The organism is Ralstonia sp. PBBBR1 (genome assembly GCF_002256165.1).
In the GTDB taxonomy this organism is placed as follows: Bacteria; Pseudomonadota; Gammaproteobacteria; order Burkholderiales; family Burkholderiaceae; genus Ralstonia; species Ralstonia thomasii.
This window is the reverse complement of record NZ_NKIL01000014.1, coordinates 1-55,248: the sequence shown is the minus strand read 5'-3', so window position 1 is coordinate 55,248 and position 55,248 is coordinate 1. Positions and strand designations below refer to the sequence as shown.

Annotated in this window: 52 protein-coding genes and 2 pseudogenes (1 of these 54 only partly in view); 38 read left to right on the top strand and 16 right to left on the bottom strand. The window is 64.2% G+C overall.

The annotated features are described in order from the left end of the window. From CFE42_RS21335 to CFE42_RS21305, 7 genes are all read left to right on the top strand, one after another. Positions 1-817 carry the 3' portion of an efflux transporter outer membrane subunit gene (locus CFE42_RS21335; RefSeq protein WP_004634891.1) on the top strand. The gene continues 740 nt to the left of window position 1, outside the view, so 817 of the gene's 1,557 nt are visible here — the last part of the coding sequence; its start codon lies off the left edge, out of view; it ends in the stop codon at positions 815-817. Continuing rightward, positions 814-1,965 carry an efflux RND transporter periplasmic adaptor subunit gene (locus CFE42_RS21330; RefSeq protein ID WP_004634889.1) on the top strand — a complete coding sequence of 384 codons (1,152 nt, stop codon included), beginning with the start codon at positions 814-816 and terminating at the stop codon, positions 1,963-1,965. The genes CFE42_RS21335 and CFE42_RS21330 overlap by 4 nt, the downstream gene beginning before the upstream one ends. Beyond that, complete coding sequence (locus CFE42_RS21325; protein ID WP_004634887.1) at positions 1,962-5,057, top strand: efflux RND transporter permease subunit; 3,096 nt, start codon at positions 1,962-1,964, stop codon at positions 5,055-5,057. Before CFE42_RS21330 ends, CFE42_RS21325 begins: the two co-directional genes overlap by 4 nt. A 48-nt stretch (positions 5,058-5,105) precedes the next feature. Beyond that, a complete protein-coding gene (locus CFE42_RS21320; protein WP_004634884.1) occupies positions 5,106-5,876 on the top strand; it encodes a crotonase/enoyl-CoA hydratase family protein in 771 nt (256 codons plus the stop codon). 385 nt (positions 5,877-6,261) lie between these two features. Then, positions 6,262-6,945 carry a CsgG/HfaB family protein gene (locus tag CFE42_RS21315; protein WP_004634882.1) on the top strand — a complete coding sequence of 228 codons (684 nt, stop codon included), beginning with the start codon at positions 6,262-6,264 and terminating at the stop codon, positions 6,943-6,945. Positions 6,946-6,994: 49 nt separating this feature from the next. Then, complete coding sequence (locus CFE42_RS21310) at positions 6,995-7,360, top strand: DUF4810 domain-containing protein (RefSeq protein WP_004634880.1); 366 nt, start codon at positions 6,995-6,997, stop codon at positions 7,358-7,360. Beyond that, entirely contained in the window at positions 7,360-8,022 is a 663-nt protein-coding gene (locus CFE42_RS21305; RefSeq protein WP_004634877.1) for a DUF799 domain-containing protein, read from the top strand. The genes CFE42_RS21310 and CFE42_RS21305 overlap by 1 nt, the downstream gene beginning before the upstream one ends. 73 nt (positions 8,023-8,095) lie before the next feature. Here CFE42_RS21305 and metE read toward each other — a convergent pair whose 3' ends face one another. Further along, positions 8,096-10,426 carry a 5-methyltetrahydropteroyltriglutamate--homocysteine S-methyltransferase gene (metE, locus tag CFE42_RS21300; RefSeq protein WP_004634876.1) on the bottom strand — a complete coding sequence of 777 codons (2,331 nt, stop codon included), beginning with the start codon at positions 10,424-10,426 and terminating at the stop codon, positions 8,096-8,098. A 124-nt stretch (positions 10,427-10,550) separates the two neighbouring features. Here metE and CFE42_RS21295 point away from each other — a divergent pair, with 124 nt between their 5' ends. Further along, positions 10,551-11,468 carry a LysR family transcriptional regulator gene (locus tag CFE42_RS21295; protein ID WP_004634874.1) on the top strand — a complete coding sequence of 306 codons (918 nt, stop codon included), beginning with the start codon at positions 10,551-10,553 and terminating at the stop codon, positions 11,466-11,468. On the opposite strand, the gene CFE42_RS21290 is transcribed toward CFE42_RS21295, so the two are convergent. Further along, the gene (locus tag CFE42_RS21290) at positions 11,469-12,389 is read right to left on the bottom strand and encodes a LysR family transcriptional regulator (protein ID WP_004634872.1); all 921 of its coding nucleotides are present in this window, start codon (positions 12,387-12,389) and stop codon (positions 11,469-11,471) included. Between the two features lie 113 nt (positions 12,390-12,502). Here CFE42_RS21290 and CFE42_RS21285 point away from each other — a divergent pair, with 113 nt between their 5' ends. Together CFE42_RS21285 and CFE42_RS21280 are read left to right on the top strand one after the other, a co-directional pair. Further along, positions 12,503-13,660, top strand: coding sequence for an acyl-CoA dehydrogenase family protein (locus CFE42_RS21285; RefSeq protein WP_004634870.1), 1,158 nt, complete (start codon positions 12,503-12,505; stop codon positions 13,658-13,660). Between the two features lie 103 nt (positions 13,661-13,763). Continuing rightward, entirely contained in the window at positions 13,764-14,402 is a 639-nt protein-coding gene (locus CFE42_RS21280; RefSeq protein WP_004634868.1) for an FMN-binding negative transcriptional regulator, read from the top strand. 42 nt (positions 14,403-14,444) lie between these two features. On the opposite strand, the gene fahA is transcribed toward CFE42_RS21280, so the two are convergent. From fahA to CFE42_RS21265, 3 genes are all read right to left on the bottom strand, one after another. Next, complete coding sequence (gene fahA, locus CFE42_RS21275; protein ID WP_004634866.1) at positions 14,445-15,716, bottom strand: fumarylacetoacetase; 1,272 nt, start codon at positions 15,714-15,716, stop codon at positions 14,445-14,447. A gap of 302 nt (positions 15,717-16,018) precedes the next feature. Beyond that, positions 16,019-17,365, bottom strand: a complete 1,347-nt coding sequence (gene hmgA, locus CFE42_RS21270; protein WP_004634864.1) for a homogentisate 1,2-dioxygenase — start codon at positions 17,363-17,365, stop codon at positions 16,019-16,021. A gap of 63 nt (positions 17,366-17,428) precedes the next feature. Further along, positions 17,429-18,838: an MFS transporter gene (locus CFE42_RS21265; RefSeq protein ID WP_004634863.1), complete on the bottom strand. Its 1,410-nt coding sequence runs from the start codon at positions 18,836-18,838 to the stop codon at positions 17,429-17,431. A 133-nt stretch (positions 18,839-18,971) separates the two neighbouring features. On the opposite strand from CFE42_RS21265, the gene CFE42_RS21260 reads away from it, so the two are divergent. The 3 genes and pseudogenes from CFE42_RS21260 to CFE42_RS21250 all read left to right on the top strand — a co-directional run bounded on the left by CFE42_RS21260 (position 18,972) and on the right by CFE42_RS21250 (position 21,295). Further along, positions 18,972-19,889 carry a LysR family transcriptional regulator gene (locus CFE42_RS21260; RefSeq protein WP_004634861.1) on the top strand — a complete coding sequence of 306 codons (918 nt, stop codon included), beginning with the start codon at positions 18,972-18,974 and terminating at the stop codon, positions 19,887-19,889. Positions 19,890-19,936: 47 nt separating this feature from the next. Further along, positions 19,937-20,140 (top strand): annotated as a pseudogene (locus CFE42_RS21255) (IclR family transcriptional regulator C-terminal domain-containing protein); the annotation flags it as partial. A gap of 102 nt (positions 20,141-20,242) precedes the next feature. Beyond that, positions 20,243-21,295, top strand: a complete 1,053-nt coding sequence (locus tag CFE42_RS21250) for an aldo/keto reductase (protein ID WP_004634859.1) — start codon at positions 20,243-20,245, stop codon at positions 21,293-21,295. A 282-nt stretch (positions 21,296-21,577) separates the two neighbouring features. On the opposite strand, the gene CFE42_RS21245 is transcribed toward CFE42_RS21250, so the two are convergent. From CFE42_RS21245 to CFE42_RS21235, 3 genes are read right to left on the bottom strand one after another with little or no spacing between them, the layout of a single operon-like run. Beyond that, on the bottom strand, positions 21,578-21,784 hold the full coding sequence (locus CFE42_RS21245; protein WP_004634857.1) for a DUF2783 domain-containing protein: 207 nt from the start codon (positions 21,782-21,784) through the stop codon (positions 21,578-21,580). Positions 21,785-21,801: 17 nt separating this feature from the next. After that, positions 21,802-23,481 carry an FAD-dependent oxidoreductase gene (locus CFE42_RS21240; protein WP_004634855.1) on the bottom strand — a complete coding sequence of 560 codons (1,680 nt, stop codon included), beginning with the start codon at positions 23,479-23,481 and terminating at the stop codon, positions 21,802-21,804. A gap of 2 nt (positions 23,482-23,483) precedes the next feature. Then, positions 23,484-24,443: an MBL fold metallo-hydrolase gene (locus CFE42_RS21235; RefSeq protein ID WP_004634853.1), complete on the bottom strand. Its 960-nt coding sequence runs from the start codon at positions 24,441-24,443 to the stop codon at positions 23,484-23,486. Between the two features lie 275 nt (positions 24,444-24,718). Here CFE42_RS21235 and CFE42_RS21230 point away from each other — a divergent pair, with 275 nt between their 5' ends. From CFE42_RS21230 to CFE42_RS21215, 4 genes are all read left to right on the top strand, one after another. After that, positions 24,719-25,603: an IclR family transcriptional regulator gene (locus CFE42_RS21230; RefSeq protein ID WP_004634851.1), complete on the top strand. Its 885-nt coding sequence runs from the start codon at positions 24,719-24,721 to the stop codon at positions 25,601-25,603. 114 nt (positions 25,604-25,717) lie between these two features. Then, positions 25,718-26,770, top strand: a complete 1,053-nt coding sequence (locus tag CFE42_RS21225; RefSeq protein ID WP_004634849.1) for a branched-chain amino acid ABC transporter permease — start codon at positions 25,718-25,720, stop codon at positions 26,768-26,770. Between the two features lie 4 nt (positions 26,771-26,774). Beyond that, a complete protein-coding gene (locus CFE42_RS21220) occupies positions 26,775-28,601 on the top strand; it encodes an ATP-binding cassette domain-containing protein (RefSeq protein ID WP_004634847.1) in 1,827 nt (608 codons plus the stop codon). 11 nt (positions 28,602-28,612) lie between these two features. Next, complete coding sequence (locus CFE42_RS21215) at positions 28,613-29,356, top strand: ABC transporter ATP-binding protein (RefSeq protein WP_004634845.1); 744 nt, start codon at positions 28,613-28,615, stop codon at positions 29,354-29,356. An 18-nt stretch (positions 29,357-29,374) separates the two neighbouring features. On the opposite strand, the gene CFE42_RS21210 is transcribed toward CFE42_RS21215, so the two are convergent. Together CFE42_RS21210 and CFE42_RS21205 are read right to left on the bottom strand one after the other, a co-directional pair. After that, positions 29,375-29,698 (bottom strand): hypothetical protein, encoded by a 324-nt coding sequence (locus CFE42_RS21210; RefSeq protein ID WP_004634841.1) that lies wholly within the window; start codon positions 29,696-29,698, stop codon positions 29,375-29,377. A gap of 104 nt (positions 29,699-29,802) precedes the next feature. Then, positions 29,803-30,312: a GNAT family N-acetyltransferase gene (locus CFE42_RS21205; RefSeq protein WP_004634839.1), complete on the bottom strand. Its 510-nt coding sequence runs from the start codon at positions 30,310-30,312 to the stop codon at positions 29,803-29,805. A 162-nt stretch (positions 30,313-30,474) separates the two neighbouring features. Here CFE42_RS21205 and CFE42_RS21200 point away from each other — a divergent pair, with 162 nt between their 5' ends. Both CFE42_RS21200 and CFE42_RS21195 read left to right on the top strand, forming a co-directional pair. After that, positions 30,475-31,347 carry a D-amino-acid transaminase gene (locus CFE42_RS21200; RefSeq protein WP_004634837.1) on the top strand — a complete coding sequence of 291 codons (873 nt, stop codon included), beginning with the start codon at positions 30,475-30,477 and terminating at the stop codon, positions 31,345-31,347. A 66-nt stretch (positions 31,348-31,413) separates the two neighbouring features. Then, the gene (locus CFE42_RS21195; RefSeq protein ID WP_004634835.1) at positions 31,414-31,968 is read left to right on the top strand and encodes a surface-adhesin E family protein; all 555 of its coding nucleotides are present in this window, start codon (positions 31,414-31,416) and stop codon (positions 31,966-31,968) included. Positions 31,969-32,016: 48 nt separating this feature from the next. Here the strand turns inward: CFE42_RS21195 and CFE42_RS21190 are convergent, their stop codons facing one another. From CFE42_RS21190 to CFE42_RS21180, 3 genes are all read right to left on the bottom strand, one after another. Beyond that, positions 32,017-32,325 carry a hypothetical protein gene (locus CFE42_RS21190; RefSeq protein WP_004634833.1) on the bottom strand — a complete coding sequence of 103 codons (309 nt, stop codon included), beginning with the start codon at positions 32,323-32,325 and terminating at the stop codon, positions 32,017-32,019. An 87-nt stretch (positions 32,326-32,412) separates the two neighbouring features. Next, positions 32,413-33,363, bottom strand: coding sequence for an alpha/beta fold hydrolase (locus CFE42_RS21185; protein WP_004634831.1), 951 nt, complete (start codon positions 33,361-33,363; stop codon positions 32,413-32,415). Positions 33,364-33,451: 88 nt separating this feature from the next. Further along, positions 33,452-34,372 (bottom strand): LysR family transcriptional regulator, encoded by a 921-nt coding sequence (locus CFE42_RS21180; RefSeq protein ID WP_004634830.1) that lies wholly within the window; start codon positions 34,370-34,372, stop codon positions 33,452-33,454. Between the two features lie 106 nt (positions 34,373-34,478). Here CFE42_RS21180 and CFE42_RS21175 point away from each other — a divergent pair, with 106 nt between their 5' ends. The 16 genes from CFE42_RS21175 (at position 34,479) to CFE42_RS21100 (ending at position 50,101) form a co-directional block, all read left to right on the top strand. Beyond that, positions 34,479-34,730, top strand: coding sequence for a DUF2798 domain-containing protein (locus CFE42_RS21175; protein ID WP_004634828.1), 252 nt, complete (start codon positions 34,479-34,481; stop codon positions 34,728-34,730). 480 nt (positions 34,731-35,210) lie between these two features. Next, positions 35,211-35,678, top strand: a complete 468-nt coding sequence (locus tag CFE42_RS21170) for a GNAT family N-acetyltransferase (protein WP_004634826.1) — start codon at positions 35,211-35,213, stop codon at positions 35,676-35,678. A 271-nt stretch (positions 35,679-35,949) separates the two neighbouring features. After that, positions 35,950-36,255 carry a recombinase-like helix-turn-helix domain-containing protein gene (locus tag CFE42_RS21165; protein WP_004634823.1) on the top strand — a complete coding sequence of 102 codons (306 nt, stop codon included), beginning with the start codon at positions 35,950-35,952 and terminating at the stop codon, positions 36,253-36,255. 80 nt (positions 36,256-36,335) lie between these two features. Then, positions 36,336-37,403 carry an aromatic ring-hydroxylating dioxygenase subunit alpha gene (locus CFE42_RS21160; RefSeq protein ID WP_004634822.1) on the top strand — a complete coding sequence of 356 codons (1,068 nt, stop codon included), beginning with the start codon at positions 36,336-36,338 and terminating at the stop codon, positions 37,401-37,403. After that, the gene (locus CFE42_RS21155) at positions 37,396-38,169 is read left to right on the top strand and encodes an SDR family oxidoreductase (protein WP_004634819.1); all 774 of its coding nucleotides are present in this window, start codon (positions 37,396-37,398) and stop codon (positions 38,167-38,169) included. Before CFE42_RS21160 ends, CFE42_RS21155 begins: the two co-directional genes overlap by 8 nt. A 32-nt stretch (positions 38,170-38,201) precedes the next feature. Beyond that, positions 38,202-38,738, top strand: a complete 537-nt coding sequence (locus CFE42_RS21150; protein ID WP_004634817.1) for a cupin domain-containing protein — start codon at positions 38,202-38,204, stop codon at positions 38,736-38,738. A 4-nt stretch (positions 38,739-38,742) separates the two neighbouring features. Continuing rightward, on the top strand, positions 38,743-39,645 hold the full coding sequence (locus CFE42_RS21145; RefSeq protein ID WP_037044786.1) for an alpha/beta hydrolase: 903 nt from the start codon (positions 38,743-38,745) through the stop codon (positions 39,643-39,645). Positions 39,646-39,657: 12 nt separating this feature from the next. Next, a complete protein-coding gene (locus CFE42_RS21140; protein ID WP_004634814.1) occupies positions 39,658-40,485 on the top strand; it encodes an IclR family transcriptional regulator in 828 nt (275 codons plus the stop codon). A 2-nt stretch (positions 40,486-40,487) separates the two neighbouring features. Continuing rightward, positions 40,488-41,291, top strand: coding sequence for an SDR family oxidoreductase (locus CFE42_RS21135; RefSeq protein ID WP_037044783.1), 804 nt, complete (start codon positions 40,488-40,490; stop codon positions 41,289-41,291). Further along, the gene (locus tag CFE42_RS21130; RefSeq protein ID WP_004634809.1) at positions 41,284-43,023 is read left to right on the top strand and encodes a thiamine pyrophosphate-binding protein; all 1,740 of its coding nucleotides are present in this window, start codon (positions 41,284-41,286) and stop codon (positions 43,021-43,023) included. Before CFE42_RS21135 ends, CFE42_RS21130 begins: the two co-directional genes overlap by 8 nt. Before the next feature lie 32 nt (positions 43,024-43,055). Continuing rightward, the gene (locus CFE42_RS21125; RefSeq protein WP_004634807.1) at positions 43,056-43,859 is read left to right on the top strand and encodes an aspartate dehydrogenase; all 804 of its coding nucleotides are present in this window, start codon (positions 43,056-43,058) and stop codon (positions 43,857-43,859) included. A gap of 16 nt (positions 43,860-43,875) precedes the next feature. Further along, entirely contained in the window at positions 43,876-45,378 is a 1,503-nt protein-coding gene (locus tag CFE42_RS21120; RefSeq protein WP_004634805.1) for an aldehyde dehydrogenase, read from the top strand. A 36-nt stretch (positions 45,379-45,414) separates the two neighbouring features. Further along, positions 45,415-46,377: a VOC family protein gene (locus CFE42_RS21115; RefSeq protein ID WP_004634803.1), complete on the top strand. Its 963-nt coding sequence runs from the start codon at positions 45,415-45,417 to the stop codon at positions 46,375-46,377. Between the two features lie 21 nt (positions 46,378-46,398). Continuing rightward, a complete protein-coding gene (locus CFE42_RS21110; protein WP_004634801.1) occupies positions 46,399-47,349 on the top strand; it encodes a PDR/VanB family oxidoreductase in 951 nt (316 codons plus the stop codon). Between the two features lie 176 nt (positions 47,350-47,525). After that, on the top strand, positions 47,526-48,626 hold the full coding sequence (locus CFE42_RS21105) for a porin (protein ID WP_004634798.1): 1,101 nt from the start codon (positions 47,526-47,528) through the stop codon (positions 48,624-48,626). A gap of 71 nt (positions 48,627-48,697) precedes the next feature. Then, positions 48,698-50,101, top strand: a complete 1,404-nt coding sequence (locus tag CFE42_RS21100) for an MFS transporter (protein WP_004634796.1) — start codon at positions 48,698-48,700, stop codon at positions 50,099-50,101. A gap of 65 nt (positions 50,102-50,166) precedes the next feature. On the opposite strand, the gene CFE42_RS21095 is transcribed toward CFE42_RS21100, so the two are convergent. Continuing rightward, positions 50,167-51,045, bottom strand: coding sequence for a 2-hydroxy-3-oxopropionate reductase (locus tag CFE42_RS21095; RefSeq protein ID WP_004634794.1), 879 nt, complete (start codon positions 51,043-51,045; stop codon positions 50,167-50,169). 302 nt (positions 51,046-51,347) lie between these two features. Here CFE42_RS21095 and CFE42_RS21090 point away from each other — a divergent pair, with 302 nt between their 5' ends. After that, on the top strand, positions 51,348-51,470 hold the full coding sequence (locus CFE42_RS21090; protein ID WP_004634792.1) for a hypothetical protein: 123 nt from the start codon (positions 51,348-51,350) through the stop codon (positions 51,468-51,470). Here the strand turns inward: CFE42_RS21090 and CFE42_RS21085 are convergent, their stop codons facing one another. Together CFE42_RS21085 and CFE42_RS21080 are read right to left on the bottom strand one after the other, a co-directional pair. After that, on the bottom strand, positions 51,471-51,989 hold the full coding sequence (locus CFE42_RS21085) for a cupin domain-containing protein (protein ID WP_004634790.1): 519 nt from the start codon (positions 51,987-51,989) through the stop codon (positions 51,471-51,473). A gap of 17 nt (positions 51,990-52,006) precedes the next feature. After that, positions 52,007-53,212: a sterol desaturase family protein gene (locus tag CFE42_RS21080; protein ID WP_004634788.1), complete on the bottom strand. Its 1,206-nt coding sequence runs from the start codon at positions 53,210-53,212 to the stop codon at positions 52,007-52,009. Positions 53,213-53,517: 305 nt separating this feature from the next. Here CFE42_RS21080 and CFE42_RS21075 point away from each other — a divergent pair, with 305 nt between their 5' ends. Beyond that, entirely contained in the window at positions 53,518-54,090 is a 573-nt protein-coding gene (locus tag CFE42_RS21075; protein WP_004634786.1) for a DUF4337 domain-containing protein, read from the top strand. A gap of 126 nt (positions 54,091-54,216) precedes the next feature. Then, positions 54,217-54,919 (top strand): annotated as a pseudogene (locus tag CFE42_RS21070) (hypothetical protein). Positions 54,920-55,248 lie beyond the last annotated feature (329 nt).

Below are 55,248 nucleotides of genomic sequence, written 5' to 3'. Positions count from 1 at the left end.
GCAAGCCACGGTGGGCGATGCCGTCAATGCGCTGGAAGGCCAGCGTGCGCAATGTGCGCAGGGCATCGACAAGCTCGTCACGCTCACCGGCATCGACCATGATGCGCTGAACGGGCTGCTGTCCAAGGACAGCGCGCAGATTCCGGTGCCACCCGATGCCGGCGTGCCCGATGTGCCGGCGCAGGTGCTGTCGCAACGGCCGGATGTGTCGTCGGCCGAGCGCGCGGTGGCGGGTGCCAGCGCGGATATCGGTGTGGCGGTGGCAAGCCGCTTGCCATCGATCACGCTGGCGGGCTCCATCGGCATCAATTCGTACCGCCTTGGCGGCCAATCGTTGACGAGCAAATCCTGGTCGTTCGGGCCGTCGGTGTCGTTGCCGATCTTTGACGGCGGCACGGGCGCGGCGCGCGTGGAAACAGCGCGTGCGCGTTACGACCAAGCGCTGGCCAGCTATCGCGGCAAAGTGCGCCAGGCCGTGCAGGAAGTGGAAGACGCGCTGGTGCGGCTGGATGCTGCCGATCGTCGCGTCGATGCTGCCACGATGGCCGATGCGCAATATGCGAAGGTGCTGGAAGCGTCGAATGCGCGCTACCGCCTCGGTGCCGGCAGCCTGCTGCAGCTCGAGGATGTGCGGCGCACAGCGTTGCAGGCTTCGCAGTCCCTGGCGGCAGTCAAGCTCGAACGCGCGCAGGCCTGGGTGGCGCTCTACAAGGCCGTGGGCGGCGGCTGGCGCGACGATGCCCCCAACCCTCATCCCGATACCAAGATCACTGCGCCGACCGCACAGGGCGGGGCGCATACCGGAAACGCTTCATGACAGGACAACGCGTTTGGATGGTCGTGCTGGCGGTGTTGCTTGCCGGCGCGCTGGCGGCGTGCGGCAAATCTGCGCCCGAGAACAAGAAAAAGGAGCAGCTGCCAGCCAAGCCGGCGCTGGCCGTCAACGTCGCGCACCTGGCGCAGCATGTGTGGCCGCGCATCGCCACGGCCAGCGGTGCCGTGCAGCCGTGGCAGGAAGCCAGCATCGGCGCCGAGGTGAGCGGGCTGAAGCTGGCGGAAGTGCTCGTCAACGTGGGCGATGCGGTCAAGCAAGGCCAATTGCTTGCCCGTCTGTCGGATGAAACCGTGCGCGCCGATGTGGCTGCGCAACGCGCCAGCCAGGCCGAAGCCGAGGCATCGGCCGCGCAAGCCGCCGGCGAGGCGCACCGCGCGCACGAACTCGACAAGAGCGGTGCGATCAGCCAACAGGATCTGATCCAGTACGACACGCAGGCCAAGACAGCGGCTGCCAAGCTGGCCGCAGCACGCGCGCAGTTCGAGAGCCAGCAATTGCGCTTGCGCTACACGCGTGTGGTCACACCCGACGACGGCGTCATCAGCGCCCGCACGGCCACCGTGGGCGCCGTGGTGTCCTCAGGCACCGAACTCTTCAAACTCATCCGGAAGAACCGCCTGGAATGGCGCGCCGAAATGCACGGCGACGTCCTGCCCCGCATTCAGCTCGGTCAGGCCGCACGCCTGCGCCGCATGGATGGCGGCGTGGTGAACGGCCGTGTGCGCCAGGTCGCTCCCACGGTCGACGCCAACACGCGCAATGGTCTCGTCTACGTTGATCTGCCGCCGGAAGCTGCAACGTCCGGCGTGAAGGCAGGCATGTATCTCTCGGGCGATGTGCTGCTGGGCGATGCGCCGGCCGCGACGTTGCCGGAGACCGCCGTGTTCTCGCGCGATGGTTACGACTACGTGATGGTGATTGGCGAGCAGGGCCGCGTGCGGCAGACCAAGGTGACGGTTGGCCGCCGCCAGGATGGGCAAGTCGAAATCGTGCAGGGCATTGGCGCGAAGGACGGCATTGTGGCTGCAGGCGCCGCCTTCCTGACCGATGGCGATGTGGTGCGTGTGGCGGCCCTCGGTGCAGCCTCCATGCCCGCTGCGTCGGCGCCCGCAGCCGGAGCCAAGCCATGAACTTCTCCTCCTGGGCGATCCGCAAGCCGATTCCGTCGATCCTGCTGTTCATCCTGATCACGGTGGCGGGGCTGGTGTCGTTCAAGATGCTGTCGATCCAGAACTTTCCGGACATCGACTTTCCGGCGGTCTCCGTGACGGCCAGCCTGCCGGGCGCCACGCCCACGCAGATGGAAACCGAAGTCACGCGCAAGATCGAAGACAGCATAGCGAGCATCGGCGCGATCAAGCACATCACGTCCACCATCAACGACGGCAGCTCGACGACGATGGTCGAGTTCCAGCTCGAGAAGGATGTGCAGGAAGCCGTGAACGACGTGCGCGATGCCGTCAGCCGCATCCGCGCGCAGCTGCCGTCCGACGTGCAGGAACCCGTCATCTCGCGTGTGACGTTCGCGAGCATGCCCGTGCTGACGTACGCCGTGGAAGCGTCCGACATGGATGCGGAGGATCTCTCCTGGTTCGTCGATAACACGGTCAACAAGCGGCTGCTGTCGGTGCATGGCGTGGCCAAGGTGACGCGCCAGGGCGGTGTGGACCGCGAAGTGCGCGTGCAGCTTGACCCCGTGCGCCTGCAGGCGTTGAACGTGTCGGCGGCGGACATCAGCGCGCAAGTGCGCGGCATGCAGCAGGAAGCGCCGGGTGGGCGCGGCAATATCGGCGGGCAGGAGCAGGCCGTGCGCACGCTCGGCACGGTGAAGAGCGCGCGCGAACTGGCGCAGATGGACATCCCGTTGTCCGATGGCCGGCGCATTCGCCTGTCGGATGTGGCCGACGTGCGCGATACCGCGGCTGAGCCACGCCAGATGGCGCTGTTCGACGGCAAGGCTGTCGTGAGCTTCCAGGTGTTCCGCTCGCGCGGCGCAAGCGAAATCTCGGTGGCCAAGGGCGTACGCGAAGCGCTGGCCGCACTGCAGGCCGAACGGCCCAACGTGCATGTGACCGAGGTCTACAACATGGTCAAGCCGGTGTCGGATGCGTACACCGCTTCGATGCATGCACTGTACGAAGGCGCCATCCTGGCCGTGATCGTGGTGTGGCTGTTCCTGCGCGATTGGCGTGCCACGTTCGTGTCCGCCGTGGCATTGCCGCTGTCGATCATCCCGACGTTCGCGGCCATGCAGTTGCTCGACTTCACGCTCAACGGGATCACACTGCTGGCGCTCACGCTGGTGGTCGGGATTCTGGTCGACGACGCGATCGTGGAGGTCGAGAACATCGTGCGCCACCTGCGCAACGGCAAGAAGCCGCTGGAGGCGGCGATGGAAGCGGCGCAGGAAATTGGTCTGGCCGTGGTGGCGACATCGCTCACGCTGGTGGCGGTGTTTCTGCCGACGGCGTTCATGGGCGGTATCTCGGGCAAGTTCTTCAAACAGTTCGGATGGACAGCCTCGCTGGCGGTGCTGGCCTCGCTGCTGGTGGCGCGGCTGCTCACGCCAATGATGGCGGCATATATGCTGAAGCCGCAGGACGAGCCCAACCGTGACGGCTGGGTCATGACGCGCTATCTGCAGGCGGCACGCTGGTGTCTCGAGCATCCGTGGAAGACAGGCGGCATGGCCGCAGCGTTCTTCGTCGTGTCGGTTGGCATCATCGGGCTGATTCCTGCAACGTTCCTGCCACCCGAAGACTGGGCGCAGTTGCAGATGACGGTGGAAAGCCCGCCCGGCAGCACGATCGCGCAAACGCGTGACAACACCGAGCGCGTGCGCAAGATCGTGATGCAGCACAAGGAAGTCCGTCACGTCTATACGGCCATCGGCTCGGGCGTGATGGCCGGTGTGCCGGGCTCCAGCGGGGGAGAGGTGCGCACCGGCACGCTCACGATCTCGCTCACCGACCGGCATGACCGTCACATCAAGCAGCAGGGCGTTCAACGGCAGTTGCGCGAAATGCTGGAAGGCGTGCCGGGCGTGCGGATCTCGTTTGGCGCGGTGGGCTCCGGCGAGCAACTCCAGGTGGTGCTTGCCGGCGACGACCCCGCCACGCTTCAGCAGGCCGCGCGCGATGTGATGCGGGACCTGCGTACCGTGCCGGGGCTAGGTGCGGTCACGTCGTCAGCGAGTCTGCTGCGGCCCGAAATCGTCATCCGCCCGGACTTTGCGCGCGCGGCGCAGCAAGGCGTAACCGCTGCCGCCATCGGCCAGGCCGTGCGCGTGGCCACCGCCGGCGACTACGACGTCAACCTACCCAAGCTGAACCTGCCCGAGCGGCAGGTGTACATCCGCGTTGAACTCGATCCAAAGGCACGTAACCAGATCGACACGATCCGGCAGTTGCGCGTGCCGGGCCGCAACGGGGCGGTGCCGCTGGAAAACATCGCCGATATTTCCATCGGCAGCGGCCCCGCGCAGATCGACCGGTATGACCGCAGCCGCAACGTCACCATCAGCGTCGGGCTGGAGGGGCGCGCGCTGGGCGATACCAACATGGCCGTGGAGGCGCTGCCGTCCATCAAGAACCTGCCGCAAGGTGTTCGCCGCATTGCCTCGGGCGATGTGGAGGGCATGCAGGAGCTGTTCAGTAGCTTCTTCCTCGCCATGTTTGCTGGCGTGCTGTGCGTGTACGCAGTGCTCGTGCTGCTGTTCCACGACTTCACGCAGCCGGTGACGATTCTGGCGGCGCTGCCGCTGTCGGTGGGTGGCGCGTTCGGGCTCTTAGCGCTGTTCGGCTTCAGCTTGTCGCTGCCGGCGTTGATTGGCTTGCTGATGCTGATGGGCATCGTCACCAAGAACTCGATCCTGCTGGTCGAATACGCCATCGTTGCGCGGCGCGATCTCGGCATGTCGCGCACGGAGGCGATCATCGACGCCTGCCACAAGCGTGCCCGCCCCATCGTCATGACCACGGTCGCCATGACTGCTGGCATGGTGCCGATGGCGCTCGGCCTGGAGGGCGATGCAGGTTTCCGCGCGCCGATGGCGGTGGCGGTGATCGGCGGTCTGCTGACTTCCACGCTGCTGAGCCTGCTGGTGGTGCCCGTGGTGTTCGAAAAAGTGGACGACGTCAAGGAATGGGCGCTGCGCAAGTTCCGCGGTGCGCGCCATCACGGGCACCGGGCGGAAGCTGCGTCGCAGCACGGCCCGCGCTAGGTGTAGCATCGGGCGGACTGTCAACGTACCGCGCTGTGGAGACCGCCCATGCCCGATGCTGTGCTGTTTCAGACCGATGGCCCGGTCTGCACCATCCTGCTCAATCGGCCCGAGTGCCGCAATGCGGTGGACGGGCCGACCGCCGTGGCGCTGCTCAACGCGTTCGAGCGTTTCGAAGCCGATAGCGCGCTACGCGTTGCCGTGCTGGGCGGCACCGGTGGCCACTTCTGTGCCGGCGCCGATCTGACGGCCGTGGGCGATCCTGGCCGACGCAATCATCTCGATCCCGATGGCGGTATGTCTGGCCCGATGGGCCCATCCCGCATGGCGCTCTCCAAGCCGCTCATTGCTGCGGTGAGCGGCTATGCTGTGGCGGGCGGGTTGGAACTTGCGTTGCTGGCAGATCTGCGCGTGATGGAGCGCGACGCCGTGTTCGGCGTGTTCTGCCGCCGCTGGGGCGTGCCGCTTATCGACGGCGGTACGGTGCGCTTGCCGCGCATCATCGGCATGGGTCGCGCACTGGACATGATCCTGACCGGCCGTGCCGTGCCAGCTGACGAGGCGCTCGACATGGGGCTTGCCAATCGCGTGGTCGGCACCGGCGAAGCGCTGGCCGCGGCACAGAAGCTTGCCCGAGACATCGCCGCTTTTCCGCAGCAATGCATGCTGGCCGATCGGGCATCGGCGTATGCACAGTGGGATTTGCCATTGGCGGCAGCGCTGCAGCAGGAGGGCGCTCGAGGTACGCCGATCGTGTTTGCCGAAGGGGTGGAAGGCGCCGCGCGATTCGTGGGCGGCGCCGGGCGGCATGGCGAATAACCGAATTGCGCGCCGAGCGGGTTTTTGCCTCTAAAAAGTCAACCCGAAATCCGAGGGGGCTTTGAGTTGACCGATTGCTGCTTTCATCAATGGCATCAGCCGTTACAATTCTCGCTTTCCTGAAAATAATGGACGCAATGACGTCCAGATAATGTAAGGGTGGTGTGGGAGTTTCGTCGCGACATACAGCGTTGCCAACGCTGTCGGCGCGTGCATCCGCGACGGTTTTGCCTCTCGCGCGGAGCGTTGCGGGCCGATCCAAAATTTCCTCTGTTTTCAATCAAGCGCGGGTCATCCCGTGCCGATAGTGCCCGGGCGCTTTGCGTGAGTGCTCGAAATAACATTTTAGAAAATCAGATTTAAGTATTTTTAAGGGAGAAGTCGAATGAAGCAAACCTCGAAATTGATGATTGCCGGCGCCGCCGCGGTGGCACTCGGCATGCTCGGCGGCTGCGCGACCGAATCGTCGCAGGCGCTGCCGGTTGCCAAGGTGGAAAGCGCAAGCCGCCCATACGCCGGCGTGCGGGCCCCGATTGCGGTGGGCAAATTCGATAACCGCTCGGCGTACATGCGCGGCGTGTTCTCGGATGGCGTGGACCGCTTGGGCGGCCAGGCCAAGACCATCCTGATCACGCATCTGCAGCAGACGAACCGTTTCTCGGTGCTCGACCGCGACAACATGGCCGAGATCAAGCAGGAAGCCGCCATCAAGAACACCGCACAGAAACTCAAGGGCGCTGACTACGTCATCACCGGCGACGTGACCGAGTTCGGCCGCAAGGAAACCGGCGATCAGCAACTGTTCGGCATCCTCGGCCGCGGCAAGGAGCAGGTGGCCTACGCCAAGGTCGCGCTGAACGTGGTGAACATCTCGACGTCGGAAGTCGTGTATTCGGTGGGCGGCGCGGGTGAGTACAAGCTGTCGAACCGTGAAGTGATCGGCTTTGGCGGAACAGCCAGCTACGACTCGACGCTCAACGGCAAGGTGCTGGACCTGGCCATGCGCGAAGCGGTGAACAACCTGGTCAACGGCATCGAAAGCGGTGCCTGGAAGCCGGGCGCGCAATAAGCGCAGACGCAGTCAAAACAAGAACACGAAATAAGGGGTTACAACAGTCATGAGCAAGGTGTTTGCGATGTGGCGCGTGGCGGCCGGTGTGGCCGTCGGGAGTGCAATGCTGGCCGGTTGCGCTGGTCCGAAGCCGCTGTACCAATGGGAGGGCTACCAACCGCAGGTGTATCAGTACTTCAAGGGTGAAGCGAAGGAAGCCCAGGTGGCTGAACTGGAGCGCGGCCTGGAGAAGATCAAGGCGACGAATGGCGCCGTGCCGCCGGGCTATCACGCCCAGCTGGGCATGCTGTATTCGGGCCTCGGCAAGGACGACCAGATGGTCCAGGAATTCAATACCGAGAAGGCACTGTTTCCGGAATCGGCAACGTACATCGATTTCCTGATGAAGAACGTGAAGAAGGGGACCAACTGATGGCCAAGCGCTTTCTGAAACTGTTTGCCGCGGCCGGCGTGGTGACCCTGATGGCGGGTTGTGCTGTGCCGACCAAGAACGTCGACTATGCAGCCTTCAAGGCCAGCAAGCCGCGTTCGATCGTGGTGCTGCCGCCGCTGAATGAGTCGCCCGACGTGGGCGCCACCTACGGCATGCTCTCGCAAGTGACGGTGCCGCTGGCAGAGGCGGGTTATTACGTACTGCCTGTCGCGCTGGTGGACGAAACCTTCCGCCAGAACGGCCTGAACACCGCAGGCGACATCCACGGCGTGCCGGTGGCCAAACTGCATGACATCTTCGGTGCAGATGCGGCGCTGTACATCACGGTCACGCAGTACGGCAGCAAGTACATGGTGGTGAGCAGCTCCACCGTTGTGTCGGCCGATGCCAAGCTGGTCGACCTGAAGAGCGGGCAGACGCTCTGGACGGGCCGCGCCAGCGCGTCCAACAACGAAGGCGGAAACAACTCGGGCGGCGGCCTGATCGGCATGCTGGTGTCGGCGGCCGTCAACCAGATCATCGCCAACGTGACCGACCAGGGCTACAAGGTGGCCGGTACGACCAGCGCGCGTCTGCTGTCTGCCGGGCAACCGGGCGGGTTGCTGTATGGTCCGCGCTCGCCGAAGTACGGCACGGACTAAGCTGCCGTCTGCCGCAAGAAAAAACGCCAACCAGCGCAAGCCGGTTGGCGTTTTTCTTTGGTGCTATCGACTTTTAAGCCGTCGCACCTTCGTCCTGCGTCGCCTTGCTACCCGCATGCAGCGCCTTGGCATGCTTGGCACGCAAGCGGAGCGTGGCTTCCACCATTCCTTGCAGTGCCGCTTCCACTTCCGGCCAGCCGCGCGTTTTCAGGCCGCAGTCGGGATTCACCCACAGGCGTTGCACCGGCACAACCTGCGCGGCCTTGTCGAGCAGCGCTTCCATCTCTTCGACACGCGGCACGCGCGGCGAATGGATGTCGTACACGCCCGGGCCGATCTCGTTGGGGTACGCAAATTCGCCAAACGCGTCGAGCAATTCCATGTTCGAACGCGACGTCTCGATGGTGATCACGTCGGCATCCATCGACGCGATGGCCGGCAGGATGTCGTTGAACTCCGAATAGCACATGTGCGTGTGGATCTGCGTGTCGTTACGCACGCCGGAGGCCGACACGCGGAACGCACGCGCCGCCCACTCCAGGTAGCCCGGCACATCGGATGCGCGCAACGGCAGGCCTTCGCGGAAAGCCGGCTCGTCGATCTGGATGGCGGAAACGCCGGCGGCTTCCAGATCGCACACTTCGTCACGCAGGGCCAGGGCGATCTGCAGCGCGGTCTGCTCGCGCGGCTGGTCGTCGCGCACGAACGACCACTGCAACATCGTCACGGGGCCGGTCAGCATGCCCTTCATCGGCTTGGCGGTCAGGCTTTGTGCGTACTTGGACCACTCGACCGTCATCGCTTCCGGGCGGTACACATCGCCGTAGATGACGGGCGGCTTGACGCAGCGCGAGCCGTAGCTCTGCACCCAGCCGTTGGCGGTGAAGGCGTAGCCCCACAGCAACTCGCCGAAGTATTCGACCATGTCGTTGCGCTCGGCTTCTCCGTGCACGAGCATGTCGAGGCCGAGGGCTTCCTGACGGCGCACGACGTCCGTAATCTCCGCGCGCATGCGTTGCAGGTAATCCAATGCGGGCAGTTCGCCGCGCTTGTGCAGTGCGCGCGCCTGACGAATTTCCGCTGTTTGCGGGAACGAGCCGATGGTGGTGGTCGGCAGCAGCGGCAGGTTCAGGCGGGCTTGCTGGGCTTCTGCGCGGTCGGCGTAAGGTGCTGCGCGTTCTGCGTCTTCTGCGCGGATCGCGGCCACGCGCTTCTTGACGCTCGCGTTGTGCACGCGGCGCGATTCGGCACGCGAGGCGATGGCGGCGCGGTTGTCATCGAGCGCCTGCTGCACGGCAGCGGGGCCTTCGACCAGCGCGAGCTTGAGGATCGCCAGTTCGTCCAGCTTCTGGCGCGCGAAGGCCAGCCAACCCTTGAGTTCGTCGTCGAGCTTGGTTTCGGCGGACAGGTCGACCGGCACATGCAGCAGCGAGCAGCTCGGCGCCACCCACAGGCGATCGCCAAAGGCGTCGGCCAGCGGCGCCACGCGTTCCAGCACGCGCGCGAGATCGGAGCGCCAGATGTTGCGGCCGTCGACCACGCCAGCGGAGAGCACCTTGTCTGCGGGCCACGGCGCGAAGGCGCCAAGCTGTTCCGGCGCACGCACGAGATCCAGGTGCACGCCATCGACCGGCAGGGATTTGATCAGGGCAGCGTGGTGGGACGCGGCTTCGAAGTACGTCGCCAGCAGCAGCTTCGGGCCGTTGGCAGCGGCCAGCGCCTGGTAAGCGGGGCCGAATGCGTCCACCCAGGCTTGCGGCAGATCCAGCACCAGCGCCGGTTCGTCGATCTGCACCCATTCCACATTCAGCGCGGCCAGGCGTTGCAGCACAGCCGCGTAGGCCTGGAGCACTTGCGGCAGCAGCGCGAGCTTGTCGGTCAAGCCGTTGCGCGCCTTGGCCAGATGCAGGAACGTCACCGGCCCGATGAGCGCCACTTTCACGCGGTGCCCTGCGGCCTGTGCCTCGCGCACTTCGTCGAACAGCCATTCGGTGCCGGGGCCCCATGGGCGATCGAGGAGGTCCGGCGTGAGTTCGGGCACGAGATAGTGGTAGTTGGTGTCGAACCACTTCGTCATTTCCATGGCCGCATGATCGGCATTGCCGCGCGCGAGCACGAACGATTGCGCCAGCGTCAGCTGCGCGGCGTCAAAGCCGTAGCGCGTGGGAATGGCGTCGAGCAGGGCGGCAGTCTGCAACACCTGGTCGTACCAGGCGAAATCGCCCACGGTCACGAAGTCGAGGCCGGCCTCGCGCTGGGCAGTCCAGTGGCGCTCGCGCAGGGCGCGGCCGGTGGCACGCAGGTCGTCTTCGGACGAGGCGCCCTTCCAGAATGATTCGAGCGCGAACTTCAGCTTGCGTTGCGCGCCGATGCGCGGGTAGCCGAGGGTGTGGATGGTCGTCATAGTCTTCGCAGGAGAAGCGATTCGTTTTTCAGTCCAGTGATGATCGGCGACCTGTTGTCATGAATCAAATGATATTATTTTCGATAATGTTGAATGAGATTCATATATTGGATATCGCAGGACCATGCTTGAAATCCGCCATCTACGCACGCTGATTGCCCTGGCCGACGGCGGCTCCGTGTCGCGCGCCGCCGAGCGGCTGCACCTGACGCAATCGGCGCTGTCGCATCAACTGCGCGCACTGGAGTCGCATTACGGGCTGGCCGTCGTGCGCCGCAAGGGGCAGACGGTGGAATTGACCGAAGCCGGGGAGCGCATGCTGGAACTCGCGCAAAAGGTCGTCGCCGACATCCAGACCGCCGAGCGCGACCTTGAACGCATCAAGGGCCGCGCGGCGGGCACGCTGCGCATCGCGTTGGAATGCCATACCTGCTTTGACTGGCTGATGCCCGTGATGGACGCCTTCCGCCAGCGCTGGCCCGAAGTCGAAATGGACCTCGTGTCGGGTTTCCACACGGATCCGCTCGCGCTGCTTAAGGACGGCCGCGCCGACGTCATCATCGGCTCCGACGCCAAGGTGCGGCGGGGCGTGGTGTTCGCGCCGCTGTTCCGCTTCGAGATCCTCGCCGTGCTGCCGGTCGACCACGCGCTGCGCAACAAGAAGTGGCTGGAAGCGAAGGACTTTACGGACCAGACGCTCATCACCTACCCCGTACCCGAAGAGCGCATCGATCTGATCCGCCAGGTGCTGACACCGGCCGGAATCGCATTCAACCGCCGCACGGCAGAGCTGACCATTGCCGTGCTGCAACTCGTTGCCAGCCGCCGCGGGCTGGCCGCGCTGCCGAGCTGGGGCATCAAGAATTACGTCGATTACGAATACGTGGTGGCCAAGCGTGTCGGCAAGGAAGGCCTGTGGAGCGATCTCTACGCCGCCATGACGCGCGACTATGCGCAGGCGCCGTTTGCGCAGGATTTTATTGAGACGGCCAAGTCGATCTGCTTTGCGCAGTTGCCGGGCTTGATGCCGCTGGAAGCGTAATCAGGCGTGCCCCTTGCGGGGCAGGCGCGGCAACTTGCCTTGCAGACCGTCTTTCAGGAAGTCCAGCAAGTGCCGCGTCGCGAGCGTCCGGTATCGGCTGGGCATCGCCAGCATGTAAAGGCGGCTGCCAAACACGCTGAACCGATATCCGGGCAGCACACGTTTGACGTGACCGTCGCGCAGATCATGGGCCGCAGCGTAATAGGGCAGGATTCCGAGACCATTGCCCGAACGCACGGCGGCTTGCAGGAACAGGTAGTTGTCGGACGAGACGCCCGGGTCCAGCGTCACGAGTGTCCGTTCATCGCCCAGTTGCGCCGATAGCCGCAACGGTTGTCCGACGGCCGGCGCGCTGACAATGGTGTGCTCTGCGAGCGCGTCGAGCGTTTTCGGCACGCCATGCACGGCCAGGTAGTCCGGCGCCGCGCACAGCACCCAGTCGACTTCATCGAGCAGCGTGGCGACCAGCGATTCCGGCGGGTTCGAGACAATGCGCAGTGCCACGTCCACATCCTCGCCAATCAGGTCGGACACGCGGTTGTCGAACCGCACATCCAGGCGGATGTCCGGATACGCCCGCTTGAACGCCACCAGCAGCGGCGACACAAGCAGATGCCCCAGCCCCGTTGGCACCGACAGCCGCACGCTGCCTTGCAGCGATTTGCCGAGCGACGAGACCAGCGCGTCGGCGGCCGCCATTTCGCGCAGGATGCTGCGGCCGTGTTCATAGATGCCGGCGCCGACCTCCGTAGGCTCCACGCGGCGCGTGGTCCGGCGTAGCAGTTGCACACCCAGTGCGCGCTCGAACGCCTTCAACCGGTGGCTCACGTTGGAACGTGTGGTTTGCAGCCGGCGCGCCGCCGCTGACAGGTTGCCCGCATCGACGATTTCCACGAACAGCTTGAGCGCATTGAGATCCATGTCGGCCGGCCAGATTGATGAATGAAATTCGACATTCTGTTGATGCCGGCCCAGATTGTCAAAGTGTGCTAACCCGGTAACATCCCCCGGCATATCCCATAGGAGCAGGTGACATGGCGCTCGACGACGAATCCTTCGGCTTGCTGCAGCAATCGGTGCAGCGCTTCATCCAGGAACGGCTCATGCCGGCGGAAAACATCCTCGAGGAAGAGGACGACGTGCCCGCCGACATCGTTGCCGACATGAAAGAGATGGGCCTGTTCGGCCTGTCGATTCCGGAAGAGTACGGCGGCATTGGCCTGGCGATGGTGCAGGAATGCGAGGTGGCGTACGACCTGGGGCACACGGCGCTTGCGTTTCGCTCGGTGTTCGGCACCAACGTCGGCATTGGCTCACAGGGCATCCTGATGGACGGTACCGATGCGCAGAAAGCTGACTACTTGCCGCGCATTGCCAGCGGCGAACTGATCATCTCGTTTGCGCTGACGGAACCGAACGCGGGGTCGGATGCCGCGTCGCTGCAGACGCGCGCCACGCCGGACGGCGATCACTACGTCATCAACGGCACCAAGCGCTACATCACCAACGCGCCGCGCGCCGGGGCATTCACGCTGATGGCGCGCACGGGCAGCGAAGGCGCAGGCGGCATCTCCGCCTTCATCGTGCCGGCCGACACGCCGGGCATCACGTTGGGCAAGCCTGACAAGAAGATGGGCCAGCGGGGCACTAAGACGTGCGATGTGATGCTCGACAACGTGCGGGTGCCCGCCGCCAACATCATCGGCGGCGTGGCGGGGCAGGGTTTCAAGACGGCGATGAAGGTGCTGGATCGGGGCCGTCTGCATATCTCGGCGCTGGCCTGCGGCATGGCGCATCGGCTCATCACCGACGCGGTGGCCTACGCCAAGGAGCGCAAACAGTTCGGTCAGCCCATCGCAGACTTTCAGTTGATTCAGGCCATGCTCGCCGATAGCCAGGCAGAGCTGTACGCCGGCATGTCGATGGTGCGGGATTGTGCGCGCCGCTACGACGCAAAGCCCGTCGGCAAACAGGATCACGAAGTCAGCATGCTGGCCTCGTGCACCAAGATGTTCTGCACCGAGATGGTCGGTCGCGTGGCGGATCGCGCGGTGCAGATTCACGGTGGCGCAGGTTACATCGCCGAATACAAGGCCGAGCGCTTCTATCGCGATGTGCGCCTGTTGCGTTTGTACGAAGGCACCACGCAGATCCAGCAGCTCATCATCGCCAAGAACCTGCTGCGCGATTAGGCTGGCTCTAATAATCCGCCGGAATCTGGCTCTATGTTGGAGCCACGTTCGGGTTCAGAATAGGTGCTTCCTGTCAGATTGCACGGTTGCTGCCGGAGTCGCCATGTACATTCCCGCCCACTTTGAAGAATCGCGCCCTGACGCGCTGCACGACCTGATCGCGCAGAATCCGTTCGGGACGCTCGTCACGCATGGCGAGCATGGGCTGGACGCGAACCACATCCCGTTCTTGCTGCTGCCGGAAGAGGGAAAGCTTGGCGTGCTGCATGCCCATGTGGCGCGTGCCAACCCGGTCTGGAAAGACGTGGCGAACGGCGATGAGGTGCTCGTCATCTTCCACGCGGGCGATGCGTACATTTCACCGACGTGGTATCCGAGCAAGCACGAAGCCCACCGGCAGGTGCCGACATGGAACTACCGCGTCGCGCATGCGCATGGCCGGATCACCGTGCGTGACGACGAGCGTTTTGTGCGCGGCGTGGTGGCACGCCTGACGCGCACGCATGAGGCATCACAACCTGCGCCGTGGAAGATGTCCGACGCCCCAACGGACTACACCGACGCGCTGCTCAAGATGATCGTCGGCATCGAGATCGAGATCACGCGCATCGAAGGCAAGCTCAAGCTGAGTCAGAACAAGGAGACGCGAGACATCGTCGGCGCCGGTGAGGCGCTCAGGGCCAGCGGCGAGCGTGTGATCGGCGACGCGATGCTGGCCTGCGCTGCTGCCAAGACAGAATAAAAGGCGGAGCGACGGACTGTTAATCCGTCGCTCCGCACTGCCTTACTTCATACTGCGTGCCGGCAGAATCTCGCCGCGCACTTCCCCGAAGCCCACGCGATAGCCATCGCCCTGGCACCAGCCGGTCAGGGTGACTTCGTCGCCGTCTTCCAGGAAGGTGCGCGTGGTGCCGTTGCCGAGGTCCAGCGGCTGCTTGCCGTTGACGGTCAGCTCCAGCAGGCTGCCGTAAGAATCCGGCGTCGTTCCGCTAATGGTGCCCGAGCCCATCAGGTCACCCACGCGCACGTTGCAGCCGGACACGGTGTGGTGCGCAAGCTGCTGCGCCATCGTCCAGTACATCGCGCGGAAATTCGTGCGGGCGATCGTCGTGCGCGCGCCGCCGTGTGGGCGCAGCGCGGTTTCGAGGGCGATGTCGTAAGCGTTCGGCCGGCTCTGGCGCAGGTACTCCAGCGGCTCTGGCGACTGCGCCGGGTTGGCCACGCGGAACGGCTCCAGCGCCTCCATCGTCACGATCCACGGCGAGATCGATGTACCAAAGCCCTTCGAGTTGAACGGGCCGAGCGGCACGTATTCCCATTGCTGGATGTCGCGCGCGCTCCAGTCGTTGAGCAGCACGACGCCGAACATGTGGTCCGGCGCCGCATCCACGGAAACCGGCTCACCGAGCGCACTGGGCTTGCCGACCACAAAGGCCATCTCCAGCTCGTAGTCCAGCTTGCGGCAGGCCGTGAAGATCGGACGCGGCTGGTCGGGCAGCTTGATCTGGCCCATCGGGCGGTGCAGCGGTGTGCCGCTCACCACCACGGAGCTGGCGCGGCCGTTGTAGCCGATCGGGATTTCCAGCCAGTTGGGCAGCAGCGCGTGCTCGGGATCTCGGAACATGCGGCCGACGTTGGTGGCGTGTTCTTTCGATGAATAGAAATCCGTGTAGCCGGGGATGTCGATCGGCAGGTGCATCACGGCATGTGCCTGCGGCACCAGCGCGCGAGCGTGCAGCGTGGCGTTGTCGCGCACGTGGGTGTCGGCCACGCTGAACAGCGCTTGGAGCTTCTTGCGCGTCTCCGCCCAGACGGGCTTGCCGAGTGCGATGAAGGTGTTGAGTTTGCCGGTGCGGAACGTGCCGCGTGTTGCTGCGGGGAGCAGGCCAGCGTCGTCCAGCACGCCGAGATCGATGACCTGATCGCCCAGGGCCACGCCTGCGCGTGGCGAGGGGTTTTCCTTGGTGGAGAAGATGCCGAAGGGCAGGTTTTCCAGGGGGAAGTGGGTGTCGGGGGTGTTGGCGGATTCTAGCCAGCTTAGTTGGCGGTGGGTCATGATGGGGCGGTGGATTGTTTTGTGGGCGGTTTGTGCTGACGCTGTTGGTGCATCTGGTGTTTCACCCCCTGCCGGGGGCGACTCACTTTCTTTGTCTTGCCAAAGAAAGTAAGCAAAGAAAGGCGCGCCCGAGATGGCGACTTCCCCTTGAATTTATGTCGCAGGGAGGGGAAGGGAAAAACTCGCTTCGCTCAGACAGTTTCCCTTCCTTTTTCCTCCCTGCAACAGAAATTCAAGGCGCCATCTAGGGCAGGGTACGGCCACACCTTCTGGATGCTCGCCTTGGCGCCAAGGCGGTGTTCTTAGGGCTTGGTCGGGTCGAAATGCTTCTTCAGGCCTTGCCAGCATTCGAAGTACCTGGCTTGCAGTTGCGCCGATTCCGCCGCGAAGCGCGTCGGGCGAATGACTGCTGGCGTCTCGAACATGAAGGCCATCGTTGCGTCGACTTTATGCGGCTTGGTGGTGTCGCCGTTGCTGGCTTTCTCGAACGTGTCGGCATCGGGGCCGTGACCGCTCATGCAGTTGTGCAGGCTGGCACCGCCCGGCACGAAGCCTTCGGCCTTGGCGTCGTACACGCCCTGGATCAGGCCCATGAATTCGCTTGCGACGTTGCGGTGGAACCAGGGCGGGCGGAATGTGTTTTCAGCGGCGAGCCAGCGCGGCGGGAAAATCACGAAGTCGATGGTGTCCACGCCCGGCGTGTCGGAGGGGCTTTGCAGCACCAGGAAGATCGACGGGTCCGGATGGTCGTAGCTGATCGAGCCGATGGTGTTGAACAGGCGCAGGTCGTACTTGTACGGCGCGAGGTTGCCGTGCCAGGCAACGACGTCCAGCGGCGAGTGGCCGATCTTCGCGGTCCACAGGCTGCCTTGGAATTTTGCGACGAGTTCGAAGTTGCCCTCGCGGTCTTCGTACCACGCGTGCGGGGTGAGGAAGTCGCGCGGGTTGGCCAGGCCGTTCGAGCCGATCACGCCGAGGTCGGGCAAGCGGAAGAGCGCGCCGAAGTTCTCGCAGATGTAGCCGCGTGCGTCACCGTCCGGCAGTTCGACGCGGAAGCGCACGCCGCGCGGGACGACCACAATCTCCAGCGGTTCGACATCGACCACGCCCATCTCCGTCAGCAGGCGCAGGCGGCCTTGTTGCGGGACGATCAGCAGCTCGCCGTCGGCGTTGTAGAAGAAGCGCTCCGTCATTGACGCGTTGGCGGCGTACAGGTGGATGCCGCAGCCCGTTTGCGCGTCCGGCCCGCCGTTGCCGGCGAAGGTGACGATGCCGTCGATGAAATCGGTGCCGGCCGCCGGTGCGGGCAGCGGGTCCCAGCGCAACTGGTTGGGCGAGGGCGGTACCTCGTTGAAGTTGCTGTGGAAGCGGCCCTGCGCCATGGCTTCGAATGGCAGATGCACGGCGCCCGGCCGGATGCGATACAGCCACGAGCGGCGGTTGTGCGCACGCGGGGCGGTGAATGCCGTGCCGGAAATCTGTTCCGCATACAAGCCATACGGAGCCTTCTGCGGCGAGTTCTGGCCGTGGGGCAGCGCGCCGGGCAATGCTTCGGTGGCGAACTCGTTGCCGAAGCCGCTCTGGTAAGCGGGCCGGTCCAGCGACGCGGGGGTGAATGCGTTCTTGGCCGTCGGGGCGAGCATGTTCATGGTGAAGTCCTTGGAGAAAAAATCAGGAGCGTCTTCAGGGAAAGCGTAGTCGTTACCAGACCATCAGGCGGGCTTGCCGGTTGTGCGGCCGGAGGCAAAGCGTGCGGCGTCCGCGCCACTGGCGGCCAGCGTAAGCACCAGCACCATGCCGAACGACACCATCGCCGGCACCGCCGCGGCCGAGAACAACGCCGGGCCGCTCCACTGCATGGCAATCAGTTGCCCGCCGATCACCGGGCCGATGACAGAGCCGATGCGGCCCACGCCAAGGCTCCAGCCGATGCCGGTGGCGCGCAGCGTGGTGGGGTAATACGTGGCGGCGAGCGCATTCACCGCAGGCTGTCCGCCGACGATGCAGAAGCCCGCCACGAACACCACCGTCACGAGCAGAGGCAGCGCAGCCGCCACATGGCCGATCAGCCCGACGGTGACGCAGGCGATCAGGAAGCACACGGCCAGCACGCGCACAAAGCCCAGGCGATCGATCAACCGGCCCAGCGTGAGCGTGCCGATCACACCGCCCACCTGCAGCGCGGTGGCGACCAGCACAGCGGTATCCGTCGGATATCCGGCATCGCGAATCAGCGTCGGCAGCCAGTTCGACAGGAAGTACAGGTCGATCAGGTTCATGAAGTTGATGACCCACAGCACGAGCGTGACCTTGGCGCGGCCTTCCGTGAAGAGCGCGGAGACCGGCATGCCACCCGCGGGCGCCTCGGGCACCACGAATTGCGTCTGCGCGTTCACCTGCAGTTGCGGCGCGAGCTTGCCCAGCCAGCGAGTCAGACGCTGATGGCGCGTCTGCCGCATTTGCCCATGGCCCTTGAGCACCAGGTATTGCAGGGATTCCGGCAGCCACAGCACCATCATCACGCCAATGACAAGAGGCACCAGGCCGCCCACCAGAAAGACCGCATGCCACCCAAAGCGCGACAGCAGCGCTGCGCTCACAAAGCCGCCAAGCGCCGCGCCCACGGTAAAGCCGCACGACACCAGCATCATCCAGGTCACGCGCGTGCGTGCGGGGCTGAACTCGCCGGCTAGCGCCATCGCGTTGGGCATGATGCAGCCCAGCCCCAGGCCCGTGACAAAGCGCAGGATAAGCAGGGCGCTCACCGTTTCGACCTGCGTGGTGGCCAGCATGCACGCTGCAAAGAAGAACGTGGCGACGATCAGCACCGGCCGCCGCCCGAAGCGGTCGCCCAGCACGCCAAACACCAGCGAGCCGACCAGCATGCCGAACAACCCCGCGCCAAATACCGGCCCGAGGCTTGCCTTGGTGATATTCCAGTCCTTGATGATGGCGGGCGCCACATAGCCCATGGCCTGCACGTCAAAGCCGTCGATGATCAGGCACAGCCCGCAGATGGCGAGCAACAGGATCTGGAAGCCGCCAACCTTGCCCTGGTCGATCAGGCGGGCGAGGTCGATGGGCGTGGATGGCGCTTCATGAGCGGCGGGGGCAGGGCGCATGGTGGTCTCCGGTGGCGGCGTTGCCGCTCTGTTCTGGATTCTTGGTATGCGCGTATTGTCCGGATTGAATGAAAATTTGGAATATCAATGCGAGAATGCGTGCTATTGATTTTGTGAATGTCGAGGCGCTGCCATGCTCAATCTGCGGGATGTCGACCTGAACCTGCTGGTGCTGTTTCAGGAAATCCTGCGCGAAAAGCGCATCTCCGTCGTGGCCGAGCGGCTGGGCCTGTCGCAGCCTGCGGTAAGCAACGCGTTGTCGCGCCTGCGCCAGACCTTTGACGACGAACTCTTTGTTCGCACCCCGCGCGGCATGATGCCGACCGCACTTGCCGAGCAATTGGCCGAACCGGTGGCGATGGCGCTTGACACGCTGCAACGCGCCCTCGGCCAGCGCACGCATTTTGATGCGGCCACTTCCACGCGCACCTTCACGATTGCCATGAGCGACGTCGGCGAGGTGTATTTCATGCCGGTGCTGGCGCAGTTATGTGCCGAGCAGGCGCCAGGCGTGCGGCTCGACACGCTGCGTGCGGGCGGGTTCGACATGAAGGCCGAAATGGAGGCCGGTGCCATCGACCTAGCCATTGGCGCGTTCGATGATCTTTCCGGCGAGAGCCTCTTCCAGCGCCGCCTGTTCCGGCAGGATTACGTGACGATGTTCCGGCGCGGCCATGCGCTGTCGGAGGGCAAGCTGACGCTGGAGCGCTTTCGCGCAGCGTCGCACCTCGTGGTGGCAAGTTCGGCCAGCCCCTACAACGCCATCGGGCCGCTGCTCGACAAGGCGGGGATCACGCAGTCGGCGCGCTTTTCGGTGCCGCACTTCGTGGCGGTGCCGTACATCGTCAGCACGACCGACCTGGTGGTGACGGTGCCGCGCAAGCTGGCCGAGCGTGCGGCGCCACCCTTCGGGCTGGAATTCGTGGCGCCGCCGCTCAAGCTGCCGGCGTTGCAGACGAATGTGTTCTGGCACCGGCGTTTCCATCAGGACGCCGGCAACCAGTGGCTGCGCAACCTCGTCGCGCAGCGCTTTGCCGAACTGGAAGGCTAGGCGTCAGCCGGCCGAGACCGTGCGCTGCAATTGTTCGTGCAAGCCGACAAGACAACGAAAAGCACGAAGACGGGTTGCTGTGTATTGCCGTACCGGTATTCGGCCGCTTTGACCGCGTGATTGCGGGGCTGTCGATCGCGTTGCCGACCATGCGTTACGGCGCCGATACCAAGGCGCTCTACGTTGCGCTGCTGCAGCAGGCGGGGGCGGCTATCTCGTCGCGGCGTGGGCATCACCCTGCATCCGACTGAGCGCTCTGCAGGATCAGCCAGTCCGTCTTATCCTCTGCGTTGTCTCTCGCATCTGAGCCTGTGCGCTCAGCATTCCATTTCCATCGTATTGGAGTCGATCACATGCGTTACAACCAGCTGGGCCGGACGGGCCTGTTTGTATCGGAGCTGTGCCTGGGCACGATGACCTTCGGCGGCAACGACGGCATCTGGCAGCATATCGGCGATTTGCAGCAGGCCGATGCCGAGCGCCTGATCGGGCGCGCGCTCGACGCCGGGATCAACTTCATCGACACGGCCGATGTATACGCCAACGGCGTCGCTGAACAGATGACGGGGCAGGCGCTCAAGAACCTGAAGGTGTCGCGCGACAGCGTGGTCGTCGCCACCAAGGTGTTCGGGCAGACCGGCGACAGCGTGAATGCGCGCGGCGCCTCGCGGTTCCACATCATGGACGGCATCAAGGCGAGCCTGAAGCGCATGCAGCTCGACCATATCGATCTTTATCAGATCCATGGTTTCGATCCCGCCACGCCGATCGAAGAAACCGTGCGTGCGCTCGACACGCTGGTCCAGCATGGCCACGTTCGCTATGTGGGTGTATCGAACTGGGCGGCGTGGCAGATCGTCAAGGCGTTGGGCATTGCCGAGCGGCTGGGCTGCGCACGCTTCGAAAGCCTGCAGGCGTATTACACAGTTGCCGGCCGTGACTTGGAGCGCGAGCTGGTGCCGATGCTCAAGAGCGAAGGCCTGGGCCTGATGGTATGGAGCCCGCTGGCTGGCGGGCTGCTCAGCGGAAAATACACGCGCGAGCAGCACGGCGAGCACGACAGCCGCCGCAACAAGTTCGATTTCCCGCCGGTGGACCGCGCGCGTGCCTACACGTGTGTGGATGCCATGCGCGTCATGGCCAATGCGCGCAGCGTGTCGGTCGCGCAGATTGCGCTGGCGTGGCTGCTGCATCAGCAGGCAGTGACCACCGTGATCGTCGGTGCCAAGAAGATCGAGCAGTTCGACGACAACATCGCAGCCACCAAGGTTGAACTGACGGCGGATGAACTCGCGCAGCTCGACGAGCTGAGCAAACTCCCGGCCGAATACCCGGGCTGGATGCTGGAGCGGCAAGGGGAGTACCGGCGTGGCCAGCTTGCCGGAATGCGGCAGGCCGGGCGTTAGTCTGCCGGCTCAAAACGTTCGCCTTTGAACACGCGGCGCGGGTTGCCGCCTCCACCTGGTGATGGAGCGCCCGCCGCTGCGCACGCTCCGCCGCGTCGGCTGCCGCGTCGTGGTCCGCCAGCTTGTGTGCGAGCAGCAGCACGGCCGCCCCCGTCTTGTTGACATGCTGCGCTCCGGGCCCGGACGAACGGTAGCGTTTTGGGGGAGCGCGTCGCACATCGCGCAACCCCAATTGCACGCACAATCAAGCGTAAGTGTTGGTTTGTTGAAACGCGATGGCGCTCAGGCCGCAGTGGCTGGCAATGCCAGTCGCGCCGCTGCCAGCGCTTCGCGCAGTACCGCCATGTCTCCGATATGGTTTGCAAGCAGCAGGATGAGCTGCGCGTTGAGCATCGCGCTGTGCTCGTCGCTAAGGTTGCGGTGCGCGTCGATCAGCGCCTCGTAGAAATCATCCGGACGCGGCAGGTTCGCTTGTGTGTTCAGCGGCATGGTGATCGGTATTCAGCTCAGGCGGACACGGTAGCGCGCGAGGTCGCGGCAGGCGCGGTCTGGCCGGTGGCACGAAGCAACGCGGCGGCCAGCTTGGCAGGATCGAGTGCGCGCCAGCGTGCGCAGACGTGCTGATCGGGGCGGATCAGGTAAGTCGTGCCGGGGCGCGCGTCATAGCGTTGCGCGACCAGCCCGTCGATGTCTTCCAGCGCCGTCACGTTGGCTGAGACTGTGCCCATGCCGCCGGCCGGAAAGATCGCTAGCGTCGGCAACGGCAGCGCATCGACGTGTTCTCCCGCACCGCAGAAGCGCAGCACGGTGAAGCTGTCGCGCAGATGGCTGAGCAGCCAGTCGGCGCGGCCATCGGCATGGCGTACCGGCGCATCAAGTGCGACAGCGCCGGGCACGAGCGTGCAGGCGAAAGGCGCTTCATCCGCTGTCTGCAACGGAGAACCTTCAAGCACCGTTGGCATCGAGAGCCGACCGCTGTTGACCAGCGTCCGCGCAAACGGATAGTGCTTGGCCAAGCGCAGTGTGGCATCGCGAAAGATCCGACTGACCGCGCTCTTGGGCGTGATGAAATCCGTCGAGCGGGTGGAGTGGCGGATGTTGTCGTCGGCGGCAAACTCGCGCTCGCTCGCGTACGTGTCGAGCAGCGCGTCGGGCGCATCGCCGGCAAGCACCATGCGCAACTTCCACGCGAGGTTCTCGGCATCCTGCAAGCCGCTGTTGGCGCCGCGCGCGCCGAACGGCGACACCCGATGTGCCGCATCGCCGATAAAGAGCACGCGGCCGTGGCGGAAGCGGTCCATGCGTTCGCACGAGAACGTATAGACGCTGACCCATTCCAACTCGAACTCGACGCCTTCCCCGAGCAGCGCACGCACGCGCGGGATGACGCGCTCGGGTTGCTTTTCGGCCACGGGGTCGGCGTCCCAGCCGAGCTGGAAATCGATGCGCCAGACGTTGTCGGGCTGGTGGTGCAGCAGCACCGATTGATTCGGGTGGAACGGCGGATCAAACCAGAACCAGCGTTCGCTCGGGAAGGGCGCATCCATACGCACGTCGGCGATCAGGAAGCGGTCTTTGAACGTCTGGCCGTGGGCTTCGAGGCCCATCATGTTGCGGACCGGGCTGCGCGAGCCGTCGGCGGCGACCACGTATTGCGCGCGCTGCTCGTACGTGCCGTCGGGCGTCTCGATGTTGAGCGTTACACCATCGGCATCCTGTATGAGGGCCGTCACCTTGTTCTTCCAGCGCAGCTCGATGTTCGGCAAGGCTTGCGCGCGTTCAACGAGAAAGCCTTCGACGTAGTACTGCTGCAGGTTGATGAACGCCGGCCGGCGGTGTCCGGTTTCGGGCAGCAGGTCAAAGCTGTAGAGCAGTTCGTCCTTGAGGTAGACCTTGCCGACGTTCCAGCTCACGCCCTTGTCGACCATGCAGTCGCCGCAGCCAAGCCGATCGAAAATCTCCAATGACCGCTTGGAGAAGCAGATCGCGCGCGAGCCGGTCGACAGCGTGCAATCATCGTCGACGACGACCACGGCCACACCTTGCTGCGCCAGATCGATGGCCGTGGCCAACCCCACCGGCCCCGCGCCGACGATGACGACGGGGCGGGCCGCAGGTGCGGCGCCGCGCTGCTGCTCGGCGCACGGCGCATACGCGAAGACGCGGTTCTGGAAGTCGGGGTTCATGTTCAGCCTTGCAGGGCGGCCCACATTTCCTTGTCGCGCTCGGCGGTCCAGATGCGCGGGTGCTTGATGCCGCTGGCCTCATCAAAGGCACGCGTCACGTCAAACGGCAGGCAGTGCTCGTAGATGAAGACGCTGCCGAATTTCGGGTCCATGGCCGCGCGGGTGTGCGCCATGGCCGCCTTCAGGTCCATCTTCTGCGCGACGGCTTCTTTGCCGCGCTGAAGCAGGGTCGACACGAAATCCCGCGTATAGGCGAGCCCCTTGTCGACCTCGGCCGGATTGAGCAACGCGGGGCCGCGGCCGGGCACGAGCTTGTCGGCGCCGAGCGCGCGCAACGCATCGAGCGTGGCGGGCCATTCTTCGAGCTGCGCGTCGCCGCAGTAGCAGGCGGCGTCGTATTCGACGAGGTCACCGGAGAACAGCACCTTCTGCGACGGAATCCACACCACCGTATCGCCCTTCGTGTGGCCGGGGCCGAGGTGCAGGATCTTCACTTCCAACTTGCCCAGAAACAGTGTCAGCTCGCGCTCGAACACCAGCGTCGGCCACGTCAGGCCCGGCACGGTTTCCACGCCGGCAAACAGGCGCGGGAAGCGCTCGATTTCGGACTTCATATCGGCCTCGCCGCGCTCGACGATCATTTCGTACGTGCCGCGGCTGGCAATGATGTTCTGCGCGCCCTCGGCAAAGTAGGCCGATGCACCCAGCACGCGCACCGCGTGATAGTGCGACAGCACCACGTGCTTGATCGGCTTGTCGGTGATGGCCCGGATGCGTGCGATCAGGTCTTGCGCCATCGCCGGCGTGGCGGTGGTGTCGACGATCAGCACCGAGTCGTCGCCGATGATGACGCCGGAGTTCGGGTCGCCCTCGGCTGTATAGGCGTAAGCGTTGGGGGAGAGCTGGGTGAAGGTGACTTGTTTGGCCTCGAGGTCGGCTTGCGAGGCGAAGGCTTTGGCCATTCTGTCACTCCTGGTGTAGTGGATTACGGTTGGGGGAATTGCTTTTCAACATGCATGGCTCGGGAAGCCTGCGTGGGGTTGGGGTGAGGGCAAGCCATGCCGAACGCTGGCAATCATAGACCGCACGGTCGGGAGACGCGCCTAGGGTATACGTTGATTATGGTTAGAAGCATTGTTTATACAATGCATAAAAATCAAAATCGGCCGTCTACGCGTAGCCGCGTGCTACGCTCGCAGCACTTTGTCGGCCCCGCCCAGCCAATACGCCCCGAGACATGGAGACCACGGAAGTCGAAGACGACCCGCCACCCGATGGCGATGCAGAAGACGCGCGCGCCAGCCGCGACCGTTCGGGCATCCAATCCATCGAAGTTGGCTCTCAATTACTCGTGGCGCTCACGCGTGCCATGCGGGCGATGGCGCTCGGCGATCTGGCACGCGCGGCGCGCATGCATCCGTCCAAGGCTCACCGCTACCTGGTGAGCCTGCAGCGCGTGGGCGCGGTGTCACAAGACCCGCTGACCGGCCGTTACGACCTTGGGCCATTTGCACTGCGCCTGGGGCTTGCCAGCCTCAATCGCTCCGATGCCATTGTCCGCACGCGACCGTTGCTTGCGGGGCTGCGAGACCAGACCGGCCATACCATTGGCATTGCGGTGTGGAGCGATCGCGGTCCGACCGTTGTGCACTGGGAAAAGGCCGGTGGCGCGCCCGGCGTGAACCTGCGGATCGGCGACGTCCTGCCAATGCTCAATTCCGCCACCGGCCGCCTGTTCGGCGCCTATCAGCCAATGGAACAGACGCTGCCTCTGGTGGAGCGCGAACTGCACGAGCGCGCCAGCGACGATCTACCCGGCCTGCCGCGTTCGCTGACCGACTATTACCGTCTGTGCGAAGACGTCCGCACCGAAGGCGCGTCGTGGGTCACGGGCAGCCTGCTGCCGGGCGTGAATGCGTTGTCGCTGCCGGTGTTCGGCGCGCGTGGGCAACTTGTGCTGGTGCTGATCGCGCTGAACGTGCAACCGCTGTTTCACGCGCAGCGCGGCGGCGAGCTGGAGCACACGCTGCGCACGTTCGTGATGCGCCTGTCTGCCATGCTGCAGGCACCCGCGGAACGCCCTGCAAAGGCCGGCACGCGGCGAAGCAGGGCGGCGCGTTAGGGTTGTCGCCAATTTCATCCTGTCGTAAGAAATTTACTATCTCGTAACTCGTGGCGCCCCCTTGCCCGGTCCACAGCCGGCGCGAACTCCACGACTACAAGAACGAGGAGCTTCATGGACTTGTCGATTGCCGCCATCCTGGCGCAAGACGGCGTGACATCGGGCGCGATCTACGCGCTGCTGGCACTGGCGCTCGTGCTGGTGTTCTCCGTCACGCGCGTGATCTTCATCCCGCAGGGCGAATTCGTGGCGTATGGCGCGCTCACGCTGGCGGCCATCCAGGCCAACAAGGCGCCGCTCTCTGCCAGCATGCTCGTTGTGCTGGGCGTGCTGACGTTTCTCGTTGAGATGGGCCGCACGCTGCTGCAACCTGAACTGCGCCTGCATGCGCTTCGCACAGGCGCCATCTATGCCGGCAAATACCTGCTCTTTCCGGTTGCCGTCTACCTGGCGGCCCGAATGTTCACTCCGATGACGCTGCCGATGCTTGCGCAGGTCGCGTTGACATTGCTGATCGTCATTCCCATGGGGCCAATGATCTACCGCCTGGCCTACGAGCCGTTGGCCGAAGCCAGCACGCTGGTGCTGCTGATCGTCTCGGTGGGCGTGCACTTTGCGCTGGTGGGTCTCGGCCTTGTGATGTTCGGCGCGGAAGGCTCGCGCACGGATGCATTTTCCGATGCGCGCTTTGATCTGGGCGCGCTCAGCGTGTCTGGCCAGAGCCTGTGGGTGGTGGCCGTGTCGGTGCTGATGATCGTGGCGCTGTACTTCTATTTTGGCCGCACGGTGTCGGGCAAGGCGCTGCGCGCGACGGCAGTGAACCGGCTGGGTGCGCGGCTGGTCGGCATCGGCACCACGCAGGCGGGGCGGCTGGCTTTTACGCTGGCAGCGGCGCTTGGCGCGCTGTGCGGCATCCTGATTGCGCCGCTGACCACGGTCTACTACGAGTCCGGTTTCCTGATCGGCCTGAAGGGCTTCGTTGGCGCCATCGTGGGCGGGCTCGTGAGCTATCCGGTGGCCGCGCTGGGTGCGCTTCTGGTGGGGCTGCTGGAGTCGTATTCATCGTTCTGGGCGTCGGCTTTCAAGGAGGTGATCGTGTTCACGCTCATCATTCCGGTGCTGCTGTGGCGATCGCTCACCACCAAGCATGTCGAGGAAGAGGAATAAGCCGATGAACACGCTGACCAAATCTTCCGCCGGCACTGCGCAGCGCAGCTGGGTTTCGCGCAACCGCGTGCTGATTGCGTTGTTCGTGGTTGTGCTTGCGTTGATCCCCATCGTGCCAACGCCCGAGTTCTGGATCACGCTGCTCAACTACATCGGGCTCTATAGCCTCGTCGCGCTTGGGCTGGTGCTGCTCACGGGGGTGGGCGGGCTGACCTCGTTCGGGCAAGCGGCGTTCGTTGGCCTCGGTGCATACAGCACTGCCTATCTGACAACGCAGTACGGGGTCTCGCCGTGGATCGGCCTGCTGGCCGGGCTGGTGATCACGGTTATCAGCGCCTACGTGATCGGCCTGATCACGATGCGCATGTCGGGCCACTACCTGCCGCTGGCGACGATTGCGTGGGGCCTGTCGTTGTTCTTCCTGTTCGGCAACCTGGAATTCCTGGGCAAGTACGACGGGCTGAACGGCATTCCGGTGCTGAATGTGCTCGGCAAATCGCTGCAGACCGGCCGCGAGATGTTCTACCTCATCTGGGCCGTCGTCGTCGTGGCTGTGCTGGCTGTCCAGAACCTGCTGAACTCGCGCCCAGGCCGCGCCATCCGCGCACTCAAGGGCGGCGGCACCATGGCCGAGGCGATGGGGGTGAACACCGCGTGGATGAAGGTGGTGATCTTCGTGTTTGCGGCGGTGCTGGCGTGTATTTCGGGCTTTCTCTATGCGCATCTGCAGCGCGCGGTGAACCCGACGCCGTTCGGCCTGAACTACGGTATCGAATACCTGTTCATGGCGGTGGTCGGCGGCGTGGGCCACGTGTGGGGCGCGGTGCTTGGCGCGGGTCTGCTGACCATCCTGAAAGACAGCCTGCAAAGCATTCTGCCGAAGCTGCTCGGCTCCAACGGCAACTTCGAAATCATCGTGTTCGGCGTGCTGCTCGTGCTGTTGCTGCAGTACGCGCGCGATGGCGTATGGCCGTTCATCCGCAAGCTGTTTCCACCGGCACCGACGGCTCGCGCGCCCGACGATGCACCGGCTCTCAAGCAGCGCGAGAAGCCCCAAGCCGGTGAGCTGATCCTAGATGTACGCGCCGCACGCAAGGAGTTTGGCGGCCTGATTGCCGTGAACGACGTCAGCTTCCAGGTGAAGGCCGGCGAGATCATCGGCCTGATCGGCCCCAATGGCGCGGGCAAGTCCACCACCTTCAACCTAGTGACGGGCGTGCTGCCGGTCACGCGTGGCGAGGTGCTCTACCGTGGCGAGCACATCAGCGGCAAGCCTTCGCGCGAGATCGTCAAGCGCGGCATCGGCCGCACCTTCCAGCATGTGCAATTGCTGTCGGGCATGACCGTTTTGGAGAACGTGGCGCTTGGCGCCCACCTGCGCGGCGATTTTGCGGCGCAGGGCGGCGTGCTCGCCAGCGTGGTGCGCATGAACCAGGCCGAAGAGCAGAAGCTGCTGTTCGAAGCGCGCCGCCAACTGGAGCGCGTAGGCCTGGCCGATTGCATGTATCTGGAAGCCGGCAGCCTCGCGCTGGGCCAGCAACGCATTCTGGAAATCGCCCGCGCGCTGTGCTGCGACCCGGGGCTGCTGCTGCTCGATGAACCCGCCGCTGGCCTGCGCTACAAGGAAAAGCAGGCGCTGGCTGCGCTGCTTACCAAGCTCAAAGCCGAAGGCATGAGCGTGCTGCTGGTGGAGCACGACATGGACTTCGTCATGAACCTCACCGATCGGCTGGTCGTCATGGAATTCGGCACCAAGATCGCCGAGGGGCTGCCGCAGGAAGTGCAGCAGAACCCGGCTGTGCTGGAAGCCTACCTGGGCGGCGTGGAATAAGGAGAACGCGCATGTCAGTCATCCTGGAAGTGAAGGACCTGCACGTCCGCTATGGCAAGGTGGAAGCGCTGCATGGCGCCAACCTGAAGGTGGGGGCGGGCCAGATCGTGACCGTCATCGGCCCGAACGGCGCCGGTAAATCGACCATACTTGGCGCCATCATGGGCGCGCTGCCAATCACCGGTTCGGCCAACGGCGTGGTCTCGTATCTCGGCCACAACCTGACCGGTCTGCCCGTGGAAAAGCGCGTGGCACGCGGTATGTGCCTCGTTCCGGAAAAGCGCGAGCTGTTTGCCACTATGAGCGTGGAAGACAACCTCGTGCTGGGCGCGTACCGCCGCAAGCGGGCGGGTGAACGCAGCTACCTCGACCAGATGGAGGTGGTGTACGACTTGTTCCCGCGCCTGAAAGAGCGTCGCGTGCAGGAAGCCGGCACGCTCTCGGGCGGCGAGCGCCAGATGCTCGCCGTGGGCCGCGCGTTGATGGCCAAGCCCCAGTTACTGATGCTGGATGAGCCGAGCCTCGGCCTTGCGCCGCTCATCGTCAAAGAGATCTTCCACATCATCAGCGACCTGCGCAAAACCGGCGTGGCAACGCTGCTGATCGAACAGAACGCACGCGCCGCCCTGCAGGTGGCCGACTACGGCTACGTATTGGAAACGGGCGATATGACGCTCGAAGGCCCGGCGCAGGAATTGGCCGTCAACCCCCGCGTGATCGAAACCTACCTGGGCTTGGCGAAGAAGGCCGCCTGAGCGCTGCCGGGAGCCGGATCAATCGTCGTCGTCATGACGATGGTGCCGGCGCCATTCACGCTCACGCCAGCGTTGTTCGCGCCATTGGCGTTCCTGCCATTCGCGGCCGCGCCCATCGTCGTAGTAGCCGGGGGCAACGATGACCGGCTGCGGCGCGACATAGACGGGGGCCGGCGCATAGTAGGCCGGCGGCGGAGGCGGGGCGTACACCGGCGCGGGCTCGACATAAACCGGTGCGACGGGCACACCGATTCCAATATCGACATTGACACGGGCCAGGGCCGCCTGCGACGACAGCGCTGCAGCGGCTGCCAGCACGTACAGCGCGAAGTTCTTATGCATGTGGGAATTCCTCAAGACGCTGCACTGTAGTAGGAGCGGGCGCGCGCAGTCTTACAGAAGCGATACGGGTGTTACAAATTGTAACGGAGTGACGCCATGGCCGCTCACGGCAACGCGCGCTCCATCAGTTCTGCGTCCTCTCCGTACACCGCGCGCAGAGCGGCCAACGCGGCACCATCCACGTCGGCGGGCTGATAACCAAGGCGCCGCCAGAACACATCCGCGCCTTGCACCGCTACCAACCGGGATTGGCGCAGCCCCTGCGCATGGGCGCTGGCGGATGCCATGGCGTAAAGCTGCTCGCCCAAACGCTGCCCGCGGCCGGCAGGAGCGATGGCCATGTCGTGCACGAACCAGAGCACATTGGCTGCATCCGCAATGGGTAGCGGCACGTGCAATTTGGGCGGTGTCCATGCATGCCACGCATGCGAAAGCAGGTAGCCGACCACCTCGCCGCAGCGCACGGCAACCAGGCACATGGCCGGACTGCGCGCCCAGCGGCTGGCAAGCGCGTCGCCCGGTTCCAGAAAGCCGTCGCCGTAGCACGCCTGTTGCACGGCCAGGATGCCGGGCAAGTCGTTTGCAGCGATCGGGCGGATGGTGAGTTCGGACATGAGGTGCGTTTGGCCGAAAACGGGGGAGTCTACCGGAGGGGTTGTCTGCATCATGCTGTTTTCGCATAACGTGGGCACGCATCGGTATTCGCGGCATGGTGCCCGTATCCTGTAGATTCATTGGCAGGGCAGTCCCGCCCGCACTTGAATCCCTCTCTCAGCATGTCGCGAATCATCTTCCTCAACGGCCAATACGTGCCGGCCGCCGACGCCACCGTCTCCGTCATGGACCGTGGCTTCACCTTTGCCGATGGCATCTATGAAGTGACCGCCGTGGCGCGCGGCAAGCTCGTCGACAACGACGCGCACCTCGCCCGCTTGACGCGGTCGCTGTCCGAGATCGGCATCGACAACCCGTACACCGCTGCCGAATGGACGCGTGTGTGCGAAGAGCTGGTGGCGCGCAACGGGCTGGAAGAAGGCGTGGTCTACATGCAGGTCACACGCGGCGTCGCCGAGCGCGATTTCGGCATCCCGGCCGACATCACGCCGACGGCCGTGGCGTTCACGCAGGTCAAGTCCATCGTCAACAGCCCGCTGGCCAAGAAGGGCGCAACCGTGGTGACGGTGCCCGACCTGCGCTGGAAGCGTTGCGACATCAAGAGCGTCGGCTTGCTGCCGCAGGTGATGGCCAAGCAGATCGCCGCGCGCGCCGGCGCGCATGAAGCCTGGATGACCGACGGTGACCGTGTGACCGAAGGCGCGTCTTCCACCGCGTTCATCATCACCCCCGATAGGCGCCTGATCACGCGTCCGCTGTCGAACGCTGTGCTGCCGGGCATCACGCGTGTGTCGATCCTGGCGCTGGCGCGTGAACATGGCCTGACGCTGGAAGAACGCACCTTTACCGTGGCCGAAGCCCAGCAAGCCGCCGAGGCGTTCTACACCAGCGCGTCGACGTTCGTGATGCCGGTGGTGTCCATCGACGGCGTGCAAATTGGCAACGGCCAGCCCGGTCCGCTCACCCAGGCACTTCGCACGCTGTATCTGCGTTTTGCCGGCGTGGACGTTGCCGAGCCCGTCGACCAGATGTGACGCAAGCGGTTGCGCCTGCGCGGTAGAATCGCCCGCTGAGTTTTTTGCAGCAAGGCGAGACATCCCATGAAAACAGGAGGCTGGCGCTGGCAAAGCGCCATCGCGGTGACCGCTCTGGTTGCCGCGCAGTGCGCAGCGATGCCCGTATCCGCACAAACCATCTCTGCGTCGGCTACTGTGCCGACGGGGGCCGCGCAAGCCGTTTCGGCCGATGCGACACCCGCCCTCGAATCAGCCGGCGCCGATTCCCGCTGGCGCCGGTTCGAGAGCATCAACGGCATCGTGTCGTATATCGACCGGCAATCGGTCAAGCCCCAGCCAAGCGCCGAGGCAGGCGCCGACACGCACACCGTGCATTTCAGGTTGCTGCGCAACGTGCTGCCCGACTTCACGATCAAGACAGCAGATGGGCAGCCGATCCGTTCGTCGGTCAAGCAGGTCGTGCTGGACTGCGCGCGACATAGCTATACGGTAATTGCGCAAACGCTCTATCGCGCGCGCAACGCTACCGGCAAGCCGCTTTACCAGATCCATTACGGCGACGAGGCGCAAAGCCGCTCGCTGCGCGAAGGCAGCGTGTTCGAATGGATCGCCGGGCGCTTTTGCGGCGCGGGCCACTAACGCTGGGGGCGGCATGGGCGGCATAAATGCCGCCCGGCGCGTTCCCGTTCAGATGGGCGCGGCTTCCCGGCTGTCGCTTCCGCTCTCGCTGTCTTCTCGGCCGCGCGCGTAAGGCTGCCGTTCCTGTTCAAGCTCTGGATAACGGCGTGAGGCGAAGCCCATGGCGGCTTCGTACGAGCCGAACTGGTTGGATTCGGCGGCCACACCGTCGTTGACCAGGATTGCGTACCACTTCCCGTAGAGCGGGCCGTACACCACGACCTTGCTTTTCATCGTCTTGTCCCTGTTTCTTGTATCGATGGCCGACAACGCGGTTTGCGCGCAGCGGCGGCTCGGGCCGTCCGGGCGCCAGGTCATGGCGCGCCGTCAGCTTTGTGGCGGACGATGATTACAGTGAGTTACACGCGCGTCAACGTTTGCGTTGGGCGCAATGCCCTAGTCGCGTCAGGCCGGTGCCAGCGTGCCTGCTACGCGCGCCTGCCGCAGTTCGGGGGGCTCGTTCCCTGAGTCGACGTAGTCGGCAAAGCAGCGGATGCAGTCTGCCACCCAGTCAGGGCGGCGCAGGGGCAGCCAGTGACCCGCGTCCACCTCATGGCGCCAGTAGTGCGACACCCAAGCTTCCACAGCGCGCGTAACCGCGGGGCTGACGTAGCGGTCGCGCGTTGGCACGACCAGTTGCACGGGTGCATGCGGTGCGCGTGCCTGGGGGCGCGCGAGGCGCTCACGAAAATTTGCGCGATACATTCGCACGCCGTTGCAAGCATCGCGCACAAGCGTCGGCCGCTGCGCTTTGATGCGAATGCCCTCCGTCTTGCGCAGCCACCACGGCCAAGCACCTGCCACCCACAGTCGCCACGACCATTCGGGCACCAGCGGCAGGTTGAAATAGCCGACGTACCACGATTGCAGCCGCTGCTTCCACACCGCACGTTTGGCGGCCCATGTGCCGGCGTCGAGCTGCGTGCGCATCCAGTGGCCGACGTGGTCCAGGCACGGCCCCGAGATCGACGTGTAAGACGCGATGCGCCCACGCAACCGGTCGGTCGTCACGGATTCCCAGCTATGGATGGAGCCCCAGTCGTGACCGACCAGATGGAAGCGCTCGCCGGGCAGCAACGCGTCGGCCACGGCGGCAAGGTCGTCGACAAACTGGGGGATGCGGTAACCGGTGGTATCTGCGGGGGCGTCTGACAGGCCGGCACCCCGCACGTCGAAGGTGAGCACACGGCGCTCGTGCGCCAGCGTGTCGCGCACGCCGTCCCAGACGGAGCTGTCGTCCGGATAGCCATGCACGAGAACGATGGCAGGGCGCTCCCGAGCGGAATGGTCGGCGGGCTGTGTCATGCGGGCATGCAGGCGAATGTCGCCGGAGCGCACCACGTGGCTGCTGTGCATCGAGAGGACTCCTGGAAAAGGGATGCGGTGCAATCTCTGCAGCCTACGAAGTAACGGGGCGATGCGACAACGCGTGTTTTTACCCGTTTCAAGCAGTGCCTGACGCACTCGCTGGAGGGTCGGCCTGCAACAACGGCGTGGCTGCCGTGAAAGCTGCCAGATGCTCCAGCAACGTACGCACCTTGCGCGGCAACTGTTGTTGCGGCCACACCGCGTAGATGGGTCGCTGCGGCGTACGCCAATCGGGCAGCAGGCGCACCAGCCGGCCAGCCTCCAGCGCTTGATGGCAGAGCGTGCGAGGGCAGTACAGCAGGCCGAGGCCCGTTTCCGCCAACGTCACGCCCAGTTCGATGTCGTTCAGGTCGCAGCGTCCATGAGGCTGCAGTTCGATGGTCTCCTCGCCATCGGGTGAGGTGAAGCGCCATGTCGAGAGCGGCGATGACACCAACAGCCGATGCGCTTGCAATTCATGTGGATGGGTCGGCGCGCCCTGCTCGGCCACGTACGCAGGCGACGCCACCAGCACCATCCCGATGACACCGAGCCGCCGCTGCCGCAGCTTCGGGTCGTCCTGCTGGCCGACGCGGATGGCAAGATCGGCGCCATGCCGCCACACGTCTTCATTGCGGTTGCTGAGCGATAGCTCGAGGCGGATCTCCGGCCACGTCGCCATGAAGCTCGCATACGCGTGTGCGAGGAGCCCGCGCGACAGGTTCAACGGCGCAAGAACACGCAGGGTGCCCTTCACCTGATTGAGATCGTCGTCGAGCGTGGCCGTGGTTTGCGCAAGCGCGGTCAACAGCGGGCGGCATTGCTCGTAGTACAGCTGGCCCTCCGGCGTCGGTTTCAGGCTGCGGGCGCTGCGCAGCAGAAGCTGGCAGCCGAGCGAGGTCTCGAGCTTCTGCAGGCGCCGCGTCAGCGTGGCGGGCGGCAGGTTGGCGTGACGGGCCGCTGCCTGCAGGCTGCCGTGGTCCACGATGGAAACAAAGAGAGCCAGATCGTCGAGCATGATTCCATTTTCGGAATTTAAGTTTCAGTAAACGTCTATAGTTTCTATAAACGCGGTTGTCTAGCATGCCGTCAATCACATTTGATGGCTTGCAAGGAGAACCGCCATGTCGATGCCCGTTTCCACCGCCACACGTCTTCGCATCATCTTTGCCTGGATGATGTCGGGCCTGATGTCGTTGTTGATGACGGGCTGGATCGGCTGGATCAACGCCGGTATCAGCTCCGACTTTCTCGCCCGCTGGGCGCATGCCTTCGTACTGGCGTGGCCGGCCGCCTTCACCATCGTGCTGATTGCGGCGCCGCTGGTGCAGCGGCTGACACAGCGCCTCGTGGTGCCCAGTCCGATGCAGCCCTGAAAAGAAAACAGCCCACCGGGAGGACGGTGGGCCGCAAGGTTGACAGCAGGAAAGACCGATTGAAGCGGACGCCGGACCGACATCCCGTTGGGTCCGGCGATATGGCTTGTACAACACCCGACCCTTATCGTAGTGACGCTGATGTGCGTGGAGATCGCACGGCCCGATATCGGGTCATGACCGGGCCATGGAGCGCACTGTAGAGCGCCGATGCTTTCAGCAAACTTTCTTCCGTCGGCCGGCCTTCTACGGACAATCCCTAGGTTCGGGTATGGCTCGGGCGTTGCCGATGTCGTGCGCGGCACATGGCCGCTGCCGGGGCGAAGCAGCACGAGTAGGCGTAGTCAACATCAACGCGCCGTGCTGTTGGGCAGGTCCGATTCTCAACGCTAAGGGGCTAAGCCATCGGTAGGAAAGCCGGCTGCATGCAGGGCGGCCGGCTGGCAGAATGCCGGAGCGTTGCCACCCGTCCAGCCCACCATGTCCGCACCTGCCGACCTCCACATCCGCTCTGTTCACCAAGACGACTTCGCTGCGTGGAAACCGCTCTGGGATGACTACAACGCCTTTTACGGCCGTGCGGGCGAGACGGGCTTGCCCGACATCGTCACGCAGACGACATGGCAGCGCTTCTTCGACGAAACGGAGCCGGTGCACGCGCTGGTGGCCGAGCGTGGAGGCGAGCTGCTCGGCATCGTGCATTTCCTCTACCACCGCAGCACCACGCAAATCGGCATGAGCTGCTATTTGCAGGATCTGTTCACTGCGCAGGCCGCGCGCGGGCAGGGCGTGGGGCGGGCCTTGATCGAAGCGGTCTACCGTCGCGCGCAGGCCGACGGCTTGCCGCGCGTCTATTGGCAGACACACGAAACCAACGCGACCGCCATGCGGTTGTATGACACGCTGGCGGACAAGTCGGGCTTCGTGGTGTATCGCAAATTGTTCTGAGCCGTTCTGGCCTCAACAATCGAGTTTCGGCACGTCGAAGTGCTTCCAATCGCTACCGCCTTCGGCTCCGTACCGCTAGCGCGGTGCCAAGACCTTTGTCCATTGCGCGATCCGGCGGACGGGTCGCCCACGGTGGACGCAATTTCCCGCAAACCATAGGGTAATCCCGCATCTGCGATTTCGAAGACGCGGTCTATAGTTGCACCTGTGTTCCAGATATTAACAGACGTTTCATAGGTAAAACAAGCGAAACGTGATGGAGTCGACAGATATGCAACCGCAATACAACCCCGACCTCGCTCCGTGGGAGCCGATTTCTCCAAACAACGTCGCTGGCAAGGGCCGGGTCGAGCGCCCGGGTTACGCCGCCAATCTGGTGTGGCAAACGCGCGCGACCGAGCCGACAGCCTATGAGAATCAATTGGCCGATTCGCTGGAAGCGGCATTCCTGGGTGGCGCGCAAACGCCGGCCGACATCGTGGCCGTACTGAACGAGCGCGGCCCGCGCAACGCCGCCGGCGGCGAGACCTGGACGGAAGACACGTTCCTGGCCGAGATGCGCCGCTTGGGCGCCTGAGCGCCGGCTGGATCCAACACGATTCGACGCCGCATCGCCCGCAGAGGCGCACGGCTCAACCCCATCAGAAGAGGCAAGCAATGGAAGGCAACAAGGAAGCGCAGAAGGAAGCGCGCATCAACACCGGTCTGCGCAACTACTGGTATCCGGTGGCGGCGTCGTGGAATGTGAAAAACGCGCCGGTGGGCATCACGCGTTTGAGCCAGAACATCGTGCTGTGGCGTGACACTGCCGGCCAGGTGCATGCGCTGGAAGACCGCTGCCCGCATCGCGGTGCACGCCTGTCGATGGGCTGGAACCTGGGCGACCACGTGGCCTGCTGGTACCACGGCGTTGAAGTGAACGGCCAGGGTACGGTGACCAGCGTACCGGCTGTCGACGCGTGCCCCATGGAAGGCAAGACTTGCGTGCGCAGCTACCCGGTGCAGGAGCGTGCCGGCGCCATCTTCCTGTGGTTTGGCGACAAGGCCCCCTCCGAGTTCGACGACGCGGTCGGCACGCTGCGCTTGCCCGAAGAATTGACCAGTGACGAGCACAGCCACTTCCTCTGCTTCGCGCATTGGAACGTCAACTACCGCTATGCCATCGACAACGTCATGGACCCCATGCACGGCGCCTACCTGCACGCCGTGTCGCACTCGATGGCCAGCGGCGAGAAGAAGGCCGTGATGGAAGTGGTTGAAACCGACCACGGGATCATGTTCCAGAAGACCGGCCAGCGCGGCGTGAACTTCGATTGGACGGAGTTTGGCGAGACCGGCACGATGTGGCTGCGCCTGTCGATTCCGTATCAACCGAAGGTCGGTCCGGGCGGTCCGTTCACCATCATCGGCATCGTGACGCCGGTGGATGAGGAGCACTGCATCGTCTACTTCTGGCGCACGCGCCACGTGCAGGGTTGGCAGCGCGACGTGTGGCGCTTCCTGTATCGCAATCGCCTCGAAGGCCTGCACTGGGATGTGCTGGAACAGGACCGCGTCGTGCTGGAGTCGATGGCACCCGAAGCGCGCGAGCACGAGACGCTGTATCAGCACGACATCGGCATCACGCGTATCCGCCGTGTGCTTGCACGCCGCGCCGCCGCTGAACTGGCCGACGCGCCTGTCGCCATGCTCAAGCCCGTTCCCACGGAAGCCCAACATGCCTGAGCGCAATTCAACCGCCGGGCTGCTGGCTGGCCGCAAGGTGCTCGTGACGGGCGCCGCGCGCGGTCTGGGTCTGGCCTTTGCCAAGTCGATCGCCGAAGCGGGTGGCGCAGTTGCGCTGGCCGACATTCTTGGCGAGCGCGTGCAGGAAGAGGCCGCAGCGCTGCGCGCGGCAGGCTTTGATGCACATGGCTTCACGCTCGATCTTGGCGATCTGGCTTCCATTCAGGCATGCGCTGCTGCGGCCGCACAGGCGCTGGGCGGGCTCGACGGGCTCGTCAACAACGCGGCGATCACGAACTCGGGCGGGCGCGATGCATCGTCGATCGACGTCGAGACCTGGGACCGCGTGATGAACGTCAACGTGCGCGGCACATGGTTGATGACGACGGCTTGCCTGCCGGCGCTCAAGGCTTCGGGCCGCGGCGCCATCGTCAATCTGTCGTCGGACACTCCGCTGTGGGGCGCGCCGAACCTGCTGGCGTATGTGGCGAGCAAGAGCGCCGTCATCGGCATGACCAAGTCTCTGGCGCGCGAATGCGGCGCAGACGGCATCACCGTCAACGCCATTGCACCGGGCCTGACGCTGGTGGAAGCCACCGAATACGTGCCGGCCCACCGTCACGCGCTGTACCGAGACCAGCGCGCCATTTCGCGCGATCAACTGCCCGACGACGTGTGCGGCGCCGTGCTGTTCGCGTTGTCCGACCTTTCCCGATTCGTGACGGGCCAGACGCTGGCCGTCAACGGCGGTTTCGTCATGCAGTAATGCATCCACACACCATTCAGAAGAGGTATTCGATGAGCGATCTCTCCGAACAACAGCAAGTGCAACGCACGTGGGACCGCCCGGAAGGCGCGTCGTTTGAAGACTGGATGAACAGCCGCGTGGCGCGTTTTTCCACCCGCCGCTACGACTGGGACGCCCTCAAGTTCCAAGCCGACTTCGACCCGAAATACCGCCGTGCGCAAATGCGCTACCTCGGCACCGGCGGCACGGGCGTGGCCGCTGACACCAACACGGTGCCGGCGGAGCACTTCACGTTTTCGACGATGGTCATTCCGGCCGGCCATGAAGGCCCGTCGCATCTGCACACCGATGTGGAAGAGGTGTTCTTCATCATTCGCGGCAAGCTCAAGCTGGTGCTCGAGAAGGACGGCGAGCGCTACGAAACCATCCTGACCGATCGCGACCTCGTCTCGGTGCCGCCCGGCGTGTACCGCGAAGAAATCAATATCGGCGATGAAGATGCGCTGATGTGCGTGATGCTCGGCGCCAAGAAGCCGATCACGCCGACGTATCCGCCCGAGCATCCGCTCGCCAAGATCAAGCGTTGATGCCATGAGCGCGCAGGCTGTCATGTCCTCCCATCCGTTCCGTGTTGCCGACGCGCTTGCCGCGCTGGGCGCCGGGTTTGCCGAACGCACCGTCGCCATTAACGCCCACGGCGATCGCATCGGCTATCGGCAATGGGGCGAGCGCGGACCGCTGGTGGTGCTGTTGCACGGCATCAGCTCCAGCGCTGCGTCATGGCTGCCTTGCGCGCGGGTTCTTTCGCACAACATGCGCGTGCTGGCATGGGATGCGCCGGGCTATGGCAACTCCACGCCGCTTGCAGAGGGTGCACCGCGCGCTGCCGATTACGCGGTGCGGTTGCAGGCATGGGTTGCCGCGTTGGATGTGACGCCCGATGCGATCGTCGGTCATTCGCTGGGCGCGCTGATGGCATCGGCGTATGTGGCCGCCGCGCCAGCCGCGATGCAGCCGAAGTGCCTGCTGCTTCTGAACCCCGCGCAGGGCTACGGCCAAGCGGGGCAGGAGGACAAGTCCCGGAGCGTGCAGGCCCAGCGTCTTGCAACGCTCGACCAACTTGGCATCGACGGCATGGCGGAGTCGCGCCACGCGCATCTGCTGCGCCCAAATGCCACCGACGAAGAGCGCGCCTGGGTGCGTTGGAACATGAAGCGCCTCAACGACGGTGGTTATCGCCAGGCTGTGGCGATGCTCAGCGGCGACGACATCGGCGCCTATCTGAAAAAACGCCCCGAATCGACGCTAGCGCAGATCGCTTGCGGCGATGTCGACGGCATTACACCGCCGGAAGGTTGCGAAGCGCTGGCCAGGATGTTTGATCTGCCGTTTGCGCTTGTGCCGTCGGCCGGGCATGCCTCTTATATCGATGCGCCTGACGCTGTTGCAGGCTGGATCGAACACGCTGTTCTCTCCCAATCCCAAAACGCCTAAGCGCCAAGACGTATGAGCAACGACCTCATCCCAGAAGACGTGCAAGAAAAGTACATCGTGCCGGGGCTCGAACGCGGCCTGCGCCTGCTGTGCGAGTTCAGCCACAAAGACCGTGTGCTGTCGGCGCCGGAACTGGCGCGCCGCCTGAAGGTGCCGCGCTCCACGGTGTTCCGCCTGCTGACCACACTTGAAGTGATGGGTTTTATCGAACGCGTCGACGGCGGCCGCGATTTTCGCCTCGGCATGGCGGTGCTGCGCCTGGGCTTTGAATATCTCGCGTCGCTGGAATTGACCGAGCTGGGCCGCCCGCTGCTCGATCGTCTGCGCGACGAGATTCACTATCCGTGCAACCTCGTCGTGCGCGATGGCCGCTCGATCGTCTACGTGGCGAAATCCGTGGCGCCCACGCCGTTCACCAGCTCGGTGAATGTCGGCACGCGCCTGCCGGCGCACGCCACGGTGCTGGGTCGTGTGCTGCTGGCCGATCTGTCGCTGGCTGAGCTGCGCCAGCTCTATCCGGAGCCGCAGCTGGAAGTGTTTTCCGCCAATACCCCGCGCACGGTCGAAGAGCTGTTCGAGATGGTCCAGCGCGACCGCGAACACGGCTACGTGCTGCAGGAAGGTTTCTTCGAAGCCAACATCTCGACGATTGCTGCGCCGGTGCTGGACCGCGCCGGCAAGGTGGTAGCAGCCCTCGGCACGACGATTCCGTCGCCGCGCATTGAAGCCGCACAGCTCGATCTGATGATCGACAAGGTGCGCGCCGCTGCCGGCGAGCTGTCTTACCTGCTGGACTACCGCCCCGCAGGCGGCAAGGTCGTCAACCTGTTCCGCGAATGACCATGCCGATGATCGACCTGACTGGCAAGACGGCTGTCGTGACGGGTGGCTCCTCCGGCATCGGCTTGGCCACCGTTGAACTGCTGCTGGAAGCCGGCGCTGCCGTGGCGCTGTGCGGGCGCAATGCCGAACGCCTCGCGCAAGCCGAACAAGGTCTGCGCAGCCGCTTCCCAAACGCCCGGCTGTTTGCCGCAACGTGCGACGTGCTCGACGCCGCGCAGGTGGCAGCGTTTGCCGATGCCGTGGAGCAAGCCCTCGGCCCCGTCGACATGCTGGTCAACAACGCGGGCCAAGGCCGTGTCTCGACGTTTGCCGATACCGACGATGCCGCGTGGACGCAGGAACTGCATCTCAAGTTCTTCTCGGTGATTCATCCCACGCGCGCTTTCCTGGCGCAACTCGAGCGCTCGGCGCACGGCGCGATCGTCTGCGTGAATTCGCTGCTCGCGCAGCAGCCCGAGCCGCACATGGTGGCCACCTCTGCCGCGCGTGCGGGTGTGCTCAATCTCGTGCGTTCGATGGCGACCGAATTTGCACCGAAGGGCGTGCGCGTCAACGGCATCCTGATCGGCCTGGTGGAGTCCGGCCAATGGCGCCGCCGCTTCGAGGCACGCTCTGAAGAAGATCGCCATCTCGACTGGGCCGCGTGGACGCGCCGCCTGGCCGCGCAAAAACATATTCCCCTTGGACGCCTGGGCCTGCCCGAAGAGGCTGCCCGCGCCATTCTGTTTCTTGCCTCGCCGTTGTCTTCGTACACCACGGGCAGCCACATCGATATCTCCGGAGGACACTCCCGTCATGCATAAACGACAACAACAGGAACAACAGCTGGTCACGGTGGGCCACGCGATTGCAGCCTTCCTGGAGGCCTGCGAGGTCAAGGCCGCTTTCGGTGTCATCTCGATCCATAACATGCCCATCCTCGATGCGATGGGCGAGCGCGGCAAGATCCGCTTCGTCATGGCGCGCGGTGAAGCCGGCGGCGCCAACATGGCCGACGCCTATGCCCGGACCACGGGCGGCCTGGGCGTCTGCCTGACCAGCACCGGCACCGCTGCCGGGAATGCGGCGGGCGCAATGGTCGAAGCCCTGACCGCCGGCACGCCGCTGCTGCACATCACGGGCCAGATCGAAACGCCGTACCTGGACCAGAGCCTTGCCTACATCCACGAAGCGCCGGACCAGCTCACGATGCTCAAGGCCGTCTCCAAGGCTGCCTTCCGCGTGCGCAGTGCCGACACGGCGATCAGCACGATGAAGCTGGCGGTGCAGACTGCGCTGACGGCACCGGCCGGCCCGGTGAGCGTGGAGATTCCCATCGACATCCAGGCCGCGCTGATCCCGATGCCGGATGACCTGCGCCCGCTGCAGGTGCCTCAGCATGTGCCGTCGGCCCACGCGCTGGACGAACTGGCTGAACGCCTGTCGCGCGCGCGGCGTCCGATGCTGTGGCTGGGCGGTGGTGCCCGCCACGCGGCGAAGCAGGTCAAGCGCCTGATGGACCTTGGCTTTGGCGTGGTCACCAGCACGCAGGGCCGCGGCATCGTGCCGGAAGATGATCCGCGCTCGCTGGGCGCATTCAACCTGCACAAGCCGGTCGAAGCGTTCTACCAGACGTGCGACGCGATGGTCGTGGTCGGCTCGCGCCTGCGTGGCAATGAAACGCTCAAGTACGAACTGAAACTGCCGCGTCCGCTGTACCGCATCGATGCGGATGCCTCGGCGGAAGGCCGTTGCTACGCCAGCGACTATTTCGTGTGCGGCGATTCGGCCCTCGCGCTGGAGGGCTTGGCGGATCGGCTGGAAAAGAAGATGCAGATCGACGCGACATTCGCCGCCGACCTGCGCGCTGCACACGATGCGGCCGTGCGCGGACTGATCGATGGCCTCGGCCCGTACGCAAAGCTTGTGGAGGCGTTGCAAGCCGCCGTGGGACGTGAGTTCAACTGGGTGCGCGACGTGACCGTGTCGAACAGCACGTGGGGCAATCGCCAGCTCCGTATCTTTGATTCGCGCGCCGGCGTGCATGCGCTGGGTGGCGGTATCGGCCAAGGTTTGGCGATGGGCATTGGTGCGGCCATCGGTGCGGCCGCGATCGAATCCGGCAAGACGACGTTCTGCCTGGCCGGCGACGGCGGCTTCATCCTGAACCTCGGCGAATTGGCGACTGCGGTGCAGGAGCGCGCCAACCTCGTCATCGTGCTGATGAACGACAAGGGCTACGGCGTCATCAAGAACATTCAGGACGCGCAGTACGGCGGCCGCCGCCATTACGTGGATCTGCACACGCCGGACTACGCGGCGCTTGCGCAGTCGCTGCAGTTGCGCCATCGCCGCGTGTCGGATCTGGCCGATGTGGGCAGCGTGTTGAAGGAAGCCACCAGCGGCGAAGGCCCGTTCCTGATGGAGATCGACATGCTCTCCATCGGCAGCTTCAAGACGATCTTTGCAGGCCCGCCGGTCAACCAGCAGGCCAAGGACGGTCAGGGCGAGCGCGCTGCTGCATGCGCCACAGACGGCACGACGGTGGTGGCGTGAACCTGCAACCGAGCCAACTGAAGGAGCCGGACATGCTGCATGTATCGATGGTCGGGTGCGGAGCGATCGGGCAGGGCGTACTGGAACTGCTCAAGAGCGATCCGGATGTGTGCTTTGACGCCGTAATCGTGCCCGAGCACGCGATGGACAAGGCGCGCGAGGCCATCGCCCCGTTCGCACCAAATGCGCGTGTCACGACGCATCTGTCGGCCGACGCGCATACGGATCTGCTGGTCGAGTGCGCTGGCCATGACGCGCTTGAAGAACATGTGTTGCCGGCGTTGGAGCAGGGCATTGATTGCCTCGTGGTATCGGTCGGTGCGCTGTCTCAACCCGGCGTGGCCGAGCGGCTGGAGGCAGCGGCCCGCCGTGGCAACGCGCAGGTGCAGCTGCTGTCGGGCGCCATCGGCGCCATCGACGCACTGGCCGCTGCGCGCGTCGGCGGGCTCGACGCTGTGATCTACACGGGCCGCAAGCCACCGCGCGCCTGGAAGGACACGCCGGCCGAACAGCAGTTCGACCTCGATGCGCTGCGCGTGCCGACCGTGATCTTCGAAGGCAACGCCCGCGAAGCTGCGCGTCTATTCCCGAAGAACGCCAATGTGGCCGCCACGCTGTCATTGGCGGGCCTGGGGCTTGAGCACACGCACGTCAAGCTGCTGGCCGATCCGACGGTGGACGAGAACATCCATCACGTCGAGGCACGCGGTGCCTTTGGCGGTTTCGAACTGACGATGCGCGGCAAGCCGCTGGCGGCCAATCCCAAGACTTCTGCGCTGACGGTGTTCAGCGTGGTGCGTGCGCTGGGCAACCGCGCGCACGCCGTTTCGATTTAAGCGAGGCCATTGCGCCATGACTGTCTCTACCCTGAACGCAACTGCGACCTCGTTGCTGCCGATCTGCATCGCAGGCGAATGGCGCCTCGGCACCGGCGAGCGCTATGTCACGCGCTACCCCGCCACGGGCGAAGTGGTGGCGGAACTCAACGCTGCCAGCGTCGCCGACGTGGAAGAAGCTGTGGCCGGTGCCTATCGCGCCTTCCTCTCCAGCGGCTGGGCGCAGCGCAAGCCGCACGAACGCGCCGCGGTCCTGTACCGCATCGCCGAGCTGATCCGCTCGCGCAGCGAAGCACTTGCGCAACGCCAGCGGCTGGATAACGGCAAGCCGATCAACGAAACGCGCGCCTTGGTGGCAAGCGCTGCGGCCACGTTCCAGTTCTTCGGCGCCGCATGCGAGACACTGGAAGAGTCGCTCACGCCCATGCGCGGCGATTGCCTGACGATGAGCGTGCATGAGCCCATGGGCGTGGTGGCGGCCATCACGCCATGGAATTCGCCGATTGCCAGCGAAGCGCAAAAGATGGCGCCTGCGCTGGCCGCGGGCAACGCCGTCGTCGTCAAACCGGCTGAAGTCACACCGCTGATGGCACTGGAACTTGCCGCCATCTGTGAAGAGGCGGGCGTGCCGAAGGGCATGATCAGCGTGCTGCCGGGCAAGGGCTCCGTGATTGGCGATGCGATCACCAAGCATCCGCTGGTGCGCCGCGTGTCGTTCACGGGAGGCACGAACACGGGCCGCCATATCGCGCACATTGCGGCCGACAAGATGATGCCGGTGTCGCTCGAACTCGGCGGTAAATCGCCGACGATGGTGTTTGAAGATGCCGATCTCGAGCACGCCGTGAATGGCGTGCTGTACGGCATCTTCAGTTCATCGGGCGAATCGTGCATCGCAGGTTCGCGCCTGTTTGTGGCGCGCTCGCTCTACGAGCCGTTCATGGATCGTCTGGCCGCTGCCGCGGCACGCCTGCGTGTCGGCAATCCGGCCGATGAATCGACGCAGATGGGCCCGCTGATCACCGATCGTCACCGCGAGACCATCGAGTCGTACGTTGCGATGGGCGTGGGAGAGGGCGGCCACCTGCGCACGGGCGGCTTGCGCCCAGCAATCGCGGGCTGTGAGTCGGGTTACTTCTACACGCCGACCATCATCGAAGGGCTCACCAACAGCGCGCGCATTTGCCAGGAAGAAATCTTCGGCCCGGTGCTCGTCGCCATGCCGTTCGACGATGAAGACGAATTGATCGAACAGGCCAACGACAGCGTCTACGCATTGGCCGCCGGGATCTGGACGCGCGACTACAAGCGCGCATGGCGCATCGGCCGCGCGGTGCAGGCCGGCAACGTGTGGATCAACACATACAAGCAGTTCTCGATCTCGACGCCTTTTGGCGGCTGGCGCGACAGCGGCCTCGGCCGCGAGAAGGGCCGCCTCGGCATCCTGCAATACATGGAGCAGAAGAGCCTCTACTGGGGCTTGAATGAACAGCCGCTGGCCTGGGCCAACGCCAACTGAAGCTGAAACAAAACACCCAGACCACAGGAGATCAAGATGAACACGATTCGAGGCATCGACGAAATCGTCTACGGTGCCGACGACCTCGCCGCCTGCAAGCAGTTCTTCCTGGATTGGGGCCTTGCCCTGCAATCGGAAGACGCCAGCGGCCTGCTGTTCGAAACGCTCAACGGCTGCCGCGTGCGCGTCAAGCGCAGGGACGATGCCACGCTGCCGGCCGCCATGGAAGCCGGCCCGACGCTGTGCGAGGTGATCTGGGGCACCGATTCGCAGGCTGTGCTCGATCGCCTGGTCGACAAACTGGCTGACCAGCCCGGTTATGTGCACGCCGACGGCCGCGTCGGCTGCACCGACCCGAACGGCCTGGCAGTGCGCGTGCAACTGACCACCAAGCGCGATGTCGACGTGCAATGCGCAGCCATGAACACATGGACGGACAAACCGCGCCGCAATCAACCGAGCCCGATCTACGCGCGTGCCACGCCCATCGAAGTGGGCCACGTGGTCTTCTTCGTGAAGGACGTGGCGGCCACGGAGCGCTTTTACATCGACAAGCTCGGCTTTGTGCCGTCCGACCACTACCCGGGCCGCGGGGCGTTCCTGCGCTGTGAGCCGGAAGGCGGCCATCACGATCTGTTCCTGCTGCAAACGCCGCAGGCGAAGAGCGGGCTCAACCACGTCGCCTTCACCGTGCGCGACATCCACGAAGTGTTCGGCGGTGGCATGCATGTGTCGCGCTGCGGCTGGGAAACGCAACTAGGCCCGGGTCGTCACCCGATTTCGTCGGCGTACTTCTGGTACTTCAAGAACCCTGCCGGTGGCTTGATCGAGTACTACGCCGATGAAGACCAGCTTGACGCCGACTGGCAGCCGCGCGATTTCGAGCCCGGCCCGACCGTGTTCGCCGAATGGGCCATCGACGGCGGCATTGACGGCAACACACGCCGGCAGAAAAACGTCGCCGGCCTGGAAGGCAAGTTCCTCACGGAAAAGCGCTGAAACGTTGCAGAGAGACGTGCTATGAATTCCCCCCTCAACCTGCGCGTGCATGCCATGCGCTACGAAGCCCAAGGCATCGTGAGCGTGGAGCTGCGCGATGTCGACGGCAAGGCGCTGCCCGAGTACGCACCCGGCGCGCATATCGAACTGCATCTCGGCAACGGGCTGGTGCGCAGCTATTCGCTGTGCGGCGCGCCAGAGGTGCGTGACCGATATGTGGTCGGCGTGCTGCTCGACCGCAACAGCCGCGGCGGATCGCGCTATGTGCACGAGCAATTGCGCGTCGGTTCGACGCTCAAGATCGGCGGCCCGCGCAATCACTTCGAGCTGGACGAAACCGCGCCGCGTACCGTGCTGGTTGCAGGTGGCATCGGCGTGACGCCCATCGTCTGCATGGCGCGTCGCCTGGCCGAGCAAGGCAAGGCGTTCTCGATGCTGTATTGCGCCCGCTCGCGTGCCGAAGCGGCCTTTGCCGATGAGCTTGCCGCCCATGGCGAAGCGGTGCGTTTTCACCTGGACGCAGAAGCCGGTGGCGCCCCCGATCTGAAAGCGCTGCTTGCAGGGCATCCGGCCGATACGCATTTCTATTGCTGCGGCCCCGGCCCGATGCTGCGGGCATTCGATGCGGCCTGTGAGGCGCTGGGCTACACCAACGTCCATATTGAACGCTTTGCGGCCGACCCCGGTGTGGAATCGGTGCAGGAGGGCGAATACCAGGTCAAGCTCGCGCGCAACGGTGCCGAGTTGTGTGTACCGGCGGGCAAGTCGCTGCTCGACGCGCTGTTGGAGATTGGCGTCGAGGTGGAACACAGCTGCAAGGAAGGCGTGTGCGGCTCGTGCGAAACGCGCGTGCTCGAAGGCGAGCCCGACCACCGTGACAGCGTGCTTTCCAAGAGCGAGCGTGCATCCAACCAGACGATGATGGTTTGCGTATCCGGCTGTAAGGGCAAGCGCCTGGTGATCGATCTGTAAGCGCAGGATGGTTTAGGCGCCGGCCTGACCAGCCGCGCCGTCTTTTTTTGCGCCCTGTTTTTCTTTTAAACGACGTTTCGCATACGAAACAAAGCAAGAACCACAACCAGCTCGTCCACCAAGACGGCGATAACAACTGGCGGGGCGGACACCTTGTCCAGTGGAGGAAACTGCAAATGAAGACAACCTTGTTCGCCATTGCGGCGATGAGCCTGGCTGGCACCGCTGCGGCCCAGAGCAACGTGACGCTGTACGGCAGCATTGATGAAGGCGTGGCCTACATCAACAGCCTCAAGAGCAGCGCGTCTAGCGGCTCGGCGCTGCGCATGGACCCCGGCACCATGCAGCCGGACCGTTTCGGCCTGCGCGGCTCGGAAGATCTCGGCGGCGGTACGCAGGCCATCTTCCAGTTGGAATCGGGGTTTCTGGGCGACACCGGCAGCAGCGTGGTCGCCGGCAAACTGTTCAACCGCACGGCGTGGGTGGGCCTGACGAACGATCGCCTGGGCAATATCCAGCTTGGCCATCAGGCGGACTTCATGTTCGATTACCTCGGTCGCCTCAGCAACGGGTTCCAGCTCACCAATTTCTACCTGTTCCACCCCGGCAACTTCGACAACCTGGCCAACCAGTTCCAGATCGACAACGCCGTGCGCTACGTCTCGCCCATCTTCGGCGGCCTGCAACTGGGCGGCATGTACGGCTTTGGCGAGGTACCCGGTTCGCCGTCGAAGAGCCGCAGTTACAGCCTCGGTGCGTACTACACCAACGGCGGGTTCCGTGCAGCCGCGGCTTATACCGCGTCCAATGACCGCGCGCTGGACATCGCCGGTCGCCTGGGTATCACGAACACGCTCGGCACGACGCTCGTGCCCGGCGTGATGACGCCGATGAGTTCGGTCAAGTCGTTCGGTACCGGCGCGCTGTATCAGTTCAGCGGCCTGCCGGTCCAGATCAGCGCGGTCTATACGCAAACGCGCATCACGCTGGGCGGCGCCAACGCCCGCGCACAAAACGTCGACCTGGGTACCGCGTGGCATTACAGCGCCGCCAACACGCTCAACGTGGGCTATACCTTCAGCAAGTACGAGGGCGCCCGCTGGAACCAGTTCAGCCTCGGCAACGTGTACGCGTTTTCCAAGCGCACGCAGGTGTACGTGCAAGGTACGTATCAGCGTGCGTCCGGCGATGCGCAGTCTGCTGCCATCAACGGCGTAGGTGTGGCGGCGCAGCGCAACCAGATGGTTGTAAGCAGCGGGGTGCACCACTCGTTCTGACGTCCTGACCCAACGCGCGCCGCTGGGCAGCGACCCAGTGGCGCATCAACTTCCTCCGGAAGGAGCTTCACATGAAGCCAGGTGTTTTGATTGACAACGGAATTGACCACGATGCGTCGCTGGGCGCGATGAGCCTGGGCAAGATCGTTGCCCGCATCGAGCGGCTCAAGAGCAACGGCATGCACGTGCGCGCGCGTCTGCTGATCGGGCTGGCGACGTTCTTCGATGGCTTTGACGTCATCGTCATCGCGGCCACGCTGCCGCTGCTGATTGCGCAGTGGCATCTGACCCCGGCGCAGATTGCTTTTGTGATCGGTGCCCCCGGCATCGGCCAGTTGATCGGCGCGTTGGTGTTTCCCATGCTCGCCGAGCGATTTGGCCGCGTGCGCATGATCGGCTATAGCGCGGGCATCATCGGTTTGATGAGCCTGCTGTGCGGCGTAGCGCCCAGTTTTGCCGTGTTTGCAGCGCTGCGTATCGTGCAGGGCATCGGCTTGGGCGGCGAGCTGCCCGTGGCAGCCACATACATCAACGAAGTCACGCGGGCACATGGTCGTGGGCGTTTCGTGTTGCTCTACGAGGTGGTGTTCCCGATCGGGCTGCTGGTGTCCAACGCGCTCGGTGCGTGGCTGGTGCCGCATTTCGGCTGGGAGGTGATGTACTTTCTCGGCGGCATTCCGCTGTTGCTGTTCTTCACGCTGCCCAAGGCCGTGCCGGAGTCTCCGCGCTGGTTGGCGACCAATGGCCGCATGGCCGAGGCCGATGCCGCGCAGGCACGCTTTGAAGCCAAGGCCAAGGAACCGCAGCCTCCGCTGGGCGACACCTCGGTGTTTGAGCAGATGTCGCACCGCCACCCGAAGCGCGGCATGCGCGATCTGTTCGGCCCCGTGTACATCAAGCGCACGGTGGTCGTGGCCATGCTGTGGGCGACGTGCGGTTTCATCCAGTACGGTCTGTCGACCTGGCTGCCGACGGTCTACAAGACGATCTATCACGCGCCGCTCCAACTGGCGCTGAATCTGGCGGCGCTGGCTTCGGTGCTGGGTGTGGTCGGCTCGTTGGTCTGCGCGATGATCGTCGACAAGGTAGGCCGTAAGCCCGTGATGGTGGTGTCGTTCGTTCTGTGCGGCGTCTCGCTGGCGCTGGCTGGGCTGCTGCATGAGCAGTCGCTCTATGTGGTGGCGGGGTTGTGCTCGTTGGCGCTGGGGTTGATGGCGTGCGGCTTCATCACTGCCTATGTCTATACGCCGGAGCTGTACCCGACCAATATCCGGGCGATCGGCTGCGGCATGGGCGGCGCGTGGCTGAAGATTGCGGCCATCTTTTCACCCATGCTGATCGGATCGACCATCGGCTCGGGCAACATCAGCAATGCGTTCTTGCTGTTGGCTTTGGTGCCCATACTGGCGGCGATCACCATCCATTTCCTCGGCATCGAGACCAAGGGAAAAGTGCTGGAGCAGCTTGAGCTGTAAGCCGGAGGCGGTTGAAGGTCGTATACGGGGGAGGGGCGCTCTGGTGCAGGCCCCTCCCGTTTGCTTCAGGCAATGGTGTGATCTGCCATCAGTTCCAGCGCGCGCACCATGGCGGAGTGGTCCCACGCCTTGCCGCCATTGGCCGCACATACGTTGAAAAGCTGCTGCGCAGCGGCCGTGTTGGGCAGGGCGATGCCGAGCTTGCGGGCGCCCTCCAACGCCAGGTTCAGATCTTTCTGGTGCAGCTCGATGCGGAAGCCCGGGTCAAACGTCCGCTTGATCATGCGTTCGCCATGCACTTCGAGAATCCGCGACGAAGCAAAACCGCCCATCAACGCTTGGCGCACACGCGCCGGATCGGCGCCGGCCTTGGACGCGAACAGCAGCGCTTCGCCCACGGCCTCGATGGTCAGCGCCACGATGATCTGGTTGGCCACCTTGCAGGTCTGCCCGGCACCGGAGTCGCCCACGTGCGTGATGTTCTTAGCCATCAGCGCAAACAGCGGCTTGGCACGCTCGAATGCCGTTTCCTTGCCGCCGACCATGATCGTGAGCGTTGCATCGCGCGCGCCGACTTCACCGCCTGAAACGGGCGCATCGAGGTAATCCGCCCCCAGCGCTTCGACGCGCTTGGCAAAGGCCTGCGTTTCAATCGGCGAGATCGAGCTCATGTCGATGAAGAGCTTGCCTGCCGCCAGGCCCTGGGCGACACCGTCTTCGCCAAACAGCACATTGGCCACGTCCGGCGTGTCCGGCACCATGGCGATGACGATGTCTGCTGCTTGGGCAACCGCCGCCGAATTCGCGACAACGGTAGCGCGGGAACGCAGATCTTCCGGCACGGAATGTTTGCCGCTGACGATCAAGGTGTGGTCGCCCTTGAGCAGGTTGCGAGCCATGTGGGCGCCCATGATGCCCAGGCCGATGAATCCGATGGTTGCCATGATGGTCTTCCGCAAGCGTCTAGGTGGATGTGGATGAGGAGGGTGCGTCACGCCGCAGCGCTTGTCACAAGCGTAGATCAGCAACATCAATGAAGGCTAGGCGGCTCGCCATCTTGTGCGCTTCGGGATGCATGAGAGCGGCGCCCGGCGGGCGTTTGCGACGCGCGATGCCCTTGAGAAAGCGAGGTCTCGAAATAGCGGGCAAGAAGCGTCATTGCTCGTGCAATGACTTTGAAGCCCCCTCTCATAGACTGAAAACGTGCCGATAAGAAGTGATCGGGCACGCCGAGATGGGAGGGAATATGTCCACCACAGCAGCCAACTGGATCGTCGTCCTGACATGTGCCTACATGGAGTACAGCACATGGCGGGGCATGAGCGTCTACCGCCGCACGGTGGGCTATGAAAGCGTGGTGTGGTGCTGATCAAGCGCCGTGGGGCTTGGGCAGCAACCTGCGGACGAGATCGCCATGTGCCGAATACTTCGCCAGCAGCGCATCGCCGTCAGCCAGTTCGAACTCGCTGAACTCGAACCCCGGAGCGACGGTGCAGCCGACCAGCGCATACCCATGTTCACCTGGCACGCGCTCGGCTGCAAACCAGCGGCCAGCCGGGACCACCGCCTGGTACACCGCCATCGCATCGTCGGCCGCGTGGCCCAGGCGATGCGTGCTCACCGTACCGTCTTCCTCCAACACATGCACATTGAGTGAGTCCCCCGCATGGAAGTGCCACAACTCGTCCGACTGGATCCGATGCCAGGCGGAATATGCATCATCCGCCAGGAGGTAATAGATGGCGGTGGCAGCCGCTCGTTCGATGGGCGGGATGCCTCGCTGGATGCGTTCCTCACTGCGATAGGTTTCGCGATAGAAGCCGCCTTCCGGGTGCGGTTCGAGCCCGAGGCGGGCGATGAGGTTCTGGGCGGCGAGGGCGAGCGGCATGATGGGAAACCTTCGACTCAGTTCTGCTGACGGCGGAACGGAAAGCGCTGCTGGTTGACGAAGCCGTCGGGCATGTAGTCGCCCACGACGCCGTACTTCTCGGGGAAGGCCTTTTTCGATTTCACGGCGGTACCGAACAGGTAATCGATGAAGGCGAAATGCGCGGCGTAGTTTTTGTCGATCGCTTCGTCTTCCGATGAATGGTGCCAGTGGTGGAAATCCGGCGTCACGAAGATGTACTTCAGCGGGCCCCACGGCAAGTGCACGTTGGCGTGATTGAACACCGCCTGGAAGCCCACGATGATGATGTAGACATCCACCACGGCCTTGTCGAAGCCCAGCACGAACAGCGGACCCAGCACTGCCACCCGCGTGACGATCAGTTCAAGAATGTGCTGGCGCGAGCCGGCCAGCCAGTCCATCGTCTTCACGCTGTGATGCACGGCGTGGAAGCGCCAGAGGAACGGCACCTCGTGATACGCGCGGTGCGTGACGTACTCCATCAGGTCGGCCACCAGCATGCAAAGCAGCAACTGCGGAATGAACCAGATGTGCTGAACCATCTGCTGGAAGTCCGCATGCACCATCCAACCGAACACGCGGTGGATCAGGAAGTTCACCACCAGCAGCACCAGCCCTACGATGAAGTGGTTCACCGCAAAGTGGACCATGTCGGTCTGCCATTCGGGGCGGAACACCGGCTGCTTCTTGTAGAGCGGGAACAGCTTCTCGAGCAGCACGAAAATCGCTGTCGAACCGAGCAGATCCAGAATGAACCAGTCCATGCCGATATACGGCGTGTGATCCGGAAAATCACCGACCGGCACGCGTGAGCCGCCCAGTGCGACGGCGACCACCACGAACAGGAACGCCAGGCCGTTCAGGCGACGGCGGTTATCCAGCACGATATTCGCCAGCGATAATCCGCCGGAAATCAACAGCGAGACAAACAGGATCTGCCGAATCACATCCACCGAATACGCGCGACGTAATTCCGGCGTCGTCAGATACTGCGGGAAGTGAAACGCCAGCACGCCCAGCAAGCACAGAAAGCCCAGCACCAGCGCCAGGATGGTTCCGATCATGCCCCGGCCAAACTTCAGGCCGCCGTTGGCATGGAGCAGCGCATTGGCATCGCGGATCGTCGCGTCGGCCACGCGAACGATGGCAGGGTGGTGATGCTCTTCGGGCAATGGCGCCAAAGGCTTTTGGGACGCATCCATGGATCTGACTCGCAGTATTGTTTTATTTTATTAACAATGCGATTGCCAATCGAATATTGGCCCTCATTCGCACTGCTGCGCGATTATACGGACCAGTTTTGCGTATTCAACGGCGCTATTCTTCTGCGTACAAATGATTTGCGATTGCTGCACTTTTTTCCCGTGTGCGTCAATGTCGGGAAATCGCGTCTGCAGCGTTGGCGGCGCACCGCAGGGCGTTGCCTTTCCGTGCAAGGCCATGCATTGTGAGGCCCGTGCCTGACGGGCGCACGACGGTACAAGACCAGATAAAAAGGGGAGCAACCATGTCAGAGGAATTTCACGTGCACGGCGCGCACGATCACGCGCTTGAGCACGCAGCAGAAAGCGGTCACGCCGACAGCTTTGCCGGGCGGATTGCCGTCATGACGGCGATTCTCTCGACGGCCGGCGCTATCTTCGGTTACCAGGGCGGTGCCACGCAAAACGCCGCGCTACTGGCCAAGAATGAAGCCGCCATCCACAAGACCGAGGCCGCAAACCGCTGGGCCTACTACCAGGCCAAAGGTCAGAAGCAGGCGATTGCCGAGTTGACCGCCCAACTGCCCGGCACCGATCAGGCGGCCGCCAGGCGCGAAGCCCAGCGCTACGCCGCCGAAAAGGAAGACATCCGTCGCCAGGCTGAAGACCAGGAGCGCTTGGCCAAAGAGGCCGACGACGCCAGCGAGCTCGCCGTGCACCATCATCATCGGTGGGCGCAAGCGGTGGTCGCCATTCAGGTGTCGATCGCGCTGGCGGCTATCACGTTGCTTTCCCGCCGGCGCTGGATGCAGGTACTTTCGTACGGTGTAGGCGCTGTCGGTGGTGTCGTGGCCGTGCTGGCGCTGCTTCACATCTGACAGCCTCGGGCGCGCTCTTCGTCCGATAAGTTGCGTGCCGACATGCCGGATAGCCAGAATGGCGCTCGTGCAGGAGGCACCGTCCTCCAGGAATCCGGAATGAACACCATGACACTTCGAATGGTGATGTGGCGCACATGGATGATGGCCGGCTTGTTGGCTAGCGCGTGCGTCATGGCGGCCGGCCCTGCCGTCGAGCCGGGCGAGTATGTCTACATTCTGGGTGGCAGCGCAAGCGGCACGATGACGGTCAAGGGCGGTAGCTTCAACATCACGACAATTGGCGGCAACTGCCACACGTGCGCGATCGAAGGCACGTTTCGGGGGTCGCGTTGGCGTCGACAAGGATGAGGGCGAGTGCCACATCGCCGTGTCAGGTAATAAGGATGGGCTCAAGCTGGATTCATCTGCGACCGCCGAAGCCTGCCGAGAATTCTGTGGCATGCGCGCTATGTTTGATGGCGACTACCGCCGCGCACCCGCCGCCTGCACTGACCGCCAGCGGCAAGCCCGCATCGGCCACGCCCACAAGCAATATGCCGCCAAGGATTACGAGGCAGCACGTACAACGCTGCGTTCGCTGCTCGCCGATTGCGATCCCTTCATGGACTGGATCGAGCGCGACAAGGCTCGCAGCGACTTGGCCGTGACTGAATACCATCGTGGCGACACCGCCCAGTGCCTCGCTGTGCTGTTCGAGACGACTGCGATCACAGCGCAGAAGGACGCATCGCTGATCCTGCTGCCGTGCGACGCCGACAACTACGCGTCCACCAGCAAGGCCATCCTCTACAACCAGAAGCTGTGCCAGTCGCCGGGCAAACATTGATGCCAACTGCATCTCTATGAGTAACGAAGCGGCGGGCGATGGCCAGGCCCAATCCGTGTCGCAGGTTGGTCGGGTGCGGCGTTCGGTGGCCTCTCAACCTGCCATAACGCAAGCGGCCCACGGCGAAGCGAGCAGGCGATCAACAAGATTTTTGCGAGTGACTCACAAAAGTGCTTGCCAGCCGCGCTTCCGCACATTAGTATTCGCCCCTCGCTGCAAAACACAGCGCCGAAACGCAAGTGGCGGTGGTGGTGTTAAGTGGTGGAGAAGCAGGTGTAGAGCGGGTTTGCGGTCGATTGGGTGGTTGACGGTTGGCTGGAGATTCGGTG

What these genes read in the sequence shown, in the direction of transcription:
- CFE42_RS21280 (WP_004634868.1), top strand. Translation starts at nt 13,764, where the DNA reads ATGTACATTCCCGCCCACTTTGAAGAATCGCGCCCTGACGCGCTGCAC.
- CFE42_RS21185 (WP_004634831.1), bottom strand. Translation starts at nt 33,363, where the DNA reads ATGCACAGCAGCCACGTGGTGCGCTCCGGCGACATTCGCCTGCATGCC.
- CFE42_RS21265 (WP_004634863.1), bottom strand. Translation starts at nt 18,838, where the DNA reads ATGCGCCCTGCCCCCGCCGCTCATGAAGCGCCATCCACGCCCATCGAC.
- CFE42_RS21235 (WP_004634853.1), bottom strand. Translation starts at nt 24,443, where the DNA reads ATGGCCAAAGCCTTCGCCTCGCAAGCCGACCTCGAGGCCAAACAAGTC.
- CFE42_RS21320 (WP_004634884.1), top strand. Translation starts at nt 5,106, where the DNA reads ATGCCCGATGCTGTGCTGTTTCAGACCGATGGCCCGGTCTGCACCATC.
- CFE42_RS21090 (WP_004634792.1), top strand. Translation starts at nt 51,348, where the DNA reads ATGTCCACCACAGCAGCCAACTGGATCGTCGTCCTGACATGTGCCTAC.
- CFE42_RS21290 (WP_004634872.1), bottom strand. Translation starts at nt 12,389, where the DNA reads ATGGATCTCAATGCGCTCAAGCTGTTCGTGGAAATCGTCGATGCGGGC.
- CFE42_RS21160 (WP_004634822.1), top strand. Translation starts at nt 36,336, where the DNA reads ATGGAAGGCAACAAGGAAGCGCAGAAGGAAGCGCGCATCAACACCGGT.
- CFE42_RS21330 (WP_004634889.1), top strand. Translation starts at nt 814, where the DNA reads ATGACAGGACAACGCGTTTGGATGGTCGTGCTGGCGGTGTTGCTTGCC.
- fahA (WP_004634866.1), bottom strand. Translation starts at nt 15,716, where the DNA reads ATGACCCACCGCCAACTAAGCTGGCTAGAATCCGCCAACACCCCCGAC.
- CFE42_RS21110 (WP_004634801.1), top strand. Translation starts at nt 46,399, where the DNA reads ATGAATTCCCCCCTCAACCTGCGCGTGCATGCCATGCGCTACGAAGCC.
- CFE42_RS21285 (WP_004634870.1), top strand. Translation starts at nt 12,503, where the DNA reads ATGGCGCTCGACGACGAATCCTTCGGCTTGCTGCAGCAATCGGTGCAG.
- CFE42_RS21150 (WP_004634817.1), top strand. Translation starts at nt 38,202, where the DNA reads ATGAGCGATCTCTCCGAACAACAGCAAGTGCAACGCACGTGGGACCGC.
- CFE42_RS21200 (WP_004634837.1), top strand. Translation starts at nt 30,475, where the DNA reads ATGTCGCGAATCATCTTCCTCAACGGCCAATACGTGCCGGCCGCCGAC.
- CFE42_RS21135 (WP_037044783.1), top strand. Translation starts at nt 40,488, where the DNA reads ATGCCGATGATCGACCTGACTGGCAAGACGGCTGTCGTGACGGGTGGC.
- CFE42_RS21205 (WP_004634839.1), bottom strand. Translation starts at nt 30,312, where the DNA reads ATGTCCGAACTCACCATCCGCCCGATCGCTGCAAACGACTTGCCCGGC.
- CFE42_RS21305 (WP_004634877.1), top strand. Translation starts at nt 7,360, where the DNA reads ATGGCCAAGCGCTTTCTGAAACTGTTTGCCGCGGCCGGCGTGGTGACC.
- CFE42_RS21125 (WP_004634807.1), top strand. Translation starts at nt 43,056, where the DNA reads ATGCTGCATGTATCGATGGTCGGGTGCGGAGCGATCGGGCAGGGCGTA.
- CFE42_RS21310 (WP_004634880.1), top strand. Translation starts at nt 6,995, where the DNA reads ATGAGCAAGGTGTTTGCGATGTGGCGCGTGGCGGCCGGTGTGGCCGTC.
- CFE42_RS21080 (WP_004634788.1), bottom strand. Translation starts at nt 53,212, where the DNA reads ATGGATGCGTCCCAAAAGCCTTTGGCGCCATTGCCCGAAGAGCATCAC.
- CFE42_RS21260 (WP_004634861.1), top strand. Translation starts at nt 18,972, where the DNA reads ATGCTCAATCTGCGGGATGTCGACCTGAACCTGCTGGTGCTGTTTCAG.
- CFE42_RS21250 (WP_004634859.1), top strand. Translation starts at nt 20,243, where the DNA reads ATGCGTTACAACCAGCTGGGCCGGACGGGCCTGTTTGTATCGGAGCTG.
- CFE42_RS21095 (WP_004634794.1), bottom strand. Translation starts at nt 51,045, where the DNA reads ATGGCAACCATCGGATTCATCGGCCTGGGCATCATGGGCGCCCACATG.
- CFE42_RS21240 (WP_004634855.1), bottom strand. Translation starts at nt 23,481, where the DNA reads ATGAACCCCGACTTCCAGAACCGCGTCTTCGCGTATGCGCCGTGCGCC.
- CFE42_RS21120 (WP_004634805.1), top strand. Translation starts at nt 43,876, where the DNA reads ATGACTGTCTCTACCCTGAACGCAACTGCGACCTCGTTGCTGCCGATC.
- CFE42_RS21190 (WP_004634833.1), bottom strand. Translation starts at nt 32,325, where the DNA reads ATGACCTGGCGCCCGGACGGCCCGAGCCGCCGCTGCGCGCAAACCGCG.
- CFE42_RS21100 (WP_004634796.1), top strand. Translation starts at nt 48,698, where the DNA reads ATGAAGCCAGGTGTTTTGATTGACAACGGAATTGACCACGATGCGTCG.
- CFE42_RS21230 (WP_004634851.1), top strand. Translation starts at nt 24,719, where the DNA reads ATGGAGACCACGGAAGTCGAAGACGACCCGCCACCCGATGGCGATGCA.
- CFE42_RS21215 (WP_004634845.1), top strand. Translation starts at nt 28,613, where the DNA reads ATGTCAGTCATCCTGGAAGTGAAGGACCTGCACGTCCGCTATGGCAAG.
- hmgA (WP_004634864.1), bottom strand. Translation starts at nt 17,365, where the DNA reads ATGAACATGCTCGCCCCGACGGCCAAGAACGCATTCACCCCCGCGTCG.
- CFE42_RS21165 (WP_004634823.1), top strand. Translation starts at nt 35,950, where the DNA reads ATGCAACCGCAATACAACCCCGACCTCGCTCCGTGGGAGCCGATTTCT.
- CFE42_RS21130 (WP_004634809.1), top strand. Translation starts at nt 41,284, where the DNA reads ATGCATAAACGACAACAACAGGAACAACAGCTGGTCACGGTGGGCCAC.
- CFE42_RS21210 (WP_004634841.1), bottom strand. Translation starts at nt 29,698, where the DNA reads ATGCATAAGAACTTCGCGCTGTACGTGCTGGCAGCCGCTGCAGCGCTG.
- CFE42_RS21245 (WP_004634857.1), bottom strand. Translation starts at nt 21,784, where the DNA reads ATGCCGCTGAACACACAAGCGAACCTGCCGCGTCCGGATGATTTCTAC.
- CFE42_RS21175 (WP_004634828.1), top strand. Translation starts at nt 34,479, where the DNA reads ATGTCGATGCCCGTTTCCACCGCCACACGTCTTCGCATCATCTTTGCC.
- CFE42_RS21170 (WP_004634826.1), top strand. Translation starts at nt 35,211, where the DNA reads ATGTCCGCACCTGCCGACCTCCACATCCGCTCTGTTCACCAAGACGAC.
- CFE42_RS21140 (WP_004634814.1), top strand. Translation starts at nt 39,658, where the DNA reads ATGAGCAACGACCTCATCCCAGAAGACGTGCAAGAAAAGTACATCGTG.
- CFE42_RS21295 (WP_004634874.1), top strand. Translation starts at nt 10,551, where the DNA reads ATGCTTGAAATCCGCCATCTACGCACGCTGATTGCCCTGGCCGACGGC.
- CFE42_RS21075 (WP_004634786.1), top strand. Translation starts at nt 53,518, where the DNA reads ATGTCAGAGGAATTTCACGTGCACGGCGCGCACGATCACGCGCTTGAG.
- CFE42_RS21155 (WP_004634819.1), top strand. Translation starts at nt 37,396, where the DNA reads ATGCCTGAGCGCAATTCAACCGCCGGGCTGCTGGCTGGCCGCAAGGTG.
- CFE42_RS21085 (WP_004634790.1), bottom strand. Translation starts at nt 51,989, where the DNA reads ATGCCGCTCGCCCTCGCCGCCCAGAACCTCATCGCCCGCCTCGGGCTC.
- metE (WP_004634876.1), bottom strand. Translation starts at nt 10,426, where the DNA reads ATGACGACCATCCACACCCTCGGCTACCCGCGCATCGGCGCGCAACGC.
- CFE42_RS21325 (WP_004634887.1), top strand. Translation starts at nt 1,962, where the DNA reads ATGAACTTCTCCTCCTGGGCGATCCGCAAGCCGATTCCGTCGATCCTG.
- CFE42_RS21105 (WP_004634798.1), top strand. Translation starts at nt 47,526, where the DNA reads ATGAAGACAACCTTGTTCGCCATTGCGGCGATGAGCCTGGCTGGCACC.
- CFE42_RS21315 (WP_004634882.1), top strand. Translation starts at nt 6,262, where the DNA reads ATGAAGCAAACCTCGAAATTGATGATTGCCGGCGCCGCCGCGGTGGCA.
- CFE42_RS21115 (WP_004634803.1), top strand. Translation starts at nt 45,415, where the DNA reads ATGAACACGATTCGAGGCATCGACGAAATCGTCTACGGTGCCGACGAC.
- CFE42_RS21180 (WP_004634830.1), bottom strand. Translation starts at nt 34,372, where the DNA reads ATGCTCGACGATCTGGCTCTCTTTGTTTCCATCGTGGACCACGGCAGC.
- CFE42_RS21195 (WP_004634835.1), top strand. Translation starts at nt 31,414, where the DNA reads ATGAAAACAGGAGGCTGGCGCTGGCAAAGCGCCATCGCGGTGACCGCT.
- CFE42_RS21145 (WP_037044786.1), top strand. Translation starts at nt 38,743, where the DNA reads ATGAGCGCGCAGGCTGTCATGTCCTCCCATCCGTTCCGTGTTGCCGAC.
- CFE42_RS21225 (WP_004634849.1), top strand. Translation starts at nt 25,718, where the DNA reads ATGGACTTGTCGATTGCCGCCATCCTGGCGCAAGACGGCGTGACATCG.
- CFE42_RS21220 (WP_004634847.1), top strand. Translation starts at nt 26,775, where the DNA reads ATGAACACGCTGACCAAATCTTCCGCCGGCACTGCGCAGCGCAGCTGG.